The sequence below is a fragment of the Marinobacter sp. GH_1 genome, from assembly GCF_048595985.1.
GTDB lineage: Bacteria > Pseudomonadota > Gammaproteobacteria > Pseudomonadales > Oleiphilaceae > Marinobacter > Marinobacter shengliensis.
The window spans coordinates 1-57,671 of sequence record NZ_CP184460.1; the positions used below are offsets into that span (position 1 = coordinate 1).

At 59.3% G+C, this 57,671-nt stretch carries 45 protein-coding genes, 1 tRNA gene and 1 pseudogene; 19 read left to right on the forward strand and 28 right to left on the reverse strand.

The window, feature by feature from the left end:
• Positions 1–12: 12 nt before the first annotated feature.
• The 5 genes from dnaA to gyrB all read left to right on the forward strand — a co-directional run bounded on the left by dnaA (position 13) and on the right by gyrB (position 7,637).
• Positions 13–1,467: a chromosomal replication initiator protein DnaA gene (dnaA, locus tag ACNSOI_RS00005; RefSeq protein ID WP_374814451.1), complete on the forward strand. Its 1,455-nt coding sequence runs from the start codon at positions 13–15 to the stop codon at positions 1,465–1,467.
• 53 nt (positions 1,468–1,520) lie between these two features.
• Entirely contained in the window at positions 1,521–2,624 is a 1,104-nt protein-coding gene (gene dnaN / locus ACNSOI_RS00010) for a DNA polymerase III subunit beta (protein ID WP_058090925.1), read from the forward strand.
• Positions 2,625–2,642: 18 nt separating this feature from the next.
• On the forward strand, positions 2,643–3,914 hold the full coding sequence (locus ACNSOI_RS00015) for an ABC1 kinase family protein (protein WP_061333174.1): 1,272 nt from the start codon (positions 2,643–2,645) through the stop codon (positions 3,912–3,914).
• 98 nt (positions 3,915–4,012) lie between these two features.
• Positions 4,013–5,155 carry a DNA replication/repair protein RecF gene (recF, locus tag ACNSOI_RS00020; protein ID WP_106694592.1) on the forward strand — a complete coding sequence of 381 codons (1,143 nt, stop codon included), beginning with the start codon at positions 4,013–4,015 and terminating at the stop codon, positions 5,153–5,155.
• A 67-nt stretch (positions 5,156–5,222) separates the two neighbouring features.
• Complete coding sequence (gene gyrB / locus ACNSOI_RS00025; protein ID WP_061331420.1) at positions 5,223–7,637, forward strand: DNA topoisomerase (ATP-hydrolyzing) subunit B; 2,415 nt, start codon at positions 5,223–5,225, stop codon at positions 7,635–7,637.
• A gap of 89 nt (positions 7,638–7,726) precedes the next feature.
• Here the strand turns inward: gyrB and ACNSOI_RS00030 are convergent, their stop codons facing one another.
• From ACNSOI_RS00030 to ACNSOI_RS00045, 4 genes are all read right to left on the reverse strand, one after another.
• A complete protein-coding gene (locus tag ACNSOI_RS00030) occupies positions 7,727–8,488 on the reverse strand; it encodes a VC0807 family protein (protein ID WP_061331419.1) in 762 nt (253 codons plus the stop codon).
• Between the two features lie 102 nt (positions 8,489–8,590).
• Positions 8,591–10,327, reverse strand: a complete 1,737-nt coding sequence (locus ACNSOI_RS00035; RefSeq protein WP_106694591.1) for a carbohydrate-binding module family 20 domain-containing protein — start codon at positions 10,325–10,327, stop codon at positions 8,591–8,593.
• Positions 10,328–10,765: 438 nt separating this feature from the next.
• Entirely contained in the window at positions 10,766–12,043 is a 1,278-nt protein-coding gene (locus tag ACNSOI_RS00040; RefSeq protein WP_106694590.1) for an aspartate aminotransferase family protein, read from the reverse strand.
• A 60-nt stretch (positions 12,044–12,103) separates the two neighbouring features.
• Positions 12,104–13,891 (reverse strand): ABC transporter transmembrane domain-containing protein, encoded by a 1,788-nt coding sequence (locus ACNSOI_RS00045; protein WP_106694589.1) that lies wholly within the window; start codon positions 13,889–13,891, stop codon positions 12,104–12,106.
• Between the two features lie 228 nt (positions 13,892–14,119).
• On the opposite strand from ACNSOI_RS00045, the gene ACNSOI_RS00050 reads away from it, so the two are divergent.
• Complete coding sequence (locus ACNSOI_RS00050) at positions 14,120–15,913, forward strand: ABCB family ABC transporter ATP-binding protein/permease (RefSeq protein WP_420194858.1); 1,794 nt, start codon at positions 14,120–14,122, stop codon at positions 15,911–15,913.
• A 127-nt stretch (positions 15,914–16,040) separates the two neighbouring features.
• Here ACNSOI_RS00050 and recD read toward each other — a convergent pair whose 3' ends face one another.
• The 3 genes from recD to recC are packed head-to-tail and all read right to left on the reverse strand — an operon-like array spanning position 16,041 to position 25,602.
• Positions 16,041–18,290 carry an exodeoxyribonuclease V subunit alpha gene (gene recD / locus ACNSOI_RS00055; RefSeq protein WP_420194859.1) on the reverse strand — a complete coding sequence of 750 codons (2,250 nt, stop codon included), beginning with the start codon at positions 18,288–18,290 and terminating at the stop codon, positions 16,041–16,043.
• Complete coding sequence (gene recB, locus ACNSOI_RS00060; protein ID WP_420194860.1) at positions 18,287–22,012, reverse strand: exodeoxyribonuclease V subunit beta; 3,726 nt, start codon at positions 22,010–22,012, stop codon at positions 18,287–18,289. Before recB ends, recD begins: the two co-directional genes overlap by 4 nt.
• Positions 22,009–25,602, reverse strand: coding sequence for an exodeoxyribonuclease V subunit gamma (gene recC / locus ACNSOI_RS00065; RefSeq protein WP_420194861.1), 3,594 nt, complete (start codon positions 25,600–25,602; stop codon positions 22,009–22,011). The genes recB and recC overlap by 4 nt, the downstream gene beginning before the upstream one ends.
• Before the next feature lie 186 nt (positions 25,603–25,788).
• On the opposite strand from recC, the gene ACNSOI_RS00070 reads away from it, so the two are divergent.
• Positions 25,789–26,232, forward strand: coding sequence for a DUF4864 domain-containing protein (locus ACNSOI_RS00070; RefSeq protein ID WP_420194862.1), 444 nt, complete (start codon positions 25,789–25,791; stop codon positions 26,230–26,232).
• Positions 26,233–26,237: 5 nt separating this feature from the next.
• Here ACNSOI_RS00070 and ACNSOI_RS00075 read toward each other — a convergent pair whose 3' ends face one another.
• Entirely contained in the window at positions 26,238–26,465 is a 228-nt protein-coding gene (locus ACNSOI_RS00075) for a hypothetical protein (protein WP_420194863.1), read from the reverse strand.
• A gap of 15 nt (positions 26,466–26,480) precedes the next feature.
• Entirely contained in the window at positions 26,481–26,951 is a 471-nt protein-coding gene (locus ACNSOI_RS00080; protein ID WP_420194864.1) for a hypothetical protein, read from the reverse strand.
• Positions 26,952–27,053: 102 nt separating this feature from the next.
• Here ACNSOI_RS00080 and ACNSOI_RS00085 point away from each other — a divergent pair, with 102 nt between their 5' ends.
• From ACNSOI_RS00085 to ACNSOI_RS00095, 3 genes are all read left to right on the forward strand, one after another.
• Positions 27,054–28,772, forward strand: a complete 1,719-nt coding sequence (locus tag ACNSOI_RS00085) for a VRR-NUC domain-containing protein (RefSeq protein WP_420194865.1) — start codon at positions 27,054–27,056, stop codon at positions 28,770–28,772.
• Positions 28,769–31,015 (forward strand): helicase C-terminal domain-containing protein, encoded by a 2,247-nt coding sequence (locus ACNSOI_RS00090; RefSeq protein WP_420194866.1) that lies wholly within the window; start codon positions 28,769–28,771, stop codon positions 31,013–31,015. The genes ACNSOI_RS00085 and ACNSOI_RS00090 overlap by 4 nt, the downstream gene beginning before the upstream one ends.
• A gap of 140 nt (positions 31,016–31,155) precedes the next feature.
• Positions 31,156–31,548: a globin domain-containing protein gene (locus ACNSOI_RS00095; RefSeq protein WP_420194867.1), complete on the forward strand. Its 393-nt coding sequence runs from the start codon at positions 31,156–31,158 to the stop codon at positions 31,546–31,548.
• Between the two features lie 46 nt (positions 31,549–31,594).
• Here the strand turns inward: ACNSOI_RS00095 and ACNSOI_RS00100 are convergent, their stop codons facing one another.
• Positions 31,595–31,966 (reverse strand): VOC family protein, encoded by a 372-nt coding sequence (locus tag ACNSOI_RS00100; protein ID WP_286252788.1) that lies wholly within the window; start codon positions 31,964–31,966, stop codon positions 31,595–31,597.
• Positions 31,967–32,102: 136 nt separating this feature from the next.
• Here ACNSOI_RS00100 and ACNSOI_RS00105 point away from each other — a divergent pair, with 136 nt between their 5' ends.
• Positions 32,103–32,243 carry a hypothetical protein gene (locus ACNSOI_RS00105; protein WP_420195738.1) on the forward strand — a complete coding sequence of 47 codons (141 nt, stop codon included), beginning with the start codon at positions 32,103–32,105 and terminating at the stop codon, positions 32,241–32,243.
• Here the strand turns inward: ACNSOI_RS00105 and ACNSOI_RS00110 are convergent.
• The 12 genes and pseudogenes from ACNSOI_RS00110 to def all read right to left on the reverse strand — a co-directional run.
• Positions 32,238–32,402, reverse strand: a pseudogene (locus ACNSOI_RS00110) (SAM-dependent methyltransferase); the annotation flags it as partial. The gene ACNSOI_RS00105 and the pseudogene ACNSOI_RS00110 sit on opposite strands and share 6 nt — an antisense overlap.
• 23 nt (positions 32,403–32,425) lie before the next feature.
• Positions 32,426–33,532, reverse strand: a complete 1,107-nt coding sequence (fic, locus tag ACNSOI_RS00115; RefSeq protein ID WP_420194868.1) for a protein adenylyltransferase Fic — start codon at positions 33,530–33,532, stop codon at positions 32,426–32,428.
• A gap of 233 nt (positions 33,533–33,765) precedes the next feature.
• Entirely contained in the window at positions 33,766–34,602 is an 837-nt protein-coding gene (locus ACNSOI_RS00120; RefSeq protein ID WP_420194869.1) for a hypothetical protein, read from the reverse strand.
• Complete coding sequence (locus tag ACNSOI_RS00125; RefSeq protein ID WP_420194870.1) at positions 34,599–35,681, reverse strand: flavin-containing monooxygenase; 1,083 nt, start codon at positions 35,679–35,681, stop codon at positions 34,599–34,601. The genes ACNSOI_RS00120 and ACNSOI_RS00125 overlap by 4 nt, the downstream gene beginning before the upstream one ends.
• Positions 35,682–35,749: 68 nt before the next feature.
• A complete protein-coding gene (locus tag ACNSOI_RS00130) occupies positions 35,750–36,034 on the reverse strand; it encodes an ArsR/SmtB family transcription factor (RefSeq protein ID WP_061331402.1) in 285 nt (94 codons plus the stop codon).
• Positions 36,035–36,140: 106 nt separating this feature from the next.
• Positions 36,141–36,217 (reverse strand) — tRNA-Pro (locus ACNSOI_RS00135).
• An 87-nt stretch (positions 36,218–36,304) separates the two neighbouring features.
• Entirely contained in the window at positions 36,305–38,386 is a 2,082-nt protein-coding gene (gene glyS, locus ACNSOI_RS00140; RefSeq protein ID WP_420194871.1) for a glycine--tRNA ligase subunit beta, read from the reverse strand.
• Positions 38,387–38,388: 2 nt separating this feature from the next.
• On the reverse strand, positions 38,389–39,411 hold the full coding sequence (glyQ, locus tag ACNSOI_RS00145; RefSeq protein WP_058091829.1) for a glycine--tRNA ligase subunit alpha: 1,023 nt from the start codon (positions 39,409–39,411) through the stop codon (positions 38,389–38,391).
• Between the two features lie 135 nt (positions 39,412–39,546).
• Positions 39,547–40,950, reverse strand: coding sequence for a Trk system potassium transporter TrkA (gene trkA / locus ACNSOI_RS00150; protein WP_061331400.1), 1,404 nt, complete (start codon positions 40,948–40,950; stop codon positions 39,547–39,549).
• A complete protein-coding gene (rsmB, locus tag ACNSOI_RS00155) occupies positions 40,947–42,248 on the reverse strand; it encodes a 16S rRNA (cytosine(967)-C(5))-methyltransferase RsmB (protein ID WP_420194872.1) in 1,302 nt (433 codons plus the stop codon). The genes trkA and rsmB overlap by 4 nt, the downstream gene beginning before the upstream one ends.
• Before the next feature lie 2 nt (positions 42,249–42,250).
• The gene (fmt, locus tag ACNSOI_RS00160) at positions 42,251–43,186 is read right to left on the reverse strand and encodes a methionyl-tRNA formyltransferase (RefSeq protein ID WP_420194873.1); all 936 of its coding nucleotides are present in this window, start codon (positions 43,184–43,186) and stop codon (positions 42,251–42,253) included.
• A gap of 80 nt (positions 43,187–43,266) precedes the next feature.
• A complete protein-coding gene (gene def / locus ACNSOI_RS00165) occupies positions 43,267–43,773 on the reverse strand; it encodes a peptide deformylase (protein WP_082780516.1) in 507 nt (168 codons plus the stop codon).
• Positions 43,774–44,069: 296 nt separating this feature from the next.
• On the opposite strand from def, the gene ACNSOI_RS00170 reads away from it, so the two are divergent.
• The 8 genes from ACNSOI_RS00170 to ACNSOI_RS00205 all read left to right on the forward strand — a co-directional run bounded on the left by ACNSOI_RS00170 (position 44,070) and on the right by ACNSOI_RS00205 (position 50,763).
• Positions 44,070–45,086, forward strand: a complete 1,017-nt coding sequence (locus ACNSOI_RS00170; protein WP_061331396.1) for a LysM peptidoglycan-binding domain-containing protein — start codon at positions 44,070–44,072, stop codon at positions 45,084–45,086.
• Positions 45,087–45,171: 85 nt separating this feature from the next.
• Positions 45,172–46,317, forward strand: a complete 1,146-nt coding sequence (gene dprA, locus ACNSOI_RS00175) for a DNA-processing protein DprA (RefSeq protein WP_286252806.1) — start codon at positions 45,172–45,174, stop codon at positions 46,315–46,317.
• Positions 46,318–46,362: 45 nt separating this feature from the next.
• Positions 46,363–46,935 (forward strand): L-threonylcarbamoyladenylate synthase, encoded by a 573-nt coding sequence (locus ACNSOI_RS00180; protein WP_286252807.1) that lies wholly within the window; start codon positions 46,363–46,365, stop codon positions 46,933–46,935.
• 8 nt (positions 46,936–46,943) lie between these two features.
• A complete protein-coding gene (gene hemF, locus ACNSOI_RS00185; RefSeq protein WP_286252810.1) occupies positions 46,944–47,873 on the forward strand; it encodes an oxygen-dependent coproporphyrinogen oxidase in 930 nt (309 codons plus the stop codon).
• Positions 47,863–48,690, forward strand: a complete 828-nt coding sequence (gene aroE / locus ACNSOI_RS00190; RefSeq protein WP_106694567.1) for a shikimate dehydrogenase — start codon at positions 47,863–47,865, stop codon at positions 48,688–48,690. Before hemF ends, aroE begins: the two co-directional genes overlap by 11 nt.
• A gap of 35 nt (positions 48,691–48,725) precedes the next feature.
• Positions 48,726–49,499 carry a motility protein A gene (locus ACNSOI_RS00195; RefSeq protein ID WP_061331392.1) on the forward strand — a complete coding sequence of 258 codons (774 nt, stop codon included), beginning with the start codon at positions 48,726–48,728 and terminating at the stop codon, positions 49,497–49,499.
• A gap of 3 nt (positions 49,500–49,502) precedes the next feature.
• Positions 49,503–50,336 (forward strand): flagellar motor protein MotB, encoded by an 834-nt coding sequence (locus tag ACNSOI_RS00200; protein WP_058091840.1) that lies wholly within the window; start codon positions 49,503–49,505, stop codon positions 50,334–50,336.
• 109 nt (positions 50,337–50,445) lie between these two features.
• Positions 50,446–50,763: a PA4642 family protein gene (locus ACNSOI_RS00205; RefSeq protein WP_058091841.1), complete on the forward strand. Its 318-nt coding sequence runs from the start codon at positions 50,446–50,448 to the stop codon at positions 50,761–50,763.
• 20 nt (positions 50,764–50,783) lie between these two features.
• Here ACNSOI_RS00205 and ACNSOI_RS00210 read toward each other — a convergent pair whose 3' ends face one another.
• The 6 genes from ACNSOI_RS00210 to ACNSOI_RS00235 all read right to left on the reverse strand — a co-directional run bounded on the left by ACNSOI_RS00210 (position 50,784) and on the right by ACNSOI_RS00235 (position 57,467).
• Positions 50,784–51,239: an Hsp20/alpha crystallin family protein gene (locus ACNSOI_RS00210; RefSeq protein ID WP_286252819.1), complete on the reverse strand. Its 456-nt coding sequence runs from the start codon at positions 51,237–51,239 to the stop codon at positions 50,784–50,786.
• 155 nt (positions 51,240–51,394) lie between these two features.
• Entirely contained in the window at positions 51,395–52,963 is a 1,569-nt protein-coding gene (locus tag ACNSOI_RS00215; RefSeq protein WP_138437375.1) for a sulfatase, read from the reverse strand.
• Positions 52,963–54,540, reverse strand: a complete 1,578-nt coding sequence (locus tag ACNSOI_RS00220; RefSeq protein WP_420194874.1) for a glucan biosynthesis protein — start codon at positions 54,538–54,540, stop codon at positions 52,963–52,965. Before ACNSOI_RS00220 ends, ACNSOI_RS00215 begins: the two co-directional genes overlap by 1 nt.
• Entirely contained in the window at positions 54,519–56,627 is a 2,109-nt protein-coding gene (mdoH, locus tag ACNSOI_RS00225) for a glucans biosynthesis glucosyltransferase MdoH (protein ID WP_420194875.1), read from the reverse strand. Before mdoH ends, ACNSOI_RS00220 begins: the two co-directional genes overlap by 22 nt.
• Positions 56,620–56,865 carry a hypothetical protein gene (locus ACNSOI_RS00230; RefSeq protein ID WP_420194876.1) on the reverse strand — a complete coding sequence of 82 codons (246 nt, stop codon included), beginning with the start codon at positions 56,863–56,865 and terminating at the stop codon, positions 56,620–56,622. The genes mdoH and ACNSOI_RS00230 overlap by 8 nt, the downstream gene beginning before the upstream one ends.
• Positions 56,866–56,927: 62 nt before the next feature.
• A complete protein-coding gene (locus ACNSOI_RS00235) occupies positions 56,928–57,467 on the reverse strand; it encodes a gamma carbonic anhydrase family protein (RefSeq protein WP_138437372.1) in 540 nt (179 codons plus the stop codon).
• Positions 57,468–57,671 lie beyond the last annotated feature (204 nt).

Here is a 57,671-nt window from a genome sequence, read left to right on the forward strand (position 1 = left end):
GTGCCTAACAGTATGTGGCATCAATGTCTTGAAGTACTCCGGGATGAGTTTCCCGCGCAACAGTTCAATACCTGGTTGAGACCCCTCCAGTCGGATCTCCGAGAGGGCCAGCTGATGCTGTTTGCGCCGAACCGCTTTGTGATGGACTGGGTTAATGAAAAGTATCTGCGCCGTATAGAGGAAGTTCTGAAGGACCTCAACGGTGGCCAGGCGCCGCGGGTTCAGATGAAAGTAGGGTCGGCGCCCCGGGAAAGTGAACCGGTGGTGCGCTCGGTGGCTGAGCCAAAGCCGGCTAGTCTGGCCGACGAAATCGGGCAGCGGGTAACCGAGGAAGAGAAGAGTGTCGCGGCAACTGTCGCGGGTTCTACCTCTGCCGGTGTTAGCCGCAGTGCGCAGAAAATCAATGGCGAGCGCCGGCCGGTTCAAGTGGAAGGTGACATCAAGCACCAGAGCTTTCTGAATGAGACTTTCACCTTCGAGACCTTTGTTGAGGGTAAGTCCAACCAGCTGGCCCGCGCGGCCTCAATGCAGGTGGCTGAGAACCCCGGCGGAGCCTATAACCCGCTATTCCTGTACGGCGGTGTCGGTCTTGGTAAAACCCACCTGATGCATGCCATCGGTAATGAAATCGTCCGCCGTAATCCCAAGGCGAAAGTCGCTTACCTTCGATCTGAACGGTTCGTTGCGGATATGGTCAAGGCTCTGCAGCTGAACGCCATCAACGAGTTCAAACGTTACTATCGATCTGTGGATGCGTTGCTGATTGATGATATTCAGTTCTTTGCCCGTAAAGAGCGCTCACAGGAAGAATTTTTCCATACCTTTAATGCGCTGCTTGAAGGTGGCCAGCAGGTCATCGTGACCTGTGATCGGTTTCCGAAAGAAATCGTCGATATGGAAGAGCGATTGAAATCCAGGTTTGGCTGGGGTCTGACGGTAATGGTGGAGCCGCCGGAGCTGGAAACCCGGGTGGCGATTCTGATGAAAAAAGCTGAGCAGGCCAATGTGAAATTGAGCAGCGAGGCGGCATTCTTTATTGCTCAGAAGATTCGATCAAACGTTCGAGAGTTAGAAGGCGCGCTTCGTTTGGTGATAGCGAATGCTCACTTCACTGGGTCTGAGATTACCCCTCCATTTATTCGGGAAAGCCTGAAGGATCTGCTGGCGCTGCATGAAAAGCAGGTCAGTATCGATAACATCCAGCGCACGGTGGCGGAGTACTACAAGATCAAGGTGGCCGATCTATTGTCCAAACGCCGCACCCGGACGGTGACCCGGCCCCGCCAGGTGGCCATGTCCCTGGCCAAGGAGTTGACCAATCACAGCCTGCCAGAAATCGGCGACGCCTTTGGTGGCCGTGACCACACCACGGTGTTGCATGCTTGTAAGAAGATTGTGGAACTCCAGGAAACGGACCCTGGAATCCGCGAGGACTACCAGAACTTTATGCGATTGCTGACCACCTGACCGGGTGGCGATCAACCAACAACATTCACTTCCGACAACTGAAGCCGAGTGCCATGAAACTGACCATAAGCCGTGAATCCCTTCTTACTCCTCTGCAAAGCATTGCTGGCGTTGTGGAAAAGAAACAGACCATGCCGGTTTTGTCCAACGTGTTGCTGGAAGCTGAAGACAACACATTGACACTCACCGGTACCAATATGGAAGTTGAGCTGGTCGGGCGGGTTACGCCGGTCCACGTGGACCAACCGGGCAGGATCACGGTACCGGCCAGGAAGCTGTCTGATATCTGTCGGGCACTGGGTGACGAAGCCCCGATTGATCTGGCGCTGGAAGGCGACCGTCTGCACGTGCGTGCAGGCAACTCCCATTTTACCTTGTCGACCCTGCCGGCCGAGCACTTCCCCAATGTGGAAGACGAGCCGGAAAGCTTCCGCCTGGAGCTGCCGCAGAAAGAACTCGGCCGTATGCTGGACGCGACGGCGTTTGCCATGGCACAGCAGGATGTTCGTTACTACCTCAATGGTCTGCTACTGGAAGTCGACAGCGGCCATGTACGGGTAGTAGCAACCGATGGTCACCGCCTGGCGATGGCACATTCCGATCTGCAGACCGGGTGCCCGGAACCCCGGCAGGTGATTGTGCCGAGAAAAGGCGTGTTGGAGCTCGCCCGCCTGCTGGACGATGTGGAATCGCCGGTGACCCTGGTGATTGGCGACAATCATCTGCGTGCGACGGTGGGTGCGTATACCTTCACTTCCAAGCTGATTGAAGGCAAGTTCCCGGATTACAACCGGGTTATCCCCAGGGGTGGCGATAAGGTGGTGCTCGCTGACAGGGCAACGCTGAAGAACACCTTGCAGCGGGCCGGTATTCTGTCTCATGAGAATATCCGCGGTGTGCGCCTGAACCTGGCGCCGGGAGAGCTGCAGGTGTTCGCCAACAACCCGGACCAGGAACAGGCCGAAGATGCGCTGCCGGTGGACTATCAGGGCGAATCCCTTCAGATCGGTTTTAATGTAGGTTATCTGATTGACGTGATGAATGCGCTGGATGAGGCGCAGGTGAAGATTACCCTGTCCAATCCCAACAGCAGCGCATTGATCGAAGCAGAGAACGATAACAGCTGCCTGTATGTGGTCATGCCGATGCGGCTGTAACCTTTCCGGAGGAATTTAATGGGTGCCGTAACGAACGGAATCAAAGGTGCTTTCAGGGTTGGTCAAACACTGTCGGTGCTTGGCCGTACCGGTCTGAACTGGGTTCGGGGCGATCGCCCCCCTACCCCGAAACTGCTGCGCCAGACGTTTGAGAATCTTGGGGCCACCTATATCAAGCTTGGTCAGTTTATAGCGAGCTCCCCCACGTTCTTTCCAAAAGAGTACGTGGAAGAGTTTCAGTATTGTCTTGATAAAACCCCCAGTCTTCCATTTGGCGTGATCAAGCGCATTATTCGTGAGGAACTCGGGCGGCCGATTGATCAGGTGTACTCGGAAATCGATCCGGTGGCTCTGGCGTCGGCCTCTATTGCGCAGGTTCATGCGGCGAAACTGGTGACTGGCGAAGACGTGGTTATCAAGGTTCAGAAGCCTGGCGTGGAAAATATTCTGCTGACGGACCTGAACTTTCTGTACCTGTCGGCGCGGATTCTGGAAACTCTGGCGCCGAAGCTGTCGTGGACATCCCTGTCTGGCATTGTTGAAGAAATTCAGCAGACCATGATGGAAGAATGTGACTTCATCAAGGAAGCCAATAATCTGAAGGTGTTCCGGGAATTCTTGCTGAATACCCATAACGACGACGCGACCGTGCCCCGGGTATATGAGCAATGTAGTACTCGCAGGATCCTGACCATGGAACGTTTCTATGGCGTTCCGCTGACGGATCTCGAAAGCATTCGCGGTTTTTCGAAGGATCCCGAACGTACCCTGATTACCGCCATGAACACCTGGTTCGCCAGCCTGACCCAGTGTGAGTTTTTCCACGCGGATGTGCATGCTGGCAACCTGATGGTGCTGAAGGACGGGCGCGTCGGGTTTATCGATTTTGGTATTGTCGGGCGCATCAGGCCGGACACCTGGCAGGCGGTGAGCGATTTCATCTCCGCGATTATGGTCGGTAACTTCGACGGTATGGCTGATGCCATGATCCGGATTGGTGTCACCCGTCGCACGGTAAGGGTGGATGAGCTCTCTGCCGATCTGCAACGCCTGTATCGTCAGATGGATCGAATGGTTCCGGACGACGTTCCCTATGAAATGGGTCAGGCGGAAGATGACGTCAACAACATTCTTATGGATATGGTGAAGGTGGGCGAAAGTCATGGCCTGCACTTTCCGCGGGAATTTGCGCTGTTGCTGAAACAGTTCCTCTATTTTGATCGGTATGTGCATATTCTCGCACCGGAGATGGATGTGTTTATGGATGAGCGGTTGACCATGCTCCATTGACGAGCGTCGCCGCCACGCATCTTGTACACTAAGGCAATGTCGCGTTCCGGCATTGCCTTTTTTTGTGCTCCGACTCCGGTGATGAGAATTCCTCCTTTATGGCGCTTGTGAAACTCCAGACCCAGAATTTCCGAAACCTGGCGCCGGACCCTGTCGGTTTTTCACCTTCCTTTAATTTGTTGTATGGCGCTAATGGCAGCGGTAAGTCCAGTGCCCTGGAAGCGATTGCTTATCTGGGATTGGGGCGGTCCTTTCGGGTGAGTCGGCATCAGGCGGTGGTCAGCCATGGTCACAGCAAGTTAACGGTATTTGGCGCTCTGGACAGTGGGCTCAGCAATAATGAGGACCAAAGTGGTACGGCGGAAGGCACCACCGGCATCGCCCATCGTCTGGGAATATCCCGGGATGTATCTGCCAAGGAAACAGCGCTAAGGGTGGATGGCGAAGCTGTACGCAGTTTGTCATCCCTGGCCATGCATCTGCCTGTGTCGGTGATTGATCCGGGGGTATTCGACATTGTGGCCGGTGGCCCCGGAAAACGTCGACAGTTTCTCGACTGGTTAGTGTTCCACGTGGAACCTTCCTTTTCGGTAATGTGGCAACAGTGCCAGAGAGTGACATCACAGCGGAATCAAACGCTCAGAAATGGTAGACTGGACGAATCGTTGCTCCGGGTCTGGGACAGTCAGTTCGGTGCCCTGGCGGAAACCCTGAGCGATGTCAGAGAGCAGGTTTTCAGGCAGTTCAAAGGGGCGTTCGATGCGGTGCTGCAGGAGCTGGATGCCAGCTGGACGGAAGGTCTCAAACTTGAGTTCTATCCGGGCTGGGATCGGTCCCGCTCGCTTGTGGACATATTGGCGAGCCACCGGGAGCAGGAACGCCGGATGGGGCACACGTTGTATGGCCCTAATCGTGCAGATATCCGTCTCAAGTTAGGTGGTCGGCCGGTTGCGGAAACCTTTTCCCGGGGGCAGCAGAAGACACTGGTTATTCTGATGAAGATTGCCCAGGGAAAGGTGTTGAGTGATCTTGGTAAGCAGGTGACTTTCCTGCTGGACGACATCAATGCCGAATTGGATGTGCGCCATCGGATCATGCTGGCGCATAAGCTCCAGGATTTGCGTTGTCAGGTGTTTATCACCTCTATCGAGCATCCGGAACCTGACGTGCTCTGGGGCGACCGTGATGCACCGGAATACAGAATGTTCCACGTGGAACATGGAAAATTGACGGAAGAATAGACTGGCATAGGCGGCGTGTACCGTTTTCCGCTGAACCTGGCCGGTATCAACTTCAGGAGTCTCATTAATGAGTGAATCGAACTACAATTCCTCCAGTATCAAGGTCCTGAAAGGACTGGATGCGGTGCGTAAGCGCCCGGGCATGTACATCGGTGATACCGATGACGGCACCGGCCTGCACCACATGGTCTTTGAGTTGGTGGATAACTCCATCGATGAGGCTCTGGCTGGCTACTGTTCCGAGATCGGGGTCATCATTCACCCTGACGAATCCGTCAGCGTAAAAGATAACGGCCGCGGTATTCCGGTGGATCTCCACGAAGAAGAGGGTGTCTCTGCCGCCGAAGTCATCATGACGGTGCTGCACGCTGGCGGTAAGTTTGATGACAACTCCTACAAGGTCTCCGGCGGTCTGCACGGTGTGGGTGTTTCGGTGGTTAACGCCCTGTCCTCTACCCTGACTCTGACCATCCGGCGTGAGGGCAAGGTCTATGAGCAGACCTACACCCATGGCGTGCCCAATGCACCGTTGGCAGAAGTGGGTGAAACAGAAGCGTCCGGCACCAAGGTGCACTTTATTCCCTCACCGGAAACCTTCACGCACATTGAGTTTCACTACGATATCCTGGCCAAACGCCTGCGGGAACTGGCGTTCCTGAACAGCGGCGTGCGTATTCGCCTGACCGATGAACGCAGCGGCAAGGAAGAAGTGTTCGAGTATGAGGGTGGTTTGCGGGCCTTCGTAGAACACCTGAACACCAACAAGACGCCAATTAACCGGGTGTTCCATTTCACCCGTGATCGAGAAGACGGCATCTCGGTTGAAGTGGCGATGCAGTGGAATGACGCGTTCCAGGAGAACCTTTACTGCTTTACCAACAATATCCCTCAGCGGGATGGTGGTACGCACCTGGCGGGCTTCCGTGCCGCCCTGACCCGTTCCCTGAATAACTATATCGATCATGAAGGTCTGGGGAAAAAGGCCAAGGTAGCCACCACGGGTGACGATGCCCGTGAAGGCCTCACCGCCATCATCAGTGTGAAAGTACCCGACCCGAAGTTTTCCTCTCAGACCAAGGACAAACTGGTCTCCTCTGAGGTGAAAACCGCCGTTGAGCAGGAGCTGTACCAGAGCTTTGCCGAGTACCTGCAGGAGCAGCCCAACGAGGCCAAGCTGATCGTCAACAAGATGGTTGAAGCAGCCCGGGCTCGGGAAGCCGCCCGAAAGGCTCGGGACATGACCCGCCGCAAAGGCGCCCTGGACATCGCAGGCCTCCCCGGCAAGCTGGCTGACTGCCAGGAAAAAGACCCCGCCCTGTCTGAACTGTTCATAGTGGAGGGTGATTCTGCGGGTGGCAGTGCCAAGCAGGGTCGTGATCGTAAAACCCAGGCCATCCTGCCCCTGAAAGGTAAGATCCTGAACGTGGAGAAAGCCCGTTTCGACAAGATGCTGTCGTCTGCGGAAGTGGGTACGCTGATTACCGCACTGGGTTGCGGCATCGGCCGGGAAGAGTTCAATCCGGACAAGCTACGCTACCATTCGATCATCATCATGACCGATGCGGACGTGGATGGTTCGCACATCCGTACCCTGCTGCTTACGTTCCTGTTCCGCCAGATGCGGGAAATCATCGAGCGCGGTCACGTGTTCATTGCCATGCCGCCCCTGTATAAGGTCAAGCGCGGCAAGCAGGAACAGTATCTGAAAGATGAGAAGGCGAAAGAAGCCTACCTCACCCAGACTGCCCTGGACGGCGCTCAGCTGTACGTGAACCCGGAGGCGCCCGCCATCAAGGATTCCGCCCTGGAAACCATGGTCAAGGACTACCAGGCGGTGATGGCGATGATCGAACGCCTGTCCCGGGCCTACCCCGCGAAGGTATTGCAGCAGATGGTGTACAACACCACCCTCAAGCCGGAGCAGCTGAAAGACGAGGCGGCGGTTGCCAAGTGGGTTGCCCACCTGGGTGATGGCCTTGAACTGGATACCCGCACCGGCACCAAATACGTATTCTCGGTGACCCGGGACGAAGAGCGTGGCCTGTATCTGCCGATGGTTACCATCTATGTGCACGGTATTCCCCATGAGCACATCTTCAGCCATGACTTCTTCGAATCATCCTCCTACAAGGCGATTGCCCGCCTGGGTGAGACGCTGGAGGGGTTGATTGATGAAGGTGCCTACGTACAGCGTGGCGAGCGCAAGCAGGTGGTGTTGTCATTTGAGGGTGCTCTGGACTGGTTGATGAAAGAGGCCCAGCGTGGTCTGAACATCCAGCGCTATAAGGGATTGGGTGAGATGAACCCGGAACAGCTGTGGGAAACCACCATGGACCCGGAAAGCCGCCGCATGATGAAGGTCACCATTGAAGACGCCATCGCTGCCGACCAGATCTTCACCACCCTGATGGGTGATGACGTGGAGCCGCGCCGGATCTTTATCCAGACCAATGCTCTGGAAGTGACCAATCTGGACGTGTAATCACACCGACAGACTGGCATAAAAAAAACGGTGGCCCCGACAGGTGCCACCGTTTTTTGTTATCAGCCGGGAATTTTTATTCCGATAGATTACTTCGAGGATTCCGCGCGTTTCTGTTCCTTCTCTTTCTCCTTCTCCACCAGGTGCTGAGCCATCACCTCTTCCAGCGTGTACCCGGTAAGCCGGCGAATGGTGCGCCACAGGTAGTAGAAGATCAGCATCATCATGATCATTGAAGGAATGGCGATCATCGGATAGCTCACCAGGGTCATCCGCCCCAACTCTTCATTGAATGCCTGAGTGCCCGAGGGGCTCACCACAATCCACTTGGCCAGTACATAGTTCATGATTGAAGAGAACAGGAAGGTACCGGCAAAGAAATAGCTGGCATTGAGCAGCCGCGCCTCGAACTGGTCAACACAGCCCTTCTCTTCCAGCGAGGCGTGGATCTTATCCACATCCAGAATGTTCGGGTTGTACAGCAGCGTTCGTACCAGTGGGTACTTGGTGCGGGTGGATATCAATACCGCAAGACCAATCACTGCAGGTACCGCCGCCTCCTTGATGGCCAGCCAGCCGGCGTCCAGCTCCAGTAGCCCGATGCCGCCGGTCAGGCCAACGCTGATCAGGCCCAGCAGGGCGATGAAGTTTTTCTTGCGGTAACGAATCAGTTCAAACAACCCCCAGCCAAGGGGAAACGCCAGGCCAATGACCAGCGCGTTGACACTGCCGAGGTGTTCGTCACCACTGAACTTCATCAGAATCACAGAGGGAATGATGATACTGACCAGAAGGTCAATCCAGGGTCTGGGCTTGTGGTCGGGAATGGAAGAGTTGGTCTGGGACGTCATGGTTACCGCCTATCGATGAATCGACGGCAGGCGCCTGAAGAGGCACTGCCGGAAAGAGCTTCCGGCAGTATACGACGAATTGAAGGCCGAACGTAACCGGACTCAGAAGCTACCGGACGAGCTGATGGATGAGCCAGCCGCGCCGGTTTGCACCTGGTTATTGGCACCGCTTTGCCACACCAATTGAGCATCCGGGTCTGACTCGCTGCGTTTGATGCACTTCCACTCTACCTGCGTGTTCGCAGGCATGTCGAAGCTCCCGGACCAGGTTGGATAATTACCTGGATCCAGTTTCAGTGCATTCGCAGGTGACCAGTTACCCAGGGTGGCATGATTGCCGGTAACGTAGACACTTTGTCCCCAGTCCGTGGTACCGTTGCTGCACTGGAAGGTGACACTGGCCTGTTCCGCGTCTGAACCGTTGCCGTTGTTTCCTTCATCAGAGCCGTCACCGCCATCACAGTCAGCGCTAACATGGAGGGCCGCCGCTTCCATCGGCGCCACCGACAGGCTCACCTGCCCACCCTGCACGGTGACGCAGCTACCGTCACCAGCTACGTTACGATACTGACCGTCGGGCAGGCCGGTCGTGAAGGTTCGAGCCAGAGTACCCCCTTCCCGGTTGATGGCCACAAAGCCCTTGTTGCCACGGCTGAAGGCGATCTGATTATTGCCGTTATCCCACCAATGGCTGACGCCGGAACCATCCGTCACATTGCGGAAAGCCACCATGTTGGCAATCGAATCCCAACGGTGCTCACAAATCCAGGCGCTGCCACATTGTGCGCTACCGTTCTGGTAAACCGCCTGGGCGGGTGGTCCCTGGTCGCCATCCGAGAAGCTGTAACTCGACATCACCTTCGGATACCCATAGGGCCAGGCCAGCATGAACACATTGGCGAGGTTATACAGGCCGCCATCCTTGTAGGTAACGATATTGCTGCCACCGGCGCCATGGCCCCGCTGGTTGTCGTGGTTGTCGGTAAACACAACCGCATCACCACCGGCCAGGAAACCCCAGCTTTCACCAAACCCGTTGAGATTGGCCAGGCGCTGGTTCTTGAACACGTCGCCAATAGCCGCGCTGTAGCGGAACTCGGTAACATCGGAAAGCCCGGTGTACTCGCCGGCACTCACCGCCTCGCCGCCCAGGTCTATCACTTCCTGGAATACATACAGTGGATTGTTCACCCGGTTCAAGATGCCACTGATATCCGAGGGCGACATATGCTTGGCGGCGTCGATTCGGATACCTTTAACCCCAAGCGCTGTCAGCTGGTTCAGATACCCGGCAATGGTGTTCTGAACGTAATTGTCTGAGGTATTGAGATCGGGCAGCCCCACCAACTGACAATTCCGAACCCGCCAGGCATCGGTGCCGTAATCTTCCGGATTGATACCGCAGGGTGTATGAAAATCATTGCTACTGTAGATAGGATAACTGAGGGAGGTTGAGCTGTACGCTGAACCCGCCGTGCCGGTACCACTGCCATTGGCCATATGGTTGATGACCGCATCGGCGTACACATCCACGCCGGCGGCGTTACAACGCTGGACCATGTCAGCAAATGCGCTGGCGTCGCCACTGCGGCTGTTCAGCTGATAACTTACCGGCTGATAGCGGGTCCACCAGGCACTGCCCTGGATATGCTCCTGGGGCGGCGATACCTGAACCGCACTGAACCCTTTGGGGCCCAGGAAGTTTTCGCATTCCTGGGCGACGTCGCTCCATTTCCATTCAAACAGATGCACAAAGGCACCGGCCTGGGCTTGTTGGGTTGGCAATGTCAGTGCCAGTCCGAGCGTGGCACCGGTTGCCAATCGGGAGAGTGAGATCATTGCATGCTCCTGTGTTGTCATTGTTGTGGTGCATTTGGGATCAGCCTCGGTTGTCGGTTTTTTGTTCAAACGGGCTGATGTTCACAACATGCAATGATCAATGATTAGCCAACACATCCTCAGAGCAGATAAAAGGGGCGTAGAGCTTAGGAGGGTATATTTTTTGGTCACATTGAATGATGTGAAGAGCGTGGGCGGGGGAAGCCCTTCTGAAACTGTGCAAGGCCCGTTGTGAGGGATGGCTCTCCAAAACACGCTCCTTGCGGCACATCCATGTGGCGCTTGGGCTCCGCCATCCATGGCTCCGCACAGTTTTGGAGAGCACTACCTCACACCGGTCCCGGTCATTGTGCAGGTATCAATAAGAGTGATCTTCAGAGTGGCATAAAAAAGCCGGGCAAAAGCCCGGCTCTCTGGAACTGAAAGAAAGCGCCAATATCAGGCACCCACCTCCTTCAGGCATTCCTCAACAATGTTCAGGCCCTCTTCCAGTACCTCATCTTCGATGGTCACCGGCATCAGGAACCGAAGGGTGTTGCCGTACATACCGCAGCTGAGCAGTATCAGGCCTTTCTCTTTGGCTTTCTTGGTTATCGCCGCTACCAGCTCCGGCATGGGCTTGCGGGATTCCTTGCTTTCCACCAGCTCAAACGCGGCCATCGGCCCCATGTTGCGGGCATTATCCACGTGAGTGAACTGCTCCTGCCACTGGTCGAACCGGGCCCTAAGTTTGTCACCCAGGCGCTGGCTTTTGCCGAGGATATCTTCCTCTTTGATCACATCAAACACCGCCAGAGCTGCGGCACAGGCAGTAGGGCTGCCGGTGTAGGTGCCACCGAGGGAATTCGGGCCCGAGGAGTCCATTACCTTGTCGGTACCGACGATGGCAGAGATCGGCATACCATCGGCCATGGATTTGGCCATGGTCATGATGTCCGGCTCAACGCCGCTGTGTTCAATGGCGAACAGTTTGCCGGTACGGCCAAAGCCGCTTTGCACTTCGTCGACAATCAGAAGAATGTCATTGTCATCGCAGATTTTGCGCAGGGCTTTCAGGAAACTGTCCGGGGCGGGATAAAAACCACCCTCACCCAGAACCGGCTCCAGTACGATGGCGGCGGTTTCGTGGGCCGGGGAATCGGCTTTCATGGTCATTGCCAGGCCACGCAGGGCGTCTTCCTCAGTAATGCCGTGGTAAGGCACCGGGTAAGGCGCGCGGTACACCAGGCCGGGCATGGGGCCGAATGAGGTCTGGTAAGGGGCAGCCTTGCCGTTCATGGCCATGGTGAAGAAGGTACGGCCATGGTAGCCGCCATCAAAGCAGATCACGTTGTTCTTGCCGGTGGCTGCACGGGCAATCTTGACCGCGTTTTCCAGCGCCTCGGCCCCGGAGTTGGCCAGCATCACTTTGCCGTGGCCTTTGACCGGCACCGCTTCGCTCAGTTTTTGGGCCAGTTTTACGTAACCCTCATAGGGCATTACCGTCTGGCAGGTGTGCATCAGCTTGTCGAGCTGGGCTTTAACCGCCTCGACCACTTTCGGGTGCCGATGGCCGATGTTCAGAACGCCGATACCGCCGGCGAAGTCGATCATGCGCTTGCCGTCGGCGTCCCAGACTTCTGCGTTCAGGGCGTGATCTGCAAATTGATCATTGGGGCTTGCCGCGCCCGCAGCGACGTATCGCTCTTTGAGTGCCTGCAATTCTTTATTGCTCACTTTGCTGTTCTCCCTGGTTCAGGATTGAGAAATTCTCTTAACAGTGTAGGGAGTACGCACTCAACACACAAACCGACCATTGTCCGTATCTGCGGCTTCGTCCCGGAACTGCAGGCTGGCCAGGCGCCGGTAAAGTTCGTTATCGCGCATCAGTTCATCGTGGCTGCCGACCGCCAGCAGCCGACCCTGTTCCAGTACCGCGATGCGATCGGCGTCTCTGACGGTTGCCAGCCTGTGGGCAATCACCAGAGTGGTACGCCCGGCGGTGAGCGCCGGCATGGCTTGCTGAATCAGGTGCTCGCTTTGGGCATCCAGGGCACTGGTGGCTTCATCCAGCAAGAGAATCGGGGCATCCGCCAGCAGCGCCCGGGCGATGGCCAGGCGCTGCTTCTGCCCACCGGACAACCCCAGCCCGGCATCGCCCAGCGGTGTGTCGTAGCCCTTCGGAAGCGCCTGGATAAACTCATCGGCGTGGGCAATCCGCGCCGCCTGCTCTACTTCGGATTGCTCTGCGCCGGGGCGAGCATAGCGAATGTTGTCGGCCACCGTGCCATGGAACAACGCCGGATTCTGGGGCACCAGGGCAAAGCAGCGTCTTAGCGCGTCCAAAGACAGATCGGAGGTGTCTATCCCGTCGATCAGAATCCGCCCGGAATCCGGTTGATAGAAATGCAGCAACAGATCGAACAGCGTGGACTTGCCGGCCCCGGAAGGACCAACCAGGGCCAGGGTCTCCCCGGGGCGGATATGCAGGGACAGATCGGAAATCGCCGGCTGGGCCTGTCGGCCGGGATAACTGAAGCCCAGATGCTCGATGGCGATCTCGCCGGTGACCGGCCCGGCAAAAGACCGGTTCTCCCCTTCTCGGACAAACGCCGGCTCGGTCTGCAGCAGCTCAAACAGACGGGCCGCAGACCCGGCAGCCCGTTGCAGTTCACCAATCACCTCACTGATCGCACCCGCGGCAACGCCAACCAGCAGGCTGTAGAACACAAAAGCAGCAAGTTCACCGGGGCTTATCCGGCCGTGAATCACATCCAGCCCGCCAATCCAGATCACAACGCCGACCGCCCCCATCACCAGGGAAATAGCCAGAGTGGTCAGCCACGCCCGCTGCCGGATGCGCTCGCGGGCAATGTCGAACGCCTTCTCGGACACCTCCGAGAAAAACCGCCGGTCGTGGGGCTGATGATTGAACGCTTGCACGGTTTTGATCTGGGAAAGGTTCTCCCCCACGTAACTGCCTACATCCGCCACCCGGTCCTGGCTCAGCCGTGACAGCTGCCGAACCCGGCGGCCGAAGAACAGGATCGGCGCAATCACCAGGGGGAAGCCCAGCAGGATGATGGCCGCCAGCTTGGCGTTGGTGACAAACAGCAGAATAAGCCCGCCGATGAGCATCAGCGTGTTGCGCAGGGCAATGGACACGGTGGAGCCGATCACCGATTGCAGTACGGTGGTATCGGCGGTAAACCGGGACTGGATTTCCAGGGCCCGGTTCTGCTCAAAAAAACCGGGATGAAGATCAATCAGGTGGTTGAACACCTTTTTGCGAATATCCGCCACCACCCGCTCGCCAATCCAGGACACCAGGTAGAACCGGGCAAACGAACCAAATGCGAGGCCGAGTACCAGCACAAAAAACAGACCGATGGCTTTGGCCAGGTTTTCCGGTGATTGCGTAGCGAGGCCCTGATCCACCAGAATACGCAGGCCCTGGCCCAGACCCAGGGTTATGCCGGCAGTGATGACCAGTGCCAGCAGTGCTCCGGCCACGGCGCGGCGGTAGGGGCTGATAAACTCTATGACGAGCTTTAACGCTTTACGATGGTTGGGGCTGATGGTCACTCTCCTGATCGATCAAAGTTCAACAAAGCCGTCTGTTCTACGATTTGTTCTCCATTGAAGACGTATCATAGCCTTTAACCTTGGAGTTTTAGCACCTGAAACTGGTAGGGCTTTCCGGGACACGCTGTAAATACGTCCCTGTACGCTCGGCAAAAGCCATCCCTGGCTTTTGACGGTCCCGGAAAGCCCTACCAGCCTCAGGTGCTCCCCAACCTTGGAGATTGCTGTTTGAGATCTTACGCCGATAACGACTACCCTGCCGATCATAAGCCCGACTGGTCGATCATTTCTGGTCTGTGGCCGTATCTTCTGGAATTCAGGGGGCGGGTCGCGTTGGCTATGGCGATGTTGGTGCTGGCCAAGCTGGCCACCGTCGCCACGCCGGTCGCCCTGAAATACATCGTCGATTACCTGGACCAGAATCGCGGCGCAGACATGCTGTTGTGGCTTCCCATCATCCTGGTGGTGGCCTATGGCAGCCTGCGCTTTGGAGCGACACTGTTCAGCGAACTGCGGGATGCCGTGTTTGCCCGGGTGGCGGAACGGGCTATGCGGCGGGTGTCTTTGCGAGTGTTTGAACACCTGCATCAGCGCGAGCTGGGTTTTCACCTGGACCGAAAAACCGGTGGCCTGGCCCGTGACATTGAACGGGGTACCAACGGCATCAGCTTCCTGCTGCGCTTTACCCTGTTCAACATTGTGCCCACCATCCTGGAAATCCTGCTAGTAGCGGCCATCTTGCTGGTGGTGTTTAACGTCGGCTACGTCCTCGCCATTCTGGTGGCGGTGGTGGTGTATGTGGTGTTCTCCATCAAAATCACCGAGTGGCGAACCAAGTTCGTGCGGGAAGCCAACGCAAGGGACAACCAGTCCAACTCCCGGGCCATCGACAGCCTGCTGAACTATGAAACCGTCAAATACTTCAACAACGAACGCTACGAAGCCGAACTCTACGACCAGGACCTGGACGAGTGGGAAAAGGCCCGGCTGAAGAACCGATTGTCTCTGGCCACCCTGAACGCCGGCCAGGCCTTGATCATTGGTGTGGCACTGATCGTGATCATGGCGATGGCGGTCGGCGAAGTAGCCAGTGGAGAGATAACCCTGGGCGATTTCACCATGATCAACGCCTACCTTCTGCAGTTGTTCATTCCCCTGAACGCCCTGGGCTTTGTCTACCGGGAAATTCGCCAAGCCCTGGTGAACGTGGAGCGCCTATTCAAACTGCTGGGGGATCAACCCGCCATCCAGGACGCAGCGGATGCCAAGCCCCTGACTGTGGATAACGGCGAGGTACGGTTCGAGCACATCCATTTCTCCTACCGGCCAGACCGCCCCATTCTGCAGGATGTGAACTTCACCATTCCCGCCGGCCACACCGTGGCGGTGGTGGGCGCCAGCGGTGCCGGCAAATCTACCCTCGCCCGCTTGCTGTTCCGGTTCTATGAGGTGGATAACGGTTCCATACGGATTGATGGTCAGGATATCCGGACGGTCACTCAGGATTCCCTGCGTTCGGCTATTGGTGTGGTGCCGCAAGACACCGTGCTATTCAACGACACGCTGTATAGCAACCTCGCCTACGGCCGCCCCGAAGCGACCGAGGAAGAAGTCTACCGGGCCGCCCGCATGGCCCATCTGGAGAACTTTATCCACAGCCTGCCAGAAGGTTACGACACCAAGGTGGGCGAGCGAGGGCTGAAGTTGTCCGGTGGCGAAAAGCAGCGGGTGGCCATTGCCCGGGTGATCCTGAAGAACCCACCATTACTGATCTTGGATGAGGCGACCTCGTCGTTGGATTCGTTATCCGAACAGGCGATTCTGGGGGCCTTGAAAGAAGTCAGTCGCCAGCGTACCACTCTGGTAATTGCTCACCGGCTGTCTACTATTCGAGACGCCAATACCATTCTGGTGATGGACGGTGGCAGGATTGTGGAAAGTGGTAGTCACAACGAATTGTTGGCTTTCGGTGGTCACTACGCCAATCTGTGGGAGCAGCAGCACCGGAGTGAGGATAATTGAAAAGTTAGGGGTTCGGCGGGGGAGGCCTTTCCAAAACCTTGCGGAGCCAGGGATGGCGGAGCAGAGCGTACAGGGATGTATTTACAGCGTGTTTTGGAAAGGCCTCCCCCGCCGAATCCCGGGACCCTTACTCCGTTAACCGAAGCGCCAAACCAGACGCCCGCACCACCTGTTGCCCCACACTGTCTTTGAACACCTGCGCATCGCCGGTAATCAGGCTAAACCAGTTCTTTGCCCGGGTAATGCCGGTGTATACCAGCTCTTTGGTGAGCACCGGGCTGAGGCGATCTGGTAGCACCAGGCAGGTGTGGTTGAACTCCGAGCCCTGGGATTTGTGCACGGTCATAGCGTAAACGGTTTCCAGTTGCTGCAGACGACTGGGGGAAATCCAGCGGATGCCGCCGGTGCTGTCACCACTCGGGAAGGCCACCCGCAAGGTGTCTTTTGGCTCACCAGTGGCGGTCCTGTCCCAGGGCACACTGAAAGTGATACCGATGTCCCCGTTCATCAGGCCCAGGTTGTAGTCGTTGCCGGTGACCAGTACCGGCCGGCCGGCATACCAGCCTTCGGTTTTGTCGATCAGTTTCTCCGCCAGCAGCTTTTGGGCGATTTGCTGGTTTAAGCCTTCCACGCCCCAGGGGCCTCTTCGTAATGCACACAGTACCTGGAAGTCGTTGAAGGCTTCCAGCACGTTTGAGGCGTGGGCATCCCAGGCTTCCCGGGGACTGTCGGCGGTTAAACTGGAGCTGTGGATAACTTCCAGGTAATGGCGATAACCCACTGGCGGTGGCAGTACCTTTCCATTCACCACCCGCCCCTGCCCGGCGTTGAGGAAGCTCTCCGGGGTGCCGGTGATGGCGTGGCGGCAGATCAGCTCAAGCGTCTGTTCCGGGGCGGGTTTCGGGGTGTGGCCGTTCAGCCAAATGACATCCTCAAACTCGGCGTCACGAATTTGCTTGAGCACGGTGCTCGTCAGGGCGTTGGTATTAACGGCTTCTGCTAACTGCCGGATACCGCTGTCCTGTCCGAAACGATAGCTCTTGCGCAGCATGGCCACGGCTTGGTCGAGTGGCTGGCCTGAGTTATCCACAAGGCTGGCCGGTACCTGGGCGCCGGTGATGGCGGCCAGCCAGCTGGCGGTGTCCGGGGTGTAGTGGGCGTCGAAGGCCCGCTGGCACAGCTCGCCCAGCACCGCGCCGGCATCCACCGAGGCCAACTGGTCTTTGTCGCCCAGCAGGATCAGCTGGGCGCTGGCGGGCAGGGCGTCGAACACCGAGGCCATCAGGTCGACATCCACCATGGAGGCTTCGTCGATCACCAGGATATCCACCAGCAGCGGGTTGTCCTGGTTGTTGCGGAACTGGCGGGTGTCGGGCCGGCTGCCCAGCAATCGGTGCAATGTGGTGACCTTGGTGGGAATATCGTCCAGTTGCACGGCGCCGGGCAGGCCTGCCAGTGGCAGTTTGCTGACGGCGCCGCCAATGGATTCGTTCAGGCGGGCGGCGGCCTTGCCGGTGGGCGCCGCCAGGCGAATACGGTACTTACGCCCTGCCCGTTCGGGGCTTTCCCCGGCCACCGCCTGCAGGGCCGCCAGAAGATTCACTACCGTGGTGGTCTTGCCGGTACCCGGTCCGCCGGTGATCACCGCAAAGCGGTTCCGGGCGGCCAGGGCGCAGGCCAGTTTCTGATAATCCACCGCGTTGGTTGAACGGAACAGTTTGTTCAGCGCCTTTGACAGGGTCTGCGCCGCAGGTGATTGCGGGTCGGCCAGGGGCGAGGGCAGCGCCAGCCGTTGCTGGATGCCCTCGGCAATGCGCTGCTCATAGCGCCAGAACCGGCGCAGGTACAACCGGGTGCCGTTGAGTACCAGCGGTGCAGGCACGGAGCCGTCACTGACCGCCAGTGAGCCTTGCAGGGCAGCAAGGCAATCGGCCAGTTGCACCCGGGCCAGCAGCTCCTGTGGATAAATCCCTTGCAGGTTGGCCACCTCGGCTTCGGACAAACCGGTATGGGTCGGTTCTTCCGGCGGCAGCGCCAACGTATGGCCTGCATCGGCCAGTAGCGTGGCCAGGTCGATGCACACGTGGCCCCGGCCCACCTGATGGGAGGTCAGCGCCGCCAACAGCAGCACCAGCGGCTGCGGGCTTTCGCCCTGCTCTTCGCTGAGTTCCCGGATCAGCCGGGCAAAGCCGGTATCCAGCGGGCGAATCCAGCCGGCCTGTTGCCATTGCCCTAACAGGGCCTCGGTTTCGTTCGGGCTGGCCAGGAGGTGTGAGTTATCCACAGTCTCCCGCGATTCCGTGGCCGCCGGGTTCAGCGGTGCGTCGTCGCCCAGGTCCAGGGCAAACTGGTTTTCAGTGTTGCGGGTACGGCTCATGCGGCCACCTCCCCGGACACCGGCTCGCCATCGAACAGGGCATCCAGTTGTTCAATCAGCGCTCTGGGTGGCTTGTCGGTAAACGCCCCGCCGCTGGCGGAATTCACCCCGCGCAGGAACAGGTATACCGCGCCGCCGATGTGCTGGTCGTAGTCGTAATGCGGCAGCCGGGCTTTCAGCAACCGGTGCAGGGCCAGCAGGTAGAGGATGTATTGCAGGTCATAGCGTTTGTCCAGAATCGCCTGGCCCATGGCCTGGTCGGTGTAGGCGTCGTCGTCCTCGCCCAGAGCATTGGATTTGTAGTCCAGCACGTAATACTGCCCCTTGTGTTCAAACACCAGGTCGATAAAGCCCTTGAGCATGCCGTTGAAGCGGTTGGCCTCAGCCCGGGGCCGATCGGCGCCGTTCAGGGTATAACGGTTGACCAGGGCATCCAGTTGCCGGATGCTGACGTTGCGGCTTTCAAACCAGAATTCCAGTTCCGGGCGCAGGCTGCCGAGTTGCGCCAGGCTGGCGCTTTGTTGCCCTTCCCGGTCCAGCTTCAGCGGTTTCCGGATCAGCGCCAGCAGCCACTGTTGCAGGGGTTCCACCCAGTCGCCCCAACCCCGGGTGCCACAACGGCGGTCCAGCTGTTCATGCAGCAGTTCGGGGTTATCCACAACCCGCTGGAAGCCCTGGGCTGTGCACCACTCCAGCAATTCGTGCAGGAAGGTGCCGGGGCCGGCGCCCTTGGGGAAATGGTGGTGGTTGCGTATGGCGGGCACGGCGGGTGCCTCTTCCACATGCTCCTGGGCGCTTTCTTCCAGCAGGTTCTGGGTCTGGGCGTCTTCCACCTCGCCGGTGAACGTAATGCCGGTACCTGCCATGCCGGTGTATTCAATGGTGGAGTAACTGGCAATCCACCAGTCTTCCTTCGCTTCCCGGGTGGAGACCAGCGCTGGCCCCAGGGCTTCCGGGGCGGTTTCGGTGAATATCGTGCTTTCGGCTTCCGGCAGCGGGGTAATCCGGATGTCCGGGCGGCCTTGCGCCAGCGGGGCCAGGGCCTGGCTGATGGGCTGCTCCGGTGTTCCGGCAATGGCGTAGCCCAGGCCACTCTGGTGCCAGTTATCCACAGCCGCTGCGCCCACCCAGGTGGCAAACCGTGCCCGGGTCAGGGCCACGTAGAGTTTGCGGATGTCCTCGCCCAGGCGCTCCTGGTCGGCTTTTTCAATGTCTTCCGGGGTCGGGTCGAACACCGTCACCAGCTTGCCGGTGTCGTCGTGGTAGCGAACATACGCCTGCTTCGGGCTCTCTGCCCGGAAGGCGGTGCCGAAGGGCAGGAACACCAGCGGGTACTCCAGGCCCTTGGATTTGTGCACGGTGATCACCTTTACCAGCCCGGCGTCGCTTTCCAGGCGCAGGGTGCGGTGTTCGTCCTCTTCGTCTGCCGCCCGCAGGATCTGGGTGAAGTGGTGTACCAGTGCATGTTCGCCGTCCAGTTGCAGGCTGTCCTGCTGCAGCAGTTCGGCAATGTGCAGGATGTCGGTCAATCGGCGCTCGCCATCGGGCCGTTGCAGCAGCTGGCCCGGCACTTCGAAGTCCATCAAAAAGCTGCGCAGCATGGGCAGCACGCCCTGGCTTTGCCATTGCTGCTGGTAACCCTGAAAGCGCTCGATTTCCCGTTCCAGCACCAGCTCGTCGGTCAGCAGCCGATCCAGCGCTTGCCAGCTCTGGCCCAGGGTCGGCGTCGCCAGGGCGGCGCGGATGAAGGCCAGTTGCCGGGGTTCGGCGAAGGCGCGCAGCCAGCACAACACTTCTTTGGCTTCCCGGGAAGTCAGCACCGAATCCCGGTCCGACAGATACACGCTTTTGATGCGCCGGCGGCCAAGGGCGTCGCGCACCGCAGCCGCTTCGTTGCGGTTGTTCACCAGCACGGCGATGTCTTTGGGTTCGACGGGCTCCAGGTCAGTCGGGTTATCTGGCAGGACAAAGCCTGCCTGCCCGGCCTGGCCCAGGGTCAGCAGCCGGGCAATCTCGCTGGCGCAGGTTTCGGCCACCTCGGCGGTGGCGGCGCCTTTGGCGAGGCCTTTGGGGTTGCCATCCTTGTCGGTTTCATCGGATTCGTGGGTCCAGAACATCAGGCTGGGTTGGATTTCGCCCTGCACCGCCCACAGGCGTTTGGTGCCGTTGGCATCCACGCCCTGGAACGGCAGTGGCGTGCTGTCCCCTTTGCCGAACAGGAAGGCGCCTTTCGGGCTGTGCTGGTCGCTGTACTCGAACACCCGGTTGACGGCGCTGACCATAGTCTTGGCGGAGCGGAAGTTGGTGCCCAGGGTGTAAGTGCGGGCCTGCACACCCAGCCGGGCCTGCAGGTAGGTGTGGATATCGGCGCCCCGGAAGCCGTAGATGGCCTGTTTCGGGTCACCGATCATCAGCAGGCAGGTGTTGGCGCTGTTGTCCTGTACCGCGTAGATCCGGTTAAAGATGCGGTACTGCACCGGGTCGGTGTCCTGGAATTCGTCGATCAGCGCCACCGGAAACTGGCGGCGGATGGTGGCGGCCAGTTGGTCGCCCCGGGGGCCATGCAGGGCGTCGTCCAGGCGGGTGAGCAGGTCATCAAAGCCCATTTCCGAGCGTTGCTGCTTTTCCGCTTCCAGCCGCTCGGCAATCCAGTGGCTGGCGTGGCGCAGGATGTCGGACTTGGCGCTGGGCTGGTTCTGGCCGAATTCCAGCAAGGCTTCGATGGCGTCAAAGGCCGGGTGCTGAGGCGCCGGGTCGTCCCCTTTCAGGATGTTGTCCAGGCCCTCGGGTGTCTGGTTCTTGTAACCGGCGGCGCTGTCCAGTTTATCCGGCAGCAGCTCGTCGGATTCAGCCCAGGCGATCAGGAACTCCCACACCTTGAGCATGGCGTTCTTGCTGCCACCGTGCAGGCGTTTGCCTTTGTTCAGGTCGTTCAACAGGTCGGTAACTTCCTGCTGCCACTGGCCCCAGGGGTGGGCTTTCAGTTCACTGGCCCGTGCCAGCCGTTCGCTGACCACCTGGTTGATGGCCAGGTGCACGTTCTCTGGAGGGTTACCCAGGGCCTCTGGATCGTCGATCAGGTTACGCACCGCCTTGCGCAGGTCGGTGGGGGTTTTCCAGTGGCTCAGGGCTTCGTCCATCAGCGCCGGCGGCAACGGATAAACAAACGTGCGCCAGTAGTCCCGGGCCACGTCGTCCAGCAGTTCGCTCTGGTCGGTTTCCAGGGTGAGCTTGAACAGGCTGCCGCTGTCGAAGGCGTGTTCGCTGAGCATACGATTGCAGAAACCGTGAATGGTAGACACCGCGGCTTCGTCCATCCATTCGGCGGCCAGCAGCAGCTTCTTGCGGCAGTCGGGCCAACTGGCCGGGTCCGGGTAGCTGTCATCCCGCAGCTTGTGGATAAGTGCGGTTTCCGGGGGGGGTTCGAGGTGGTCAGCGGCTTCGGAAAATACCTCGGCGGCCTGGGTCAGCCGGGTGCGGATGCGGTCCCGCAGCTCCTTGGTGGCGGCGTCGGTAAAGGTCACCACCAGCAGGTTCGGCGGCAGCAAGTTCTGCAGCGGGCTGTCTTCTGCCTGGCCATGGCCCAGCACCAGGCGCACATACAGGATGGCGATGGTGAAGGTTTTGCCGGTGCCGGCGCTGGCTTCGATCAGGGCACTGCCGTTCAGTGGCAGGGCCAGCGGGTCCAGGTTCGGGTTTCGATTGGTCATCTGGTCGGTCATTCCATGCTCCCGATTTGATCCGCCGCCGACTTGCCCTGTTCGGCTTCCCATAAGGGGACATAAAGCTGGTGCAGCAGGGCTTCAAACTCGCCGCTGGCCATCAGCGCCTCGGGGCTTTCGAAGGCACCCAGCAGGTAGCCGGTGTCCCGGTCCAGGGCAGTGGCGTAGGCCTGTTCTGCCTCACTGATGGCCCGTTCGTGGTCGCCGACGAATTTCTTGCCACCGTAGTAGCTGGTGATCCAGGCAAAGCCGGACTCGCAGTGCAATGGCAGGGCTCGGGTGGTGGCTTCCATCCAACGGCTGACGATGGCTTCGACGTATTGTCGTGCCTGCTCCGGGGCGATGACCGGGAAGTGGAATTTGCGGCCTTCTTCCTTACCGAGGATCAGGGTTTCAAAGGGCTGGCCGCTGAGTTGGCCGGCCAGGTGAATCAGCCAGTCCCGCAGCAGGTTGGCGTAGCGCACTTTTTTCGAGTAACCGGAGCCGGTGAGCAGGCCGGAACTGGCAATCACCAGGCGGCAAAATTGCCCTTGTGGATTACAGCGCAGGTTGTCGATTAAATCCGCCACCTCAACCGAGCCAGGATCCCCTGAATAGCGAAACTCGAAGGGTAAAGGTTCGGCCACCACTTCCGGCCATTCCGCCAGGGCGTCTCGATAGCGGTCAAACAGGTCCGGCAACCGGCCGGCCAGTTCCGTGCGCAGGCGATGTTCGGTGACGCCCATACCCAGGTCGCCGCGCCGGGCCATGCGGTCCAGGTTGGTTTCCAGCCGTTCGTGCAACTCTTCCTCGGTAGCGGCTTTCAGCACACTGTGCTGAATCAGTTCGTTATCCAGGCGCCAGCGGTCCAGACCGTTCAGGTCGAAGTTTTCGTTGTCGGTATCCTCGTCTTCCACGTCTTCAAAGCGCACCTGCAGCCGGCGCTGGTAGAAGGTGTCGATGGGCTTTTTCAGAAAGTTTGCCAGATCGTTCAGGCTGATGGGTTCTTCCGGAGCCTGGTATGGCAGGGCTTCCCGGCTCTGCTCAGAGTTATCCACAGCGTGGGCGCTGCGCCATTCCCGTTCGTAGGTGAACAATCCACGGGCCTGCAGCACCTCGGCCAGCGGCCTGGGCCGGGCCTCTTCGCCTTCGCCCACGCCATTGGCTTTCGGGAAGTAGTCCCGGCTGAAGGGTTGCAGCGGGTGCTGGGTGGTCAGGGCTTGGGTAACCGAGCTGTCCGTTTTGCCTGCCACGGCCCACAGGCTGTCCAGGTGGTCATGCAACTGGCCGATGAGTACCGAGGGTGGCCGTTCAGAGTCGTCTTTGATACTGCGCCCTACCCAGCTGATGTACAGCTGTTCCCGGGCGGACAGCAGGGCTTCCAGGAACAGATAGCGGTCGTCTTCCCGGCGGGAACGGTCCCCGGGGCGATAGTCCTGGGCCATCAGGTCGAAATCCACCGGTGGTCGGGAGCGGGGGTAGTCGCCGTCGTTCATACCCAGCAGGCACACCTTGCGGAACGGAATGGCCCGCATCGGCATCAGGGTGGCGAAGTTGACCTTGCCGGCCAGGAAACGCTGGTTCAGACCGCCTTCGTCCAGGCCCTGCAGCAGCACATCCTTGACAATGTTCAGGGGCAGCGGCTGGTGAACAAGGCCTGCGGCGAGGGCATCTTCGAGCCACTGCTCCAGCTGGCGGCGGAAGCGGTTCAGCAACAGCAGGTCCTGGCCTTCCACCTTGTGGAAAAACTGCTCGAGCATGGCGGAGAACAGGGCTTCCCATTGCTCCGGAGTGCGGGTGGTTTGAAGGGCCTGCCACAGGGTTTCCAGCTGGTGCACGAACTCGCCCAGACGCCCCGCCAGGCTGGCTTGTAGGCCGCCAATTTCGCCATAGGGTTCCACCCCACCCCAGGGCTCGTCATCGCCCATGCCGTAGCCCAGCAGCATGGACCGAAGGCCAGACTGCCAGGTGTTGCGATCCAGCTCCGCCGGCAGGTCCAGGCTTTCCCGGTGCTGGCCGTGCAGGCCCCAGCGGATGTTGGCGCCTTCCACCCAGCGCCGGGCCAGGGGAATGTCGTCCTCACTGATATCAAAGCGGTCGCGAATGCCGGGGACTTCCAGCAGGCTGATGATCTCGCTTACGCCAAATCGGCTGCGGGGCAGCGACATCAGGGTTTCCAGGGCAATCAGCACCGGCTCGTGGTGGCGCTGGCCCTGATCGGAAATGGTGAACGGAATGTGGCGCTTGCGGCCCGGTGAATAGCGGCCGAACACGGCCTGGATGTGGGGCGCGTACACATTGATGTCCGGCACCATCACGATCACATCCCGGGGCCGCAGCGTGGGGTCGGCATTGAACGCGGCCAGTAACTGGTCGTGGAGGATTTCCACTTCCCGCTGGGGGCCGTGGGCATCGTGGAACACCACGGAATGGTCACAGGCCAGATCCACCGTGCGCTGCTGCTGGCGGATTTCCTGCAGCGGCGTCAGGTTGTGGATATCGTTCTGCAACTGGTGCAGCAAGCAGGGGTTATCCACATCGCCATGGTCGGTGAAGATGTCGATCTTCTGCCCCGGGGTCTGAAAGCTGGCGCGGTAGTCGTCCGGGTTGTCGAATTCATCCAGCAGGCGGATGTAGTCCCGGCCCTGCTTGCCCCAAGCCGCCAGCAGCGGGTTAGCGTGCTGGTGCAGCTGGTCCGGGTCGTCAATCTGTGACAACACCGGATGCGCGGCGCCCCGTTTGCGTTCGGCTTTTAGCAGTTCCCGGTCGCTGATGATGTCGGCCCAGTAGAACTGGCAGGGGTTGTGAACGCACAGCACCACCTGGCTGAACCGGCTCAGTACGTACAGGGCTTCCAATGCCTGGCGGGGCAGGGACGACACCCCGAACACCACGATGCGTTTGGGCAACCGCGCCGGATTGGCCGGTTCGTGGATGCGCTGGCCTTGTTCCATAAAGCGGGTGTGGATTTGTGAGCGGCTGGTGTGGGCCTCGCTGCCCACGTCCTCTACCAGTTTACGCCAGAGCAACGGCTGCCAGAGGGTTTCCGCATCCAGGGCCTTTTCCTCACCCCGGGCGGTAATCACCACGTCCTTGCCCTGCTCCCAGGCCGCCAGCCAGTCGGCCCGGAACACCTGGTACTGGTCGAACAGGTCGGCTACTTTCTCGGCCAGCTGGAAATTGCGCAGGTCGGTATCGCTGCCGTCCAGGAATCGCGCCAGGGGGGTGAAGGCGTCGTCCTGCCCCACCAGCGCCGGCAGCAAGCGATAAAGCCGCCAGACCAGCCGGGATTTGTCGAAGGGGGACTGTTCCGGAACCTCACCGTCGGGCAACACGGCCCGGTAGGCCTGCCAGATAAAGCGGGCCGGAAACAGGAAATCCATACCCGCGGCAATGCCAAGACCGCCTTCCACACCATCGTCGGTGCGCTTTTCCGCCAGGGCTAGCTTCAGCCACTGGGCAATGCCGTTACTCTGCACCAGAAAGGTCTCGCTCTGCAGCGGCGGCATGGGATTCTGACGGCAGATATAGACCACGGCCCGGCGCAGGTCTTCCAGATGATTGGCGTGTATGGCGTGAAAGCCGGGTTCGATGGTGGATGAGGCCGCCATGGGATTCCTTGTCTGGTGTTCGAGTCAATCCTGATGGTACAGATTACCGTATGTGACCGCAGATGCGGACCCTCGCATTGAGCCTCGGGGCGATTGATTTGGCCTGAGCAGCAACAGTGATGGATCAATCCGCAGCCGCAGTGGTAGCGTATTGATTAAAAGTTGAACAGAATGCGGGTGGTCGTCATGGGGCTTAACATCATTAACATCAAAACCGGCGTTATCCTGACCCTTACGATGGCGTTGGTGCTAGCCCTGGCCTGGTCTTCCAGACCGCTGGCAGACGATGACGCGGATGCCGATATCCAGGATGCCATCCTCAGCCAGATTGAAGCTTTCGCTAATGACGATGAGATTCAGGCCTGGGAGTATGCCTCAGAAGGGATCAAGCGGCGATTCGGCACCTCTGAAGGGTTTCTGGCGATGGTGCGCGAGGCCTACCCCGCCGTTCACAGCGCCACCGCCATCGAGTTTGCCCAGCGGGTGCCCCATGATGGCTTTGATATCCAGGTGGTTCGATTGCAAGGGCCCGAAGGCAAACGCTGGGATGCCTATTACCGCATGGAGATGACGGACGGAGCCTGGAAAATTGCCGGAGTTCGCTTGCAGCCTGCGGACCTGGGTATCTGACGATCTCAGCGTACCCGGAGACAATCCAGCAGCAGGCCCCTGACAATCTGTTTTGAGGCCTCGTCGGCGCAGGAAAAGTCCTGAATGTGCAGCTGTTTTTTTGCCAACAGTCTGGCCAGGCAGTCAGCATCGATACTGATACAAACCTGACCACCAGGCTTCCAATCCAGCCAAGATATCTGTTCCGCCTGCTTCTTTCGGGATGCGTCCGGGATATTGAATAGCATTCCCATAACCCCTCCTTTGCGTTAGTGAGCGACCATTGCCGAACGTTGTGCCCGAGGTGCCAGTGGCGTGGCTGGCCAGTTCAGGTATTCTGCAAAAAAGCTGGCTTGCCGGGAGGTGTCCAGCAGCACTTCAATGCATTGATCGGTGCTGCAGCCGCCGCTGGGACTGCCATAGCAGGGCTCGACTGATTGCAGGCTTTCCAGAGCACTGAACAGCACGTAGTCTGCCGCGTTGTGATCACCACGGTCCCGAAGGGCACGGCACACCAGAATGGCGGAAAGTGTGAGTTCCACGTGCATGCATTCTGGGTGGTCCGCCCTGGCCAGACAGGCCAGGTCAAAGGCACTGCCAGTGGCGGCGATCATCTTCTCGGTCTGCTCGGTTTCGCAGAACGTGAAGGCGTATTCCATCCAAAACAGCCATAGATCGTTCTGTTCGTTGATGGAGAGGCGGGCAAACATTTGGCGATGGCGCGGGCAGAGAAATTTCATGGCGTCCTCCTTGTCTTGATGCAAATGATAATAGTTATCATTAGAGGGGTTGGCAAGGCGTGTGATGATTAATTTTTGTGCATGGATTACAGTTCCAGCCCTATGACGACAGAATTCACGGGCCAGCGCCCGCAAACAGCAAACCTTGAAGACCCCCTGTATTACCTCAGCAATATGGACACCATCGTGTCCTGGGTGGCCGATCATCACGCTGATTTGTTGACCGATCGGGAGCGAAACCGGCTGGCGGCGTTTGCCAACCTGGCGACCGGGCCAAGGGCCTTGCTCACGCGGATGGTGATGCGTACCGGTGAGCTGTTCCGGGCCGACAAGCTGCATTATCCGGAACTGCCGGTGCCGGAGGCCGAAGCGCTCAAGTTATTGGTGCAGGAGGGCTGGCTGGATAACTCGCCGGAGCTGAGCCTGGATGATCTGTTCCGGCTGTTTACCCTGGCTGAACTAAGGCCGGTCTTTGGCGGTTGGCTGCACCAACAGGGCCACCCGAAAACGCTGGGAAAAGCTCAGATGCGGGAGTTGCTGGCGGAAGCGTTCAGTGAACCAAAGCCCCTGCAGCACTGGCTGGCAGAGGCAGTCGGTGAACAGGCCCCGGAAGTGGTCCAGCTCCAGGACATGGCCCTGTTCGACCGCATCCGCCTGATGTTTTTCGGCAACCTGCGCCAGAGCTGGACGGACTTTGTGCTGGTGGAACTGGGCGTGCAGCAGTTCGAGCCGGTGCCCTTTACCCCGGAATCTCGCGCCTTTCAGCATCGCTCGGAAGTGGATGGTTACCTGCAAATGCATCAGTGCCGGGAACGGCTTGATCGGGGTGAGCCAGCTACAGAGGTCTGGGCGGATGTACCCGGCCCTGTGGATAACCCCTGGCTCACCAGCCGCCGGGACCGGCTGTTGCTGGAGCTGGGCCGGCAGGCGGAGCGCCAGGGCGAGCAGGAACTGGCATTGCAGGTATGGGCGGCCAGTGGCCACCGGGAAGCGCGACTGAAACAGCTGCGGTTGCTGGAGCGTATGAAGCGTTTTGATGAAGCCTGGGCCATTGTCTGTCAGTGGCGGACCAGTGAGCTGACCGACGCCGAAGCCCAGGGCCTGAACCGCCTGCTGAAACGGCTGGCGCCCAAGGTGGGGGCGGACAAGCCCGAGCCTGTGGATAACCCCACCCTCAGGGAATTCACCCTGACCTTGCCCAAGCCAGACACCGGCACCGTGGAGCTGGCGGCCCTGCGTCATTTGGGCACCGATGACGCGCCGGTGTTCTATGTGGAGAACACCCTGATCAACGCGCTGTTCGGGCTGCTGTGCTGGCCGGTGATCTTCAAGCCCTTGCCTGGCGCCTTCTTCCATCCGTTCCATATCGGCCCGGCAGACCTGACCCGGGAAGACTTTGTGGCCCGGCGCCAGCAGGCTTTTGAAGAGCATTTCGGCCTGCTGAAAACCCATGCCTATAAACAGCACATTCTCGACACCTTCCAGACCAAGCAGGGCATCGCCAATCCCTTCGTGTTCTGGCCGGTACTCGATGAAGAGCTGTTGGAGCTGGCCCTGCACTGCATTCCCCCGCGCCACCTGGAGGCCCTGTTCCGCCGCCTGCTCACCAACATCAAGGAACACCGCAGCGGCTTCCCCGACCTGATCCGGCTGGTGCCGGACGCTGAGCAACCGGAACAGCGCTATGAAATGATCGAGGTAAAAGGCCCCGGCGACCGGCTGCAGGACCACCAGGTTCGCTGGCTGGAGTTCTTCGCCCGTGAAGGCATTCCCGCCAGCGTGTGCTATGTGCGCTGGCAGGGCGATGAGGCAAGCCTGTGAAAGTCGCCGTCCGCACCTTGTGTGAATTCGCGGCCCGCCACGGCGACCTGGACTTCCGCTACACCCCGGCGCCAAGTGCCGAGGAGGGCATTGCCGGCCATCAGGCGATCCAGGCAAAACGCGGTTGTGGCTATAAAAACGAGTATTCACTTACCGGCAACGTGCTGGGGATGGAGCTATCCGGCCGGGCCGATGGCTACCACCCCCATAAGAACCGACTGGAAGAAATCAAAACCCACCGAGGCGATGTGTCCCGCATCCGCCCCCACCAGCGCGCTCTGCATCGGGCCCAGTTAAGGGCCTATGGCGCCCTGCTGTGCCGGCAGGAAAAGCGCAAAAGCGTGGAGCTGGCCCTGGTTTATTACGACACCGGCCGGGACAAGGAAACGGTGCTTACCGAAACCGCCAAAGCCGACGAGCTCTGGCAGGAACTGGAAACCCTGTGTGGCCGCTTTAAAGCCTGGGCCGAGCAGGAAGAGCACCATCGGGATCAGCGTGATGCCCTCTTGGCCACCCTGACCTTTCCTTTCCCGGACTTTCGCCCCCGACAACGGCAACTGGCGGAGACGGTGTACAAGAATTCCGTCAAAGCCGGCACCCTGCTGCTGGAAGCCCCCACGGGCCTGGGCAAAACCCTGGGCACCCTGTTCCCGGCCCTGATGGCGATGCCCGCGGCAAAGCAGGACCGGCTGTACTACCTCACCTGCCGCAACACCGCCCGGCAACTGGCGCTGGATGCTGTGGATAAGTTGCGACACGCCCAGGATGAGCTACAACCCTGGCCGCTGCGCACCCTGGAGTTGGTATCGAAAGACGACGCCTGCGAACACCCGGACAAAGCCTGCCACGGCGAGTCTTGCCCCCTCGCCAAAGGTTTTTTTGATCGCCTGCCTGATGCCCGGGCCGAGGCGGTGCAGAGCAAAGAGCCGCTGAATCAGCAGAATTTGGCGACAATCGCGGCAGGTCACGACATATGCCCCTACTTTCTGGCCCAGGAAATGGCCCGTTGGAGCGATCTGGTGATTGGCGATGTGAACCGGCTGTTCGACCAGTCCGCCCTGCTGCATGGCCTGATTCGGCAGAATAGCTGGCGGGCCAGCGTTTTGGTGGACGAAGCCCACAACCTGGTGGACCGGGCCCGGGGCATGTATTCAGTGCAGCTGGAACAACAGCGGTTATTGAAACTGAAGAAGACCGCCCCGAAACCGGTAAAAGCAGCCCTGGACCGCACCGCCCGGGCCTGGCAGGCGCTGATTCGGGATCACGGTGAGCAGGCGCAGCCGGTGTTCCTGGCCACCCTGCCGCCGCAATTGCTGGGCGCGTTGCAGGCCATGGTTTCCGTGATCACTGACTACCTGGCCGACAACCCGCCAGACCTGGCCCTGCAGGAGGTGATGTTTGAAAGCGTGGCGTTTATGAAACTGGCAGACAGTTTCGGTGATCATTCCCTGTGTGAGTTTCAGCGCAGCGGCCGTGGCCGGGCTAGCCTGACGATCCAGAACCTGATCCCGGCGGATTTCCTCACCGAACGCTTCAAGGCCCCGCACTCGGTACTGCTGTTCTCCGCTACCCTCAGCCCCGGCGTTTATTACCGGGATCTACTTGGCCTGCCGGAAGACGCCCGCTTCACCTCCCTGCCCAGCCCGTTCAGCGCCGAGCAATTGCAGGTGCAGTTCACCCCCGGCATCAGCACCCGACAGGTGCATCGGCAGGCCAGCCTGCAACCCATCGCCGAACTGATCGCCAGACAGTACCGGGAGCGGCCGGGCCAATACCTGGCGTTTTTCAGCAGCTTCAAATACGCCAAAGAAGTGAGTGATGCGCTGGCGGACCAGGCACCGGATATCCCCCAGCGTTCCCAACAGCCGGGCATGAGCCCGGACCAGCGCAGGCAGTTCCTGGCGGAATTTCAGAACCCCGAAGGCAGTGTCGCCTTTGCGGTGCTCGGCGGCGTGTTCAGTGAAGGCATCGACCTGCCCGGCGACCAGCTGATCGGCGCCTTCGTGGCTACCCTGGGCCTGCCGCCCTTCGACCCCTGGCATGAAATCCTCAAAGACCGCCTGCAGCAACGCTTTGGCGAAGGCTACAACTACACCTACCTGATCCCCGGCTTGCAGAAAGTGGCCCAGGCCGCCGGCCGGGTGATCCGCACCCCGGACGACCAGGGCGTGATCTGGCTGATTGATGACCGGTTTCTGCAGCCTCCGGTAAAGCGACTGCTGCCGGGGTGGTGGTTTACCTGAGCAGGCAGTTACGACAGCTATAGTTAGCTGTCGCTGACAGCGACAGGTGTTACAACTCGCTATGGAAAATCTTGTTCGCTTGCTTAGAATCCGTGGCCTTTAATGACAATCCCACCGTTGATCAAGGACACAGATTGCAAATGAACCCAACGGATCTCGTATTTCAGAGCTATGGCCGCTGCTGCCGGAAAGATGAATTCTTCGTCGATTTCTACGACTTCTTCATGTCCAGTTCCGACGCCATCCGCAACCGGTTTGTCGACACCGACATGTCTGCCCAGCGACACCTGCTGCGTAATGGCGTGATGCAAATTATCCTGGTGGCCCGGGGTATGTCAGACCGCAAACTCAAGGATCTGGGCCAGAGCCACAACCGCCATAACTACAACATCCAGCCGGAGTGGTACGGTTTGTGGGAAGAAGCCCTGTTGAAAACGGTGCGAGTACACGATCCGGAATACACACCAGAGCTGAGGGAAGCCTGGCGGGAAGTGCTGAAGCCGGGGATTGATCTGATTCGCGGCGCGTATTGAACCGCGTCACCAACAATAAGGCCCCATGACGGGGCCTTTTGCACGTTTAGCCGAACTCGAAGAACGCCAGCTTGTTGCCGTCCGGGTCCCGCACATAGGCGCCGTAGAACATATCCGGAATTCGTTGCCCAGGCTCGCCATCGCAGGTTGCGCCCAGCTCAATGGCTTTGTGATAAAACTTATCGACAGCTGCTTTGGACCCCGCCGGGATCGCCACCATGTTGCCATTGCCCGGATGGTTGGGCTCACCGTTGAACGGTACGCACACCGCCAACATGGGCTTGGCCATGCTCTCGCCAATGAACGCAATGCGCTCCATATCCAGCAACACCTTGCCGCCCAGATCCCCCAGCAGATCGCTGTAGAATTGCTTGGCCTTGCCCATGTTACTGACACCGATGGTTACGTATCCGATCATGCCTGTTCTCCGTGATTGGTTGAGGTTCAGTATACGTCGCTTTTCGCATTCCAGAGCTCAGGCAATCACAGCAGTGTTTTCGCCGGCGCTTTGTTATGGTTGTTGCTGCATCTCCCTGAATCAAGGACAGCGCCTGATGAAACCCTTTGCTCTGCTGACCACACTACTCCTGTTGCTGGCCGGTTGCACCGGATTGCCCAAAGGCATCGAACCGGTCACCGGCTTCGACCAGGGCCGCTACCTGGCGCAGAAAGATCATCACACTCGCCGGGGGTGAGGGAGGTCTTACGAGGGTGCCGAAGCATTTGTTCTCGTGCACCATTTTGATGGACAGCAGTAGCACCAGTTCGGTGATGTAGTCCGATTATTTGATGCCGTCGTCCCGCAGAACGTCACAGAGATTCCAGAGTTCCTGGACGATGTCGTTGTTGGTCATGGGTGGTCTCAGTGTTGCCGAATTCAGCGGTAAGGCTGTAGCTCGTTGCTATCGTTGGTCATCAGGCTTAGCAGGCGCGGGTTAAGAAAAAGCTTTTCGTTGCCTGCCGTTTTCTCCTGCAGTACGCCAATTTCAACCAGCTGCTTCAGGTAATTGGAAGCGGTCTGCCGTTTGGCAATGTCTTTCTCTACCAGGTGGCTGATGCGGCAATAGGGCTGCTCAAAGATCGTCTGGACCAGCTCGTGGCTGTATATCTTGGGCAGTGCCCGCCTGACATGGTCTTCTGTTTCGGTAATTAGCTTCCGCATGGCGGCGATTTTCGCGCAGGTCCAGGACGATACATGTTCTACACCGTTAAGCATAAAGATGATCCACTCCTGCCAGTCTCCGGTGCGTGTAACTTGTGTCAGTAACCGGTAGTAATCATTCTTGTGCTGAACAATGTAACGGCTCAGGTACAGAATGGGCAGTGTGAGTAGCTGCTGTTCAATCAGGTAAAGCACGTTGACGATACGGCCGGTCCTGCCATTTCCATCGTGGAATGGGTGAATGGCTTCAAACTGGTAATGGCTGATGGCCATCTTGATCAGTGGGTCGGTGCCATCGTCTTCATGCAGATAGTGTTCCCAGTTGGTGAGCAGGTTGCGAATAACCGTCTCGCCAACAGGAGGGGTGTAGATGGTTTCACCGGTCGCCTGATTACCAATAATGGTCCCGGGCACCATACGCACATCCATATCTACGCCCTTCAAAGTGCTGCACACGTCAATGGCTGTACTGGCGCATAGCGGTTTACGCTGAAGATGGACGAAGCCATCGTATAGTGCGGTGCGATATCGGAGCGCTTCTTTGGTAGCCGGGTCGGCACCCTGATCTTCCTGCGAATACTGAAACAGCTTGTCGGTGGTGGTGACAATGTTCTCGATTTCAGAACTGTCTTTGGCTTCCAGCAGTGGCAGGAGGTTTACAAGCAGTGATTGGTTCGGAATCAGTTCACCTGCCTGTTTAAGCTCAGCCAGTGCGGCCCGGGCGGGGATGCAGGCTCTGAGAATATCCAGAGTTTCTGTTGCTTCTTTGGCAGGTGGAAGTGGCGGTAACTGGTTGTATGGCTGATCCGGTCGCCAGGCCATGTTCAAATTCCTTTAAAATTTCGACACAGGTGCGCATTCTGGGCAGTCTATGTTTATGCGGTAAACATAGCAAGTATCTATGTCGAAAAAGTTGACTAAAATCGACATAGTCTGGGTCATTGTCGATATGATAAACCTCGTTCCCGCAGACGCTCTTTTCAGGCACTCCGCTCAGGCCGGGCGCTATTCGAAGTGAATCAAGTGCTCACTGATCTGCTGGACAGAGTCAAGGCTCAGGATGAGGAATGGGGTTTGGACGTCAGCAGAGATGTCTTCCAACGCCAAACCAGCAACCCCGCAGCAAGGTACATGAACAAGCCAAATGCCAACAGGGTGTTAAGACCAGCGGTTGATGATGACGTGAGTGCCAACAAACTCAGCGCCAGGCTCAGGTTTCGAACCACGGTGATCAGGGTTATGGTTCGTCGAAAGCGCCAGTCTGGCTCACGTAATGGTGGCAGCACCAGGATAAGTGTCAGTATCACGCCCGCCAGAAGAGGCTCACCCGGGCCGCTGAGGATGTCTGCACCGTAGCGGGCCGCCAACGAAATCACCAACAGTATCACCGAAAGACTGCCCAGTTTTTCTATCTTGGGTTGCCAGGTTGCGGTGACGTTTGGCAACAGAAAAAGCAGGGCTTTACCGGTTAACAGGGGTAACAGGGTTAGTGCGAACAGAATGAAGCCGAGTGATGCCAATGACCCGTTGCCGAGCGGAACCAAACCGAGTTGGGTGAACGCGCCAATCATTATCAGGCTTGCGATCAGCAATAGGATAAACAGCCGAACGGCGAGCCCGGGCATACCTTGAACAGCACCGACAAACGCACCTGCAGACGTGCCGCCCGCGGCAGCAACGCAAAGTGACAGGGCTGCCAGGGTATTCGTGCCGAATATTCCGTATGCATAGAATACGGCCAGGGCCACCGACGGTAGTGCAATGTTGTAGAGCACGACGGCACGCAACAAGCCAGCAACGGGAATATTAACAGGCGCTGGTGCTCGCATGCCCAGCGCGAGCATGATCACGGCGGTGTTGACCATTGCCCAGTACTCTGACAACGCGCTCATGCGCAGCATCCCTTGACTTGCTTGGCGCCCCGTATGGGTTGTTCAAGGCTCAATAGAATGTTTTTTACGACAAAGGCGGCATCGGCACCAACTCCCCGAAGCGTGGCGGAGGCATGTGATCGCTGCCAGGGCTGGCCCACGAAATAGAGGCCGGAAATGTGGGTGGCGACGCCGCTTTTGTGCCTGCTGGCCGTTGCTCGGTCGAGGCCGTCCAGACCCTCCAGAAACCGGGGTGCGGAATGAAAACCGGTGGCCAGCAACAAGGTATCGAACGGGACGATGTCGTCTTGCCAGCGCAATCCGTGGTTTGTCACCGCATCAAACAGACTCCGCTGGGCCAGCCGCCCGCTGGTAAGTGCCACCCGGTATTCGCCGTTGTCCAGCACCGGCGTTGCCGGTTGCCGGTTGAGCCAACGCCCTATTGGCAGCGTATCGATGCCGCTGCAGGTCATCCACGTATGTATATCAACACCCAATGGTCGCTGGGACAGGAACCTGGGCGGGTTGCGTGATATCAGAGTCACCTTGTGGGTCGCCGACAGTTCATGGGCAATTTGTACGGCTGAGTTCCCTGCTCCGATAACGGCGACCCGATCCCCTTCTATATCAGACGGCGAGTGATAGGCCGAGGAATGCAGGAGCTTGCCCTGGTATTGCTCGAGCCCCGGGAAGTCCGGGATATTGGGCTGGCTGTAGGGGCCGCTGGCGACGATCAATGCCCGGGTTGCCAGGCAATCACCAGTTAAGGTGTGCAGTTTGAAGCCACTGCCCTGCCGTTCAACCCGGGTGACCGAGGTATTGAAACGTATCGGAAACTCGAAATGGCGGGCGTAGCTTTGCAGGTAACTTACCACTTCGTCTCGACTGGGGTATCGTGCCGGGTCACCCGGGAAAGGCAGGCCGGGCAGGCTGGAATACCTGGCCGGTGAGAACAGTTTCAGACTGTTGTAGTAATGGGGCCAGGAGCCGGAGGCGCTCTGGCTGGCCTCGACAATAAGATAATCAAGACCGGTGCGATCAAGGGCATAACCGGCGGCTAGCCCGGCTTGTCCTGCGCCAACCACAATGACGTCATGCATGCTGCTTCTCCTGTTTCAATCCTTTAATTCGGGAAATTACGAAATGTAATGTCAAAAACAATGTCCTATCAACAGCACTGGCCAAGAAATCCGTTCAGTTGGTTAAGCAGATCCTGAATTCGGGCAACGTTTACCCGATACTCAACTTCCTTTCCGACCTTTTCGGCGTTGAGCAAGCCCGCTTCCCGTAATTGCTTCAGGTGTTCAGAGACCGTCGACATACCCAGGTCGGTGCGAGATGCGACGTCGCCCACCGTGAGTACGGGTTGCTCTGCGAACAGCAGCATGATGCGCTGGCGGTTCGGGTTGCTCAGTGCCTGTAAGAACTTCTGTATATCGTTTGAGAGGGTCATACCATTCACTTCGTCTTTTACCGAAATGTATGCCGAGAGAGTGATGTTGTCAATATCTGATAAAGGCGAAAGAGAAATAACGGGCACGAGCTTTTAGGAGGGAAAATGGTCGGCGTGAGAGGATTCGAACCTCCGACCCCTTCGTCCCGAACGAAGTGCGCTACCAAGCTGCGCTACACGCCGATCAACGGCCGGTATTATACGGATTGCCGGCCGTTTTACTACCCCCGTCCCTGGGGAAATTTATCCGTATAACTGCGGAGCGGTTCCTCAGCTGGCCGTTGGCAGCAGGGAGATATCGGCCACTCGCAGGAACAGGTTGCGCAGGCGGTTGAGCAGTGCCAGGCGGTTATCGCGCACGGCTTCGTCGTCTGCCATCACCATCACGTCGTCAAAGAAGGTGTCGACCGGCTCGCGCAGGCTGGCCAGGGAGGTCAGTGCGCTGGCGTAGTCGCCCTGCTCGAACAGCGGCAGTACTTTCTGCGCCTGCTCTTCTACCTTCGCGGCCAGGGTCTTCTCGGCGGCATCCTGCAGCAGTGCGTTATCCACCGTCTCGCCGATGCTGTCTCCACCCTGCTTGGTGAGGATGTTAGACACCCGCTTGTTGGCGCCGGCCAGGGCCAGGGCTTCTGGCAGCTGGCGGAAGGCTTCTACGGCCTTCACCCGGCGGTCGAAGTCCAGCGGGCGGGTTGGGCGGCGGGCGTGTACGGCCAGGTACACTTCGGCGCCGATGCCCTGCTCGTCGTAGTGGGCACGGAAGCGCTCGAGCATGTAGTCCACCACGGTGCTGGCGGTATTCTTCTCGGTCAGCACGGTGAAGTTCTGCTCGGCCCACTCACACACGGTTTGCAGGTCCAGGGGCAGCTGGCGTTCGATGATGATCCGCAGCACACCCAGGGATGCCCGGCGGAGGGCGAACGGGTCACGGGTACCGGAGGGCGGTTGGTTGATGCCGAACAGGCCCACCAGGGAATCAATGCGGTCGGCGATGGCCACGGCGCACCCGGTCAGGGTGGTGGGCAGGTCGTCGCCGGCGAAGCGCGGCATGTACTGCTCGTTCAGGGCCTTGGCCACGTCGGCGTGTTCGCCGTCATTGCTGGCGTAGTACTGGCCCATGATGCCCTGCAGGTCGGTGAATTCCAGTACCATCTCGGTGACCAGGTCGGTTTTGGCCAGCATGGCCGCGCGCTCGGCCAAGGCCGGGTCGCTGTTGATGGCCTCGGCGATCTTCTTCGCCAGCGCAGCCACCCGCACGGATTTGTCGTAAAGGCTGCCGAGTTTGTCCTGGAACACGATGGGCTTGAGGGCCTCGATGCGGTCTTCCAGTTTGGTCTTGCGATCCGTCTCGTAGAAGAACGCGGCGTCGGACAGGCGCGGGCGAATCACTTTCTCGTTTCCGGAGATCACCTGGGCCGGGTCTTTGCTTTCCAGGTTGGCCACGGTGATGAACAGCGGCAGCATGTTGTCGCTGGCCTCCACCACGTGGAAGTATTTCTGGTGCTCCTTCATGGAGGAAATCAGCGCCTCGGCGGGCACGTCCAGGAAGCGCTCCTCGAAGCGGCCCATCAGTGGCACCGGCCATTCGTTCAAGGCGGTGACTTCGTCCAGCAGGTCTTCGTCGATCACGGCTTTGCCGTTGGCTTCTTTCTCTGCCAGTTGGGCAACGCCCTGGCGGATCTGTTCGCGGCGTTCGGCGAAGTCGGCCAGCACGTAGCCTTCCTGCTTCAGTACCACTTCGTAATCGGCCGGGGTCGGTACAATCAGCTCTTTCGGGCAATGGAACCGGTGGCCACGGGTTTTGTTGCCGGGCTTCAGATTCATGACCGGGGTGTCGATCACTTTGTTGCCGAACAGCAGGATCAGCCAGTGTACCGGGCGCACGAATTCGGTTTTGTGGGCGCCCCAGCGCATGCGCTTGGGAATCGGCAGCGCCGCCAGGGATTTCTCCACCAGCTCGGGCATCAGCTCAACGGTTGGCTTGCCCTGCTCCACGGTGCGGTACACCAGCCAGGCGCCTTTGTCGGTTTCCAGGGTGTCGAGCTGGTCCGGGGTGATGCCAAGCGAGGTGGCAAAGCCGGTCAGGGCCCGGGTGGGGTTGCCGGCGTCATCAAAGGCGGCTTTCACCGCCGGGCCACGCTTCTCTACCGGCTTGTCTGGCTGGGCATCGGCCAGGTCGCGAATGCGCACAGCCAGGCGACGAGGGGCGGCAAAGGCTTCGACCTTACCGAAGGCCACGCCCGCCTCTTCCAGGCCTTTGACAATGCCCTGGGTGAAGGCGTCAGACAGCGGTTTGAGGGCTTTCGGAGGCAGTTCTTCGGTGCCCAGTTCGACCAGAAAATCCTGTGTTGCCATGATTATGCGTTCCCCTGTTCCTGCGGTGCCTTGTTGGCTTTCTTGCCCTTCTTGTTGGCCTTGGCGTCAGCAGCCTCGGCGGCGGCCAGCACTTCCTTGCGAAGATGCTCGGGCGCCAGCGGGAAGCCCAGCTTGCGGCGGCTCTCGAAGTAAGCCTGGGCAACGGAGCGTGCCAGGGTGCGTACACGCAGGATGAAACGCTGGCGCTCGGTCACGGAAATGGCGTGGCGGGCGTCCAGCAGGTTAAAGGTGTGAGAGGCCTTGAGTACCTGTTCGTAGGCAGGCAGTGGCAGGCCGGCTTCGATCAGGCGGGCGCTTTCCCGCTCGTACACGTCGAAGCTGTGGAACAGGAACTCGGTGTCGGCGTGTTCGAAGTTGTAGGTGGACTGCTCCACTTCGTTCTGATGGAACACGTCGCCGTAGGTGACCACACCGTCCGGGCCTTTGGTCCACACCAGGTCGTACACGCTGTCCACGCCCTGCAGGTACATGGCGATGCGCTCAAGGCCGTAGGTCAGCTCACCGGTGACCGGGTAGCATTCCAGGCCGCCTACCTGCTGGAAGTAGGTGAACTGGGTCACTTCCATGCCGTTCAGCCAGATTTCCCAGCCCAGGCCCCAGGCGCCGAGCGTGGGGGATTCCCAGTTGTCTTCAACAAAGCGGATGTCATGCACCAGCGGGTCCAGGCCCAGGGCGCGCAGGGAATCCAGGTACAGCTCCTGGATGTTGTCCGGCGACGGTTTCAGAACCACCTGGAACTGATAGTAGTGCTGCAGGCGGTTCGGGTTCTCGCCGTAGCGGCCATCCGTTGGGCGGCGGCTGGGCTGGACGTAGGCGGAGTTCCAGGTTTCCGGGCCGATGGAACGCAGGAAGGTGGCCGGGTGAAAAGTACCGGCGCCCACTTCCATGTCCAGGGGCTGGAGAACCACGCAGCCGTGCTGCGCCCAGAAATTCTGCAGTGCCAGGATCAGACCCTGAAAGGTCTTGATATCCGGCGCGGAGTTGTTGGTTGCCTTGTCTGTCACGACGTTTGCCTGCTGGTCAGTCTGTGTGTGGCGCCCCGGTTTGCGGGGCACTCCGAAATTTGAAAACGCGCATTATACGCTGGCTGGCGTTGCATTTCTAAGTGCCAGCCAGGGTGTTGTTTTGCTTGAGATCAATCAGAAGAAGGTGAGGCCCACCTGGAACAGCTTTTCCACGTCCCGGATACGGGTTTTGTCCACCAGGAACAGGATCACGTGGTCATCGGGCTGCACTCGAATATGGTCGTGGGCAATCAGTACCTCGTTGTGGCGAACGATGGCGCCGATGGTGGTGCCTGGTGGCAGATTGATTTCGTCCAGGCGCTTGCCGACCACCTTGGATGACCGGTGATCACCATGGGCGATGGCCTCAATGGCTTCCGCAGCGCCCCGGCGCAGCGAGTGAACGTTCACCACATCGCCCCGGCGCACGTGGGTGAGCAGGCTGCCGATGGTGGTCTGCTGGGGCGAGATGGCGACATCGATATCACCGCCCTGGATCAGGTCGACGTAGTCCGGGTTGTTGATCAGGGTCAGTACCTTGCGGGCACCCAGTCGCTTGGCGAGCAGGGATGCCATGATGTTGGCTTCGTCGTCGTTGGTGACGGCGCAGAACACATCGGTGTTTTCGATGTTCTCTTCCAGCAGGATGTCCTTGTCGGCGGCGTTGCCTTCCAGCACCACGGTTTTGCGTAAACGTTCGGACAACATCACGCAGCGGTCATGGTCACGCTCAAGAATCTTCACCTGGTAGCGGCTTTCCAGGGTATTGGCCAGCCGGTAACCAATGTTGCCGCCACCGCAGATAAAGATGCGTTTGTAGGGCTTGGACAGGGGTTGAAGCTCGCTCATCACCGAGCGAATGTGATCGGAGGCGGCAATAAAGAACACCTCGTCGCCGTCTTCGATGACGGTGTCGCCCTGGGGCATGATGGCCCGGTCTTTACGGAAAATCGCGGCCACCCGGGTATCGATCTTGGGCATGTGGGTGCGCAGGTAGGACAACTCATGGCCGACCAGTGGCCCGCCTTTGGTCGCCCGTATAGCCACCAGCCTGACCAGGCCCTTGGAGAACTCGAGCACCTGCAGGGTGCCCGGGTACTCGATCAGCCGGGTAATATGTTTGGTGACCAGGTGTTCGGGGCTGATCAGTACGTCGATGGGAAAGCCCCGGAGGCTGTCCAGGTCTTTGTCCATGTCACGACGGTAGAACAGCTCGGATTTGGCCAGATAGGCGTTTGCCCGCACCCGGCAGATGGTGGTGGGTGTCTTGTACAACAGCTTGGACACCTGGCAGGCCACCATATTGGTCTCGTCGCTGTTGGTTACGGCGATCACCATGTCGGCGTCTTCGGCGCCGGCCTGGCGCAGTACCGTGGGGTAGGAGGCGCGGCCGTGCATGGTGCGAATGTCCAGCCGGTCCTGAAGCTCACGAAGGCGGGCGCTGTCGCTGTCAATCACCGTGATGTCGTTGGCTTCATTGGCGAGGTTTTCCGCCAGGGTGCCGCCTACCTGGCCCGCACCGAGTATCAGGATTTTCATAGTTCAGGTTTCTCCAGCACGGCATAGAAAAAGCCGTCATGGCTGTCCGGGTCTGGCAGTAACTGGCGCCCGGTGTTCATGTCCTGACCCCAGTCGGCATCAATCTCTATAAGCCGGGCCTGGTCCTGCTGTTTCAGGAACCGCTGGATTATACGGTGGTTTTCCTGAGGAAACACCGAACAGGTAGCGTACACCAGCCTGCCACCGGGTTTCAGGATAGACCACATGGCGTCCAGCAGGCCAAGCTGGATGCTGGCCAACGGTACGATGTCGGATTCGCGGCGCAGCAGCTTGATGTCCGGGTGCCGGCGGATCACGCCGGTGGCGCTGCAGGGTACGTCCAGCAGGATGCGGTCAAACGGGTTGCCATCCCACCAGCTGTCGATATCGGCGGCGTCGGCCTGTGTCAGGGTGGCGTGCAGGTCGAGCCGGTCCAGGTTCTCCTGCACCCGGGGCAGGCGCTCGGCGGATTCGTCGATGGCAATCACTTCGTCCAGTTCGCCACAGGCCTCCAGAATGGCGCAGGTTTTGCCGCCGGGAGCTGCGCAGGCGTCCAGTACACGCTGGCCTGGTTGCAGGTCCAGCAGAGTGGTGCACAGTTGCGCGGCTTCGTCCTGAACGCTGGCGCCGCCGTCTTCAAACCAGGGCAGACGTTCTACCGGCACCGGGCGATCCAGTTGGATGCCGTGGGGGGCGAAACGGGTGGGATTCGCCTCAATACCGACTTCTGCCAGCAGCTCCAGGTACTCATCGCGGGTAAAGCGCAGGGCGTTGACCCGCAACGTCATGGGAGCCTGCTGGTTATTGGCATCGAGAATGGCTTGCCAGTCTTCCGGCCAGTTGTGGCGCAGCTTTTCCACCATCCACACCGGGTGGCTATAGCGGCTGCTGTCGTCGTTTGGTTCCGGTGCCCCTTCCCTTTCCGCAGCCCGCAACACGCCGTTGACCAGGCCGGTGAGGTGGGGTTTATCCAGAGCCCGGCAGGCTTCCACGGTTTCGTTCAACACGGCATAGGTGGCCTGTTCACTGAACCGCAGCTGGAACAGGGCCACCAGCATCAGGTGGTGAACAACCCGGTCCGGTTTGCGCAGGGGCTTTTTCAGGCGCTGGTTCAGCTCACCCTCAAGCCGGTGAAACCAGCGGCAGGTGCCGTAGCAGATCGCTTGTAGCTGCGGCCGTTGGTCCGGGGGTAACTGGTTCAGGGCTGGCGGCAGGCATTGGGTCAACGACTGGCCGCTTTCCACTGCCAGCAACACATTGGCAGCGACGGCACGGAATGGCAGGGGCTGGTAAGCCATGGTCAGTTCAGCTCCTGGCCGGGCAGCAGCACCTGCTTGCCGCCGTTGATCAGGTCGCTGATGCTCTGGGCTTTGCTGCCGGGTAACTGCACCGACGTAATCTTCAGGGTACCGGTGCCGCAGGCGACGTCAACGCCTTCTCTCTCGCGACTGATCACGGTGCCTGGCTCCTTGTCACAGCTCTGCTCCAGAGCGGTTGCCTGATGAAGGCGGATGCGTTGCTCGCCGAGATCGGTAAAGGTGCCGGGCCAGGGGTTAAAGGCACGAATCAAGCGTTCGATCTCGATGGCGCTGCGGGACCAGTCGATGTGGCCTTCTTCCTTGGACAGTTTGTGGGCGTAGTTGGCGTCGGCATCGTTCTGTGGCTCAGGAGCCAGTTCGCTGTTTGCCAGTTGCACCAGGGCTTCCACAATCGCTTTGCCGCCCATGTCCGCCAGGCGGTCATGCAGGCTGCCGCCGGTGTCGTCGGCGTGGATCGGCGTGGTGACTTTCAACAGCATATCGCCTGTATCCAGGCCTTCGTCCATCTGCATGATGGTGATGCCGGTTTCGGCGTCGCCGGCGGCAATGGCCCGCTGGATCGGGGCGGCACCTCGCCAGCGCGGCAGCAGGGAAGCGTGGATGTTCAGGCAGCCGTGGGTCGGTATGTCCAGCACGGCTTTGGGCAGAATCAGGCCGTAGGCGGCCACAATCATCACATCCGGTTTCAGGGCCGCCAGTTCCTGCTGGGCGTCTTCCGGTTTCAGGCTGACCGGTTGGAACACAGGAATGCCGGCGTCCAGGGCGACCTGTTTGACCGGGCTGGGCATCAGTTTGCGGCCCCGGCCGGCGGGGCGGTCTGGCTGGCTGTAGACGCCCACCAGGTTATAGCCGGCTTCCAGAAGGGCTTTCAGGGCAGTGGCGGCAAAATCCGGCGTTCCGGCAAAAACAATGCGCACGGTGGTTGCTTCTCTGTGTCGTTGATACGAAAAAACCGGGTCGTAACCCGGTCTGAATTCGGTTCTGTGCTGTTGGCGCCTCAGGCGCTTTGCTTGTGGAGCTTTTCCAGCTTCTTGCGAATGCGGTTACGCTTGAGCGAGCTGAGGTAATCCACGAACAGCTTGCCGTTCAGGTGGTCCATTTCATGCTGGATGCACACCGCCAGCAGGCCGGTAGCCTCAAGCACAAATTCTTCACCGTTACGGTCTTTGGCGGTAATCCGGCAGTGCTCGATGCGCTTTACGTCTTCATAGAAACCGGGTACCGACAGGCAGCCTTCCTGCATGGCTTCCAGCTCGCCATCCAGTACTTCCACTTTCGGGTTGATGAACACCCGGGGCTCGCTCTTGTCCTCCGACAGGTCCATGACGATGATCTGTTTGTGCACGTTGACCTGAGTAGCCGCCAGGCCAATGCCGGGGGCATCGTACATGGTCTCGAACATGTCGTCGATCAGCTTGCGGATGTCGTCGGTCACCTCGTCCACCGGCTTGGCGATGGTGCGAAGGCGCGGGTCCGGGTACTCAAGAATCTCTAAAATCATAATGCTTTGGCTTCTCTGAAATGCGACGGCGGTCTGCGCAAATTTTCTCCACGAATCTATGATGGGGAGAACGTAATGGCTCTATTATCCGATAAATTGTCGATTGAGTACAAACTGATCAGTTAATAGTTAAAATCTTTCAGGCAGTCTGAAGAATTTACTGGAAGAACAAAAGATAACATCACAAATACCCGAACATCTTCTATAGTAACGGGAATAACAACGTAATAAGCTGCGGGGATACCGCTGCGACGTTACCCAACGCAAAGATTCAAGGCACGCGATCAAGGATATAGACAATGAGGAAATTGTTGTACGCTCTGGCAGCGACGGCGCTGCTGTTTACCTCCTGGGCCCAGGCACAACCCGAGCTCAGGTCTGATCATCCTGAGCGTTACACTGTCGTCAAAGGGGACACCCTCTGGGACATTTCAGCGCGATTCCTGAACAACCCCTGGTACTGGCCGGAAATCTGGCACGTTAATCCGCAGGTTGCCAACCCCCACCTGATTTACCCGGGTGATCGCCTGGCGCTGGTGTACATCGATGGCAAGCCCCGTATTACCAAGGTGTCTACCAGCGATGTCGTCAAACTGTCACCGCAAATCCGTTCCGAAGCGATCGATACCCCGATTCCAGCCATCCCGCTGGATGCTATCAGCAGCTTCCTGACCGACACCCGCATTGTCTCTCCGGCTGAAATCAACGGCGCACCTTACGTGCTGGAAGGCGAAGATGGTCGCATCATCACCGGTGCCGGTGACCGGGTTTATGCCCGTGGCCAGAAGCCGGCTGACCGGGTTGGCGTTTTCCGTCGCAGCAAGGAATTTGTGGATCCTGAAACCGGTGAATTCCTGGGGCTGGAAGCGCGCAGCATCGCCAAGGGTAACATTACCGCGGAAAACGGTGATGTACTGACCATGACCCTGACCCGTTCCAGTGAGGAGGTGCGCATCGGTGACCGCCTGCTGGTCAACGAAGACCGCCGCCTGACCACCAACTTCGTGCCCAGCTCTCCGGACGAGGAAATTGAGGGCCGGATGATTTCCGTGGATGGTGGTGTTAACCAGATCGGTCAGTACAACGTGGTGGCCATCAACCGCGGCGAACGTGAGGGCTTGATGCCGGGCCACGTGCTGGCAGTCATGAAGAGCGGTAACCTGGTCCGTGACCCGGTCACCGGTGAAACCATCGAGCTGCCGTCCGAGCGGGCTGGCCTGCTGATGGTGTTCCAGTCTTACGAGAAGATGAGCTATGGCCTGATTCTTCAGGCGACTCGCCCGCTGGCGGTGGGTGATCGGGTCAAGAACCCCTGATCACCCCTGCATGGGCTTGTCTGTAATGAGGTAGAATGGCCGGGCCGGAGCGCCCGGCCATTGTCGTTTTCAAGGATGAAAAAAGATGTCTGTACGTAACTGCCTGGATTCGGCCAGCGACCGCTGGCTCCTGTTGTCTCTACTGCCCCGGTTTGGCCTTCGCCTGCGTGAGCGGGTACTCGCCAACACCGACCAGCTGACTGATATCCTCGAAATGAACGCCGCCACCCTGAAAGCCCTGGGGTTGGCCACCGATGCCATCGATGCGGTGATGGCCTGGCAGGCTGACGATGCCGGCCACCCAGTGTTGGTGGAGGCAGACCGGATACGCTCGGCCTGCCGGGCGTCCGGAATTTTCCTGATGGGGTATGGTGAAGCCGGATATCCGGATGCACTCAGGCATATTCATAACGCCCCGTTGTTGCTGTACGGTCGGGGTGATCCCGACTTACTACACAAGGACCAGCTTGGCGTTGTCGGCAGTCGCAATGCCACCCGGGCTGGCCTGGAGCACGCCCGGCAGTTTGCCGCTGAACTGAGCCGGCGCGGGCTTCTGATCACCAGTGGCCTTGCCCTGGGGATTGACGGTGCCGCCCATGCCGGCGCCCTGGATGCCGGTTTTCCGACCATTGCCGTGGTGGGCTGCGGTCTCGACAGGTTGTATCCCGCACAACACCGAAAGCTGGCGGGGCGCATCATTGAGCAGGGGCTTATTGTCTCGGAATACCCGCCCGGAACACAGGCAAGGGCCGCCCACTTTCCGCAACGGAACCGGATTATCAGTGGCCTGAGCCGTGGCGTGCTGGTGGTTGAGGCCAGCCTGCGCAGTGGCTCGCTGATCACCGCGAGAACCGCGCTGGAACAGGGGCGCGAGGTGTTCGCCATTCCCGGCTCGGTGCACAGTCCGGTGGCCCGAGGCTGTCACCAGTTGATCAAACAGGGCGCACGGCTGGTGGAGACCGCCGATGACGTTCTGGAGGAACTGGGCACCTGGTGGTCGATGCAGCCCGCATCGGAATGTGATCAAACCGGACCGGCCGAGCAGGATCTGTCCGGGTTGGACAGTCGGGAAATCGCGGTACTCGAGGCTTTGGGGTATGATCCACAATCTACCGATGCACTGAGCCAGGCCACGGGTCTGCCAGCGGATCAGCTGATGCAGTCTTTGTTGCTGCTGGAGCTGGAAGGGTTGGCTAATTCCGCTCCCGGTGGTTATCTCCGGGCGGGCTGACGGTGCATTATTTGGGTTCGACCAACCGGATAGTACAATTTCGTTATGTCAGCGACGTCTCCCCTGCATTCATGGCAGCTCCATTGTGCCCGCCGCACCGTTCTGGCCGGCGGCGTTATTGCCTATCCCACCGAGGCCGTCTGGGGGCTGGGATGTGATCCCTGGAACCGCGAGGCGGTTGAGCGCATCCTCGAATTAAAGCAGCGCCCGATGCACAAGGGCATGATTCTGGTGGCTGCGTCTATTGATCAGGTGCGCTTTCTGCTGGACCCTTTGCCCCGGGTGCTGCAATGGGAAGCCGAGCAGCACTGGCCAGGTCCGATTACCTGCCTGGTACCGGATGTGCTCGAGCAGGTGCCGGACTGGGTGCGCGGCAGCCACAGCTCCATTGCGGTTCGTGTCAGTGACCATCCGGTAGTTCGGGCCCTTTGCAATGCCACGGGCATGCCGCTGGTGTCCACGTCCTGCAACCCCGCTGGCCGGGCGCCGGCCCGCAGCATCTGGCAGGTACGCCGTTACTTCGGTGATGAGCTGGACCGTATTGTGCCCGGAGCACTGGGTGGAAACCGCAAGCCCAGCCGAATCATCGATATTGTCACCGGAAAACAGTTTCGCTAGGAGAGTGCATGTCACAGCAGCCGGATACCCAAGCCGTCAAAGACTATCTAATTGGGCTTCAGGAACGCATCTGTCAGCGGCTTGAGGCGGTCGATGGCGGGGCAACGTTTATCCGTGACAGCTGGCAGCGACCGGAAGGCGGCGGCGGTATCAGCCGGGTGATCAGCGATGGCAAGGTGATCGAGAAGGGGGGTGTGAATTTCTCCCACGTGATGGGCGACACCATGCCGGCTTCCGCCACCGCGCATAGGCCCCATCTGGCCGGTGCACCCTGGCAGGCCATGGGCGTGTCACTGGTGATTCATCCGGAAAACCCCTACGTGCCGACCTCGCACGCCAATGTGAGATTCTTCATCGCCACGCCAAAAGATGCCGAGCCGGTGTACTGGTTTGGCGGTGGCTATGACCTGACGCCCTACTACGGCAACGAGGAAGACTGCGTGCACTGGCACCAGACCGCCCGCAACGCCTGTGCCCCGTTTGGTGATGACGTTTACCCCCGGTTCAAGCAATGGTGTGACGACTATTTTTATCTGAAACACCGACAGGAGCCCCGGGGTGTGGGTGGATTGTTCTTTGACGATCTCAATACCGGTGATTTTGCCCGGGACTTTGCCTTTATGCAGGCGGTAGGCGACAGTTACATAGAAGCCTACGAGCCGATTGTGCGGCGCCGGATGGCCCAGCCCTGGGGCGAGCGGGAACGGGAATTCCAACTCTACCGCCGCGGTCGGTATGTGGAGTTCAACCTCGTATATGACCGGGGCACCCTGTTTGGCCTGCAGTCTGGTGGTCGCACGGAGTCCATTCTGATGTCACTGCCGCCGCTGGTGCGCTGGGATTATGACCGGCAGCCGGAGCCCGGCAGCGAAGAAGCCAGGCTGACAGACTACTTCCTGACGGGCCATAACTGGCTGGAGGGCGCCAATGACCAATGAACTCTACGCGGTGGTGGGTAACCCCATCAGCCATAGCAAGTCGCCCAGGATTCACAGCCTGTTTGCCTGCCAGACTGGCGAACCGGTGGAGTACACCGCCATTCAGGCTCCGATTGATGAGTTTTCCGGCACCGTGCGGCATTTTTTTGAGCGGGGCGGCAAGGGCCTGAATGTAACGGTGCCCTTCAAGGAGCAGGCCTGGACCCTGGCGGACCACCGGACGCCTCGGGCAGAGAAAGCCGGTGCCGCCAATACCCTTTACCTGGATCAAGAAAACGAGCTGGTGGCCGATAACACAGATGGCGTCGGTATTGTCCGTGATCTGCAGAACAATCACGGAGTGGCACTGAAAGGCTTGAAGGTACTGGTGCTTGGTGCTGGCGGTGCCGCTCGGGGTGTCATTGGCCCGATACTGGCCGAGCAGCCGGCAGCGCTCACCATTGCCAACCGAACGGTGGCCAAGGCGGAAGCGCTGGTCAGGCTGTTTGCGAAAGATGCCGGCGCAACGGTATTGAGCGCCAGTGGTTTCGAGGCACCGGATCAACCGTTTGACCTGATCATCAATGGCACCAGCGCCAGCCTGCAGGGAGACTTGCCCCCGGTGTCTGCAAATGTGATCGGGCCGGCTACGGTGGTGTACGACATGATGTATTCTCTGCAGACCACCACCTTCAATCAGTGGGCCCTGGATAACGGTGCCCGTCGGGTGCATGACGGCCTGGGAATGCTGGTGGAACAGGCCGCAGAATCGTTTTTTGTGTGGCGGGGTGTGCGTCCGGAAACCGCGCCGGTGATTGAAGAATTGCGAACCGATTGAGGCCGCGGGTTCCGGCCGTTTCATAAGGGTTGTTCATGGACATTCTCACGCTTGTCGGATTGCTTGCCGGAATCCTGATTGTTGTCCTGGCGATGCTGGCCAACGCCACGGTCATCACCTTCCTGAATCTGCCCGGACTGGCGATTGTTCTGGGTGGCACCTTCGCAGTGACACTGATCAAGTTCCGAATGCCCTCGGTAGTCAGCGCCTTCCGGTTGGCTTTTCGTTCGGCTTTTACTGACCGGTTGCCCCGTCCGGCGGAACTGATCCGGGAAGTGGGTGTACTGGCTCGGGTGGTTCGCAAAGAGGGCATCCTGGGCCTGGAAAACCACGAAACCGACGATGAATTTCTGCAAAAAGCCATCAACCTGTGTGTAGATGGCCACCCGCCGGAACTGGTAGAAGAGGCTCTGCTACAGGAAACCCAGCAAACCGCAGAGCGCTATGAAGTGGCTGAGCGAGTGTTTCGGGGTATTGGTGAATCCGCGCCGGCCATCGGTATGCTGGGTACGCTGGTGGGGCTGGTGCAGATGCTGAACACTCTGGATGACCCTTCGTCCATTGGCCCGGCCATGGCCATTGCCCTGCTGACCACACTCTACGGCGCCTTTATTGCCCAGCTCATTGCCTTGCCCCTGGCCGATAAACTGCAACTCAAGGCGGAAGACGATTCCCGCAACCAGATGCTCATTATCACATCCATCAAGAGCATCATGCGTGGCGAGAACCCCCGGGTTATGACGGAGCTGCTGTCGTCTTACGTAACACCAGAGCACCGGACCAACCTGGAACCGGAGCGGGAGGCCTGAGGTTTGCAACCGGCGCGGCCACTGAAAAAAAACGCACTCAAAAAGCGTACGCCCGACTGGATTGTCACCTTCGCGGATCTGGCAACCCTGTTGCTGACGTTTTTTATCCTGCTGTTGTCGTTCGCCGAGATGGATATCGAGAAGTACCGGGCCATGGCGAACTCCATGTCCCTGGCGTTTGGCTCCAGCAATGTGGTGGCCGAGGACATCGGCGGTACACCTCTGACCCTGATTGAAGCCGATACCGTATCGCTGCCGGAGCCTTCTGAAAACCTGCAGGATCAGCCGGAGTTCATTGACGAGCGAACCGAGCGCTCGGAAACCCGACAGATTCCCGGTGGTGTCCTGGACTTGGCCAGCCGGTTGATCCAGGAGCTGGAAACCGAAGTTGCCTCCGATACCTTGCACATCAATTACGATGAAGACCAGGTGGTTATCCGTTTCTCCGAAGAAGCCACCTTTCGTTCTGGCGATGCCGCCATCATGCCGGGTATGATTCCGATCATCGAACGGGTGGTTACCGTGCTGTCGGCCTGTACCGGGGATGTGGTGGTGTCTGGCCACACCGACGATGTGCCCATATCCAGCAGCGTGTATCGCTCAAACTGGGATTTGTCTGCTGCCCGGGCGGTATCTGTCGTCCACGAACTGGTGCTGAACCGCCAGGTACCGGCTGAGCGGGTTGTGGCGGCCGGCCGTGCCGAAACCCGGCCGTTGGTGGCCAATGATAGCGCGGAGAACCGGGCGGTGAACCGGCGGGTTGAAATATCGGTTCGTAATCCCGAGTGTGACGATGCCGTGCCCACCCGCGACTTGCCTGTGGAAATCATCCCCTGAACGCTTATAGCCTGAGTGCAGATTCTCATAGTGCATTCATATAAGTGATGCAGATTCAAAGCCTTATACTGTGCCGCTCAAACCTTGGCAGATAACGGGAGTTTTCAGCATGAGCGGACCAGATAAACCGAAGGTTATTGGAGAAGAGTGGAGTGACGAGCGGGTTAAAAGCTTTCTCGATCTGTCACCCTGGGACAAGAACCTGAACCCGGATCATTTCGTGCTGATTCGCGCCTATGAGTCCATGCGGGCAGGTGATTTCGAACGGTTTTTGGCGTTCTTTGTGGAAGCCGGACGCGATCTAAACGCCGAAGATGAGCACGGCCAGACCATCTTGGACCGGGTGTCACAGCACCGTCGCAGCAGCGACTACGCCCGGGCTCTGGAAAAAGCCGGCGCAAAACAAAAGGCAACGGCCGGGAACTGAGCCCCGGCCCGAACATCGCCTTACTGCACTTCTACTTCGATGGCTTTGGGCTCTTTGGGTTCGGCCTTTTGGATGCTCAAAGTCAGCAGGCCGTCCTTGAAGTTGGCTTTCACACTGTTCTCGTCCACATTGTCCGGCAACGTGAACCGGCGCAGGAAGCTACCGTAGACCCGCTCGATGCGGTGGTGCTTCTTGTCACTGGTCTCTTCCTCGTGCTTGCGCTCGCCCTGAATGGTGAGCACGCCATCGTGCACTGTCACCCTCACATCGTCCTTGTTCATGCCGGGTAATTCGGCTTCTACAGTGAAGGCTTCGGCCGTTTCCTTGATATCCACAGCCGGAGCCCAGTCGCTGCGACTGAACAGGTCTTTACCTTCCCGTTCGCCATTGGTGCGTGCGAGCCCGAACACCCGGTTGTAGCGGTTCATCATGTCTTCGAATTCGCCGATCGGATTCCAGCGGGTCAGATTGCTCATAGGGAACTCCTCCTTTAACGATGTCGAACCTGAGATTTTCATCAGCTTCGCTCGCGGAACAGCTCCATACCGGTGGCGCCAGCCGGATGGACTCCGTGAACTTCTGCTATTCACGAATATAGGATCGCCCGGTTTGTTTTCAAGCACCCCTCTGTTTACTTTTTGACCTGCATCAAGGGCCTTGAGGGTTCGCCAAACTGCGCGAGCAGAAATGCCCGAAATCGGCTCATGGGGGCGCCATCGGTGTGCTCATCCGGCAGGGTACCTGGCCGGAATCCTGGCAGGTCTCCGTTCAGAAAAGGGTTTACCAGTGTCGGGTTGCGGCTGATCACATGGATGATCACATCTCTGCTGGCATCGTCTCCAGTGATGAGTGGCGCCGGCTGGTGATCACCCAGTATGAACAGCAGTGACCCGTCAGTGAGATAGCGAGCCGCGTAGTCTCCGGCAACGGCCAGGGCGTAATCGATGGCCTGAATATAATGTTCCCGAACCCGCTCCGGATCCCGCCAGAGCGAGGCGGGCGCCTCGCCAGCGCCTTCCCATTGCTGGAAAATCTGGCCATCTCCAATGCTGTCCCAATCGTCCAGCACTGGCAGTATCGGCACCCAGGGAGCGTGGCTGCTGATCAGTGCCAGCTCCGCGAACACTGGGGACGGCGTTGCCTGTCTAAGCTGTTCGAACCGGTGCCAGGTGAACTGATCGGGCATGGTGACCCAGTTGAACGCTGGCCCCTGGTAACCGAGCGCGTCTTGATCATAAATGCGGTGGTAGCCAAATAGCTGACCTTCCGGCCATTCCCGGGTGATGGCGGGCATCACCGCCATGGTCTGATGCCCGGTCACCCGGAAATCATCGATCAACGTGGCGTAGTTGCTGCTCAGCAGCGCTTCATAGGCAATCTGGGTGTTGATCCACTGCCCACTGAGCACCGAGAGATGGCCGAGCCAGGATTGCCCGCCCTGGATGGGTGCTTTCAGGCGGCCGGTGGCGACGGTCAGGCCGGCACTATCCAGCTGTTCGGCCAAGGTGGCCAGCCTGGGGCCCAATACCGGCCGGTAACGTTCATCGGTAAGCCCGGAGATGCCGTAGGATTCCACGAAGGCCAATACCACATCGGTATTGGCCAGGCCCGGCAGTGCGCGCGGTTGCCGGCTGGCGGTTGGTTGTTGTTCCAGGCCGGCACGAAAAGCCGAGGTGGCCTGATGCGTGTGTTTGATCAACGATCCCTGATTGGCGACGAAGGCCAGGGCCGGGCTCCCTACCCAAGGGGTCAGTATGGCCAGCGTGAGCAATGCCGTGGCGCTGAGCCCCAGGGCCCGCCCCCGTAACGGCAGCGTTCGGGCGAGGTGCAGTCCGAGCCGGCGAAACACCCAGGCCACGAGGGCCGCCGTCAGGATCAGCGCGACCAAAACCAGTACGGCCCCCGGGATACCCAGGTTGGTGCGGAGCAGATGCCAGGCGGCATCCAGCAAGCTCACTTCCAGATACAGATTCAGGCCCCGCCCCAGGCTCTGACGGACCAGCGCATCGGCCGCAATCAGCCAGACCATCAGGGCGTAAATGCCTGAAAACAGCATCGCCAGTCGGTCACGTTGGTTGGGTAGTTGGTGTAACAGCCACCAGATAATCAGGGCTTCCAGCGCCAGCCAGGGCGCCGGGCCCGGAAGTGCCAGGGCGGGTAGCAGCAACAGCCCGTTAAGCAATACAAAGGCGGCCAGCATCAAAGCGATCGGGCCTCTGGCGGTGGTGGCGCGTACTGGTACAGCCAGGTTTCAGTCAGTGCCTGGGAGCCTATTCTCAGGTAAAGGCGCAGGTCTATCGGGCTGGTGTCATCATCCGGAATTAGATCAAACATGGCGCGGAAGCCGTTGATGGCGTGCAGCGGCCTGGCCGATACCAGTTCTACTTTGCCCCGGCTGGCACTCACGACTGCCTCGACCCCGGCATGACGGTCCATCATTGAAAGGCTCCCGCCGGTAAAGTCCACCGCAAAGCGCCGGGAAAAGTAGGTTCGGGGCTGGCCAATAACACCTCCAATACCGGTGCGCGTGGCGACCACCGCGCCAAGCTCCGGATTTTGATCCGGCATGGTTTCGCCCCAGGTGAGCCGGTACCCGATGGGATAGGCTTCTCCGGGCCGCCAGGACTCCTTCGGATTCCAGAAGGCCACGATGTTGTCAAAGGTTTCATCGAGCGTCGGGATCTCCACCAGCATCACGGCGCCCTCGCCCCAGTTACCTCGGGGGGTTACCCAAAGACTGGGCCGCAATTCGTAAAACACACCGTCATCCTGGTAGTTGCTGAAATCCCGATCCCGTTGAAGCAGGCCAAAGCCTCGGGGTTGGTTATCGATAAAATGGCTAACCGTCACCTGCTCCGGATTGGTCAGCGGGCGCCAGATGCGCTCGCCGTTGCCGGTCCAGATGGCCAGGCCGTCGGAATCGTGAATTTCCGGGCGCCAGTCATTAGCCATGCGCCGATCATTCTCACCGGTCTGGTACATGCTGGTGAGCGGCGCGAGCCCGAAGCGTGTCAGCTCCCTGCGGGGGTACAGGGTGGCTTCCACGTCCATGGTCAGGTTGGCACCGGGATGAATCACAAACCGGTAGGCGCCGGCCACACTCGGCGAATCCAGCAGGGCATGGACCGTCAGTGACAGGTCGCCTGCGCCGGGGCGCTCCAGCCAGAAGGTGGTGAAGCGAGGAAACTCCTCTGGCTGCGGCAGCCCGGTATTGATCGCCAGGCCCCGGGCAGACAAGCCGTATTGGCGGGACTCGCCTACTGCCCGGAAATAGCTAGCTCCCAGGAATGCGGCGATGTCCCGGTTGAAGTCTTGATGGAAATGCACCCGGAATCCGGCGTAGCCCAGGCTATCCGGTAATTCACCGAGGTTGTTATTGTCGCCGTAGTCGAAACTCTCGCTTTGATACGGCAGCTCGTGGGCTAAGCCATCGACCACTTCAAAGAAATGCACGGGCTCCTGGAAGTAGAGGCCCAAATGAAAGAACTGGAGCTGAAAGGCGCTGTCTCGTTCCCGCCAAAGTGCCTGTTCTGGCCGGTAGCGTATACCTTGGTACTGGTCCCAATTGAGGGATTGCAGGCTTGGCGGCAGGGGGCTCTGGGGGGCGCGATAAGGTTGGGCCGCCAATATCCGGGCGTGTTCCCGGAGCCAACGGGCACTAAAAACCTGCCCGGCGGAGCCGGCAACGCTGGCCAGTGCTCGCCCGGTGCCGGACAGGGCAAGGGGGGCACCAGCGGCCAGTGCCAGTCCGAATTTCAGGAGGCGACGCCGATCCATGGGGAGTGCTCCGGTTGGTTTCTGTGGGTGTGAGTAGCGGTTTGTATCGGGCTCAGGTTCAGGCTCAGTCGGGCAAGTGCCCTACCCCAAGGTGAGTCGGGCTCAGACTGCCAAGCCTTGAGATGCAGAGATTGCATGGCTTCAGGGTGGTCGCAGAGCAGGCTGATCTGGCTGCTGGTGAGTGCGCCGGGGCCTTGTGCTGCACACTGGTTAACCAGGGCATTCAACACCCGTTGCTTGCTCCCCCCGGAGGGGCCGGGTTGGCGTTGCCGCCAACAGTGGTAACGGGGAGATAGCACTGTCTGTTCGAACCAGCTCAGTGATGGCAGGCGATTGTTCTGCGGGTGGTCCATCGAAGCGCGAGCGATGACTGGCACAGGGGATGCCTGTTCGGGAATGACCATTTGTTGGCCGGTGCGCTTGCCCGCTAGCCACACCGTGAGTAACGGCGCAATCAGCACCGGAATCGTGACCGGCAGGGCCCAGAGCGTCAGGTTCGGGCTGAACCACTGGATCAAAATCAGTACGCCGGCGCACACCAGTGCGGGCCGGGCAAAGTGCTGAAGCGCTTCCTCCAGCCCACCGGCACCGGTTCGATTCTGCCCCTGCCAACGCAAGCTGCTATTCACGACTGCACCGGCGACATGGCCGCTATGGGCGATCATTCGGATGGGTGCCAGTATCAGTGATATCAGGGTTTCAATGACCGTGCTGGCTGCCATCCGCCACCGGCCACCAAACAGCCTCTCGCGCCGGGCAAGGCACTGGTCTACCAGTGCCAGAATCCGCGGGCCCAGCAGCGTTGTTACGGTGAGCCCGATCAGGCAGGCGCCAGCCAGGTTCCAGCCTGTGGACGACACCCCGATCAGCCCGGGCAACGGTTGGCTAACCGGTGTTCCCGCCATGGCGAGGTAGCCAGACAAGGCAAGAAACGCCAACCACAGGGGTGAGGCCAGATAAGCCAGAATGCCGGTGAGTAGCGCCAGGCGGTGGGCAAAACGCAGCTTGGTCATCGTGAGCAAGGGGACCAGGTGCTGCAGGTTGCCCCGGCACCAGCGACGGTCGCGAATCAGGTCGTCTCCGAGGGTGGGCGGTGATTCCTCATAGCTGCCGGCGATGGCCGGTTCCAGCCACACCTCGAAACCGGCGCGGCCCATAAGCGCAGATTCGAGATAGTCGTGACTCAATATCGGGCCACGAAAAAGCCCCCAACCCCGTAACTTTCGCAAACCGCAGTGGGCCATGAACGGTGCTACCCGGATAATGGCATTGTGGCCCCAGTAATTGGCATCACCCAGTTGAACGGCTGCCAGGCCGGCACTGTGGATTCGGCCATAGCACCGATTGGCGAACTGTTGCAGCCGGGCAAAGCGGGTATCCGCCCGTACCAGCCTGGGTGCGGTCTGGATAATGCCGGCCCGGGGACGCTGTTCCATCAACTGAACGAGTTTTTCAATCGCTGAGGCTGTGAGCAGGCTGTCGGCGTCCAGCACCACCATGTAACGGTATCGGGCACCCCATCGTCGGAGGAAATCGGCGATGTTGCCGCTTTTGAAGTTCAGGTTCACTCGCCGGCGGCGGTAAAAAAGCCGGTTGCCGGCAGCCATACCGGCGCTCAATTCAGCGCAGGTTGCCTGTTCCTCAAGCCAGACTTCCGGGTCCTGACTGTCGGATAACACATAGACATCAAGTTGGTTGTGCCAGCCCTTGTCTTCAAGCTCTTGATACACAGCCTGAAGATTACCGAGGGAACGTTGCACCGGTTCGTGACAGACTGGCATCACCAACGCCAGCCGGCCTTTGAACGGCCCGGCGCCCGCACACCCTGAGAACCGGCGGCTGAGGCTGTGGGGATCGCCCCCGCGCCTGAGCATTGCAAAGCCGAACACCGCGGTCCAGAACCCGAGGCCTATCCAGGTAAACAGAATGGAAAACAGAACAACCAACAGTACCGCGGGCCACCCCTGTTGGGTCATGGACAGGCTATGGGAAAGCAGCCAAACGCCGAAAGTTGTCTGCCCCAGCACCAGCAGTGCGAGCAAAGCGCGCCGCTTGTAGGCGACAGTCTGCCAACGGTGTTCAGTCACCCTGGTACCCGATCCGGCTGCGGGTAAGTTTCGGCGGGGTAGCCTGGCGTTTGTCAGTGTCTGTCGAAAGAGAACGCTGAATGGCAGGCAGAACATGGCTCAGCTTTGCATTGCCTGCCCCGTAACAGTACCGGTCAACCACGTGTTGCAGGCGGGACAGAGCAACGGGGCAGGCGTCGTGCCGTACGGCACGAAGATAAAGCAATGCACGTTGATGGGTGGTGTCTGTCAGATCCACGGTTGTCTCCCGGCTTGTAACGGCTCGGAAACATACGGAAGCGTCCCGGTATTCAGACCACTTTATGACGCGTCATTAAGATACTGGTCTTTGAGCTTCACGTAGTTGGCTGCGGTGTATTTGAAAAACGTGCGCTCCTTGTCTGACAGTGCCCGGGCCTGCTTACACGGCGAGCCCACGTACAGGTATCCCGACTCCAGCCGCTTGCCCGGCGGCACCAGGGTGCCAGCCCCGATAATCACTTCGTCTTCCACGATGGCGCCGTCCATCACCGTGCACCCCATGCCCACCAGCACCCGGCTGCCAATGGTGCAGCCATGCAAAAGGGCTTTATGGCCAACGGTCACGTCATCACCAATGATTAACGGCCAGCCGCCAGGGTTGAAGTCGCTGGCATGGGTGATGTGCAGAACGGAGCCATCCTGAATGCTGCAGCGGTCGCCGATGCGGATTTTGTGCATGTCACCGCGGATGACGGTCATGGGCCAGACCGAGCAGTCTTCGCCCATGACCACATCACCGATGACCACGGCGTTCTCATCTACCCAGGTCCGTTCACCAAATTGTGGTGTGATACCCTTGTGAGTTCGTACATTTGCCATTACATATACCTTTTGACTGGCCTCGAATTGAGGGGAAGGAGTCTTTGGGAGGAGAGCTTTCCAAAAAACGCTCCTGCGGCACATCCATGTGGCGCTTCTGCTCCGCCATCCCTGGCTCCGCAAATTTTTGGAAAGCTCTCCTCCCAAAGACTCCCCCAAGTATTGGAGTTGCCTGAAAGTAACTTAAACCCGAACAGCTGAGAA

Excerpts from the sequence above, each read along its gene's own strand:
- trkA (WP_061331400.1), bottom strand. The coding sequence starts at position 40,950 with ATGAAAATCCTGATACTCGGTGCGGGCCAGGTAGGCGGCACCCTGGCG.
- rsmB (WP_420194872.1), bottom strand. The coding sequence starts at position 42,248 with ATGGCTTACCAGCCCCTGCCATTCCGTGCCGTCGCTGCCAATGTGTTG.
- ACNSOI_RS00105 (WP_420195738.1), top strand. The coding sequence starts at position 32,103 with ATGAAACCCTTTGCTCTGCTGACCACACTACTCCTGTTGCTGGCCGGT.
- ACNSOI_RS00170 (WP_061331396.1), top strand. The coding sequence starts at position 44,070 with ATGAGGAAATTGTTGTACGCTCTGGCAGCGACGGCGCTGCTGTTTACC.
- ACNSOI_RS00095 (WP_420194867.1), top strand. The coding sequence starts at position 31,156 with ATGAACCCAACGGATCTCGTATTTCAGAGCTATGGCCGCTGCTGCCGG.
- ACNSOI_RS00215 (WP_138437375.1), bottom strand. The coding sequence starts at position 52,963 with ATGCTGGCCGCCTTTGTATTGCTTAACGGGCTGTTGCTGCTACCCGCC.
- ACNSOI_RS00100 (WP_286252788.1), bottom strand. The coding sequence starts at position 31,966 with ATGATCGGATACGTAACCATCGGTGTCAGTAACATGGGCAAGGCCAAG.
- dprA (WP_286252806.1), top strand. The coding sequence starts at position 45,172 with ATGTCTGTACGTAACTGCCTGGATTCGGCCAGCGACCGCTGGCTCCTG.
- ACNSOI_RS00220 (WP_420194874.1), bottom strand. The coding sequence starts at position 54,540 with ATGGATCGGCGTCGCCTCCTGAAATTCGGACTGGCACTGGCCGCTGGT.
- ACNSOI_RS00120 (WP_420194869.1), bottom strand. The coding sequence starts at position 34,602 with ATGAGCGCGTTGTCAGAGTACTGGGCAATGGTCAACACCGCCGTGATC.
- ACNSOI_RS00075 (WP_420194863.1), bottom strand. The coding sequence starts at position 26,465 with ATGGGAATGCTATTCAATATCCCGGACGCATCCCGAAAGAAGCAGGCG.
- ACNSOI_RS00180 (WP_286252807.1), top strand. The coding sequence starts at position 46,363 with ATGTCAGCGACGTCTCCCCTGCATTCATGGCAGCTCCATTGTGCCCGC.
- hemF (WP_286252810.1), top strand. The coding sequence starts at position 46,944 with ATGTCACAGCAGCCGGATACCCAAGCCGTCAAAGACTATCTAATTGGG.
- ACNSOI_RS00035 (WP_106694591.1), bottom strand. The coding sequence starts at position 10,327 with ATGATCTCACTCTCCCGATTGGCAACCGGTGCCACGCTCGGACTGGCA.
- ACNSOI_RS00235 (WP_138437372.1), bottom strand. The coding sequence starts at position 57,467 with ATGGCAAATGTACGAACTCACAAGGGTATCACACCACAATTTGGTGAA.
- ACNSOI_RS00080 (WP_420194864.1), bottom strand. The coding sequence starts at position 26,951 with ATGAAATTTCTCTGCCCGCGCCATCGCCAAATGTTTGCCCGCCTCTCC.
- ACNSOI_RS00085 (WP_420194865.1), top strand. The coding sequence starts at position 27,054 with ATGACGACAGAATTCACGGGCCAGCGCCCGCAAACAGCAAACCTTGAA.
- recF (WP_106694592.1), top strand. The coding sequence starts at position 4,013 with ATGGCGCTTGTGAAACTCCAGACCCAGAATTTCCGAAACCTGGCGCCG.
- ACNSOI_RS00195 (WP_061331392.1), top strand. The coding sequence starts at position 48,726 with ATGGACATTCTCACGCTTGTCGGATTGCTTGCCGGAATCCTGATTGTT.
- aroE (WP_106694567.1), top strand. The coding sequence starts at position 47,863 with ATGACCAATGAACTCTACGCGGTGGTGGGTAACCCCATCAGCCATAGC.
- recB (WP_420194860.1), bottom strand. The coding sequence starts at position 22,012 with ATGACCGACCAGATGACCAATCGAAACCCGAACCTGGACCCGCTGGCC.
- gyrB (WP_061331420.1), top strand. The coding sequence starts at position 5,223 with ATGAGTGAATCGAACTACAATTCCTCCAGTATCAAGGTCCTGAAAGGA.
- glyS (WP_420194871.1), bottom strand. The coding sequence starts at position 38,386 with ATGGCAACACAGGATTTTCTGGTCGAACTGGGCACCGAAGAACTGCCT.
- ACNSOI_RS00030 (WP_061331419.1), bottom strand. The coding sequence starts at position 8,488 with ATGACGTCCCAGACCAACTCTTCCATTCCCGACCACAAGCCCAGACCC.
- ACNSOI_RS00125 (WP_420194870.1), bottom strand. The coding sequence starts at position 35,681 with ATGCATGACGTCATTGTGGTTGGCGCAGGACAAGCCGGGCTAGCCGCC.
- ACNSOI_RS00070 (WP_420194862.1), top strand. The coding sequence starts at position 25,789 with ATGGGGCTTAACATCATTAACATCAAAACCGGCGTTATCCTGACCCTT.
- ACNSOI_RS00210 (WP_286252819.1), bottom strand. The coding sequence starts at position 51,239 with ATGAGCAATCTGACCCGCTGGAATCCGATCGGCGAATTCGAAGACATG.
- recC (WP_420194861.1), bottom strand. The coding sequence starts at position 25,602 with ATGGCGGCCTCATCCACCATCGAACCCGGCTTTCACGCCATACACGCC.
- dnaA (WP_374814451.1), top strand. The coding sequence starts at position 13 with ATGTGGCATCAATGTCTTGAAGTACTCCGGGATGAGTTTCCCGCGCAA.
- ACNSOI_RS00130 (WP_061331402.1), bottom strand. The coding sequence starts at position 36,034 with ATGACCCTCTCAAACGATATACAGAAGTTCTTACAGGCACTGAGCAAC.
- fic (WP_420194868.1), bottom strand. The coding sequence starts at position 33,532 with ATGGCCTGGCGACCGGATCAGCCATACAACCAGTTACCGCCACTTCCA.
- recD (WP_420194859.1), bottom strand. The coding sequence starts at position 18,290 with ATGAGCCGTACCCGCAACACTGAAAACCAGTTTGCCCTGGACCTGGGC.
- ACNSOI_RS00015 (WP_061333174.1), top strand. The coding sequence starts at position 2,643 with ATGGGTGCCGTAACGAACGGAATCAAAGGTGCTTTCAGGGTTGGTCAA.
- ACNSOI_RS00205 (WP_058091841.1), top strand. The coding sequence starts at position 50,446 with ATGAGCGGACCAGATAAACCGAAGGTTATTGGAGAAGAGTGGAGTGAC.
- dnaN (WP_058090925.1), top strand. The coding sequence starts at position 1,521 with ATGAAACTGACCATAAGCCGTGAATCCCTTCTTACTCCTCTGCAAAGC.